The sequence below is a fragment of the Tsukamurella soli genome (assembly GCF_039541155.1).
GTDB lineage: Bacteria > Actinomycetota > Actinomycetes > Mycobacteriales > Mycobacteriaceae > Tsukamurella > Tsukamurella soli.
On sequence record NZ_BAABFR010000003.1, the window covers coordinates 54,698 to 106,475 of the forward strand.

Genomic DNA, 51,778 nt, shown 5'->3' on the forward strand with positions numbered 1-51,778 from the left:
AGAACCACTGCATGCCCTCTCGAGTCAGGTAATAACCCTCGGCGAACTGTAGGTAGGACGGCGTGTCGAAGTCTGCGTTCGCAACGGGGTAGAGCAGCGCCTGCGCCTTCAGGTCGATGCCCCCGCGGTCCTTGTTCATCAGCGCGAATACCGCTGACATGCAGCCTCCGACGGACTCGCCGGTGACTGCGATGCGGCTGGTGTCCATCCCGTGCGCAGCGCCGTTGGCCAGGACCCACTGGCCGACGGCGTAGTTCTGCTCGACCTGAGTCGGGTAGCCGGACTCGGGGGCGCGGTCGTAAACAGGGAAAACGCCGACAGCACCAGCGCCGACGGTGAGCTCGCGGAAAAGCCTATCGTGAGTCTTGTCGTCGCCGAAGACCCAGCCCGCGCCGTGAATGTAGACCAGGACCGGTAACGGGCCGGCAACGCCGCGTGGCCGAATAATGCGCGTCTTCACGGTGCCCCATTCGCCCGCGTCTACGTCGACCCACTCCTCATCGACGTCCGGCCGCGGAACGGACGGGTCGTTCTGAAGGTCAGCGAGGATCTGTCGCCCTTGCTCGGGCGGGACCTCGTAGATTCGTGGGTGCGGATCGGTGGCGTCGGAAAGTGCCTGCGCTTCGGGTTCGAGGTACGGGGTGATCGGCGGGGGAAGCTCGGACATGACTACTCCGTTCGTAGTGTGGGACGATCCGGTGCGTGCCTACGCCCACAATGTCGACAGTGCTTACATGTGGGCGGTGTTGACGCTACCACCGGTGGCACACGAGCGGTAGGCGTTCAGGTGTCGATGCCCGCCGCGGTCAGTGAGCAAGCGCGCTTCGTTTCAGAGTTCGGGTGGCCGTGGCCACCCTGCGCGGACCGGCCAACCGGCTGTCTCACTGAAGAGCCGGACGAACCAAGCTCCTTGAGTACGGATCTGGGCCGGGCATGTCTTCAATGTCGTTGAGGGGGAGTGAGAACGGCTCATGATGCGGCGTCGTCGAGCGTGATGATGACAACAGCCTCAGAGGATTGCCGTCGGGTGACCGCCGACTTGATCGCACTTCCGATGCCGATGATGACGGCCTGGAGGCCGTACTTCGTGCGTAGGGCGCGACGTACCTCGGCGACCTCCGGTCCGGCGGTGACTACCGTGGCCTGCCCGGTCTGGGTCGGCGCGCCGGGTCCGATTCGACCCCTCAGATCGCATTCGGTCACGTCGACTCGGGGATTGTTGCGAAGTCGTCTGACCTTGCCGGCATCGGGTGCGGTCGCGAAAGCGATCCGGCCGTCGGAAAGCGGCACGGGCCAGACGGGTGTTGCAACCCGCTCCCCGGACTTCCGGAATGTCGCGACGGAGACGTACCGGGCGTGGGCGAGGTCGAAGGTGCTCATGATCGGGTTCCGGTCGGACGGTTGGAGCTTCGGCTGAGCCCCGCGTCAGCACATGCGGACCGGAACGCGTCGGCGCCGAGCCCGTCGATCGGGCCGACCACGCCAGCAGCCCGCCCGAGACCACGGGACAATGTGTCCGCGGCCACCGCCATGAGCTCAGCGGTGACGGTGTACGGCGAGGGTCCCTCGACCTCGACCTGAGCGAGCACCTCGCCCGATTTCGCGCGCGCAGTCGCAACTGCGATTCCACGTGTCCGGGCTCGCTCAGCCGCATCAGGGCCGCCGGGGGGGCCCACGAGCCGGGGCAGGGCAATGTCGAGCGCGCGCCGGCCGAGGGCATACCGCGACAGGGTCGTGGCGGCGTACGACAGGGCCTGCATGGGCCTGGCCAGCTCGGGGAACCAGCCGTTGAACACGCGGATCTCCTGTACGTGCGGGTATCGGCGCGGGAGCTGGAGCACCTCGGTGCCGGTCGCGAGGATGGCTGCACGGCTGCGCTCGCGGACGGGGAAGGAGATGACATCAGCCGCAGCCCGCCGGTCGGCGAGGGCACCGTGGTGCAGGACGGCCACCGGCAGACTCATGCCGTCGATGACTGTTTTGCGTGTGCCCTGGCTCAGGCCGTTGCGGAGCGATCCGGTCGCGAAGTAGCCGATGTCGACAGCGTGTGCATTGGCGCCGGCCTCGTCGAGGGCGAGTGCGCCCGCGAGAACGCCCGGGACGTAGTCGTAGCCAAAGGCGGGGAGCATGACCGAGCCTGCGGCGCGGGCGTGGGCATCATGGCGCCGATGTAGTTCGCGAACGAAGCCGACCTCGCCGGTCGAGTCCACGTAGTGCGCGCCGGCGTGAACGGCCGCCTCGGCGGCGACCCACCCGACTCGCTCGAATGGGCCGACACCGGTGACCAGCACGTCACCGGCGCCGACGAGGGCGCGGACGCTCGCGGGGTTGGTCACGTCGGCGACCTGGTAGTCCAGTCCGCCTAAGCGGCTCGCGAGTGCGGCGAGCCTGCTTTCGGATCGTCCGGACAGCACGGGGTGCAACCCGCGTGCGACAAGTGCCTCGGCGGCGAGACCTCCGGCGTATCCGGTGGCGCCGAAGACGACGATCCGCCCTGGAGCAGTATCGTTCTGTGGCTGCGTCATTGTTGGTCCTCCTCAGGGGCCGCTACGCTCAGTTCGCCGAGGTGTCGGGTTTTGCGATGGATGATCGTCGACGGCGGCGCGCATCGATTCGGCCAGGGCGGTCGGATCATGGGTGGGGCTCCGTTGTTTGGCGTGGGGTCGGCGTCTCGAAGCGCCTTTTCAGTGCTTCGAGGGTCGAGGTCATTCCTTCGCGGAGGTTCTGTCGCCGATCACGTGCCCCGGACATGTCCTGGAGTATGACGACGGGCCGGATCTGTGGCGTGTGTTTGCGCATCGTCTCGGTGACGAGGGTGCCGCCCGGGGCATCGGTGAAGGTGTAGCGCCAGTGGGTCTCGGATGGGGAATCGGTGAGGAATCCGAACGCTTCTCCGGGGGAGGCTTCGTCGATGGTGCCTCTCATGGTCCAGCGGTAGAAGGCGCCGATGCGGTTCGTACCGACGAATCGATGTCCCTTCTGGAGCCACCGGGTGCGGACGTTCTCGGGGCTGAGCTCGCCCATGTGCGTGATATCGCTGATGTGGTCGTACAGGATCGCCCGGGGCGCAGCAACGAACTGAGTGACGGTGATGTCGAACAGCGGCGGCGAGAACTCCGCAACGATCCGATGCGCGAGAGCGGCGTCGTCGGATTCCTTCGCGCCGATGTACAGATTGCGTTCGATGAGGACGCGCTGGCGGTAGGGAAACCGGCCACGGGGGTAGTACACACCGGTCAATGCCGTCGCTTGGCTCTGCCCGAGCACCGCGAGCGGCGCTCCGGATCGGTATCTGTCGACGAGCGCGGTGCGGGATTCGCGGGTGGTGTCGGCACCGTTCCAGAACACCAGATCGACGTCTTCGGCCGGTGCCGCCGCTCCCGGGCCCGCCACCGACACTGTCCACCCTGCTTCGGTGAAGATCCGGCGTGGTTCGGGTGCGTCACCCAGCATCCACACTCTCGTAGTCGCGTTCATCGCGCCCTCCACTGCTCACTACTGATTGGACGACGACTCAATCTTGTGCGGTCAGAAGCAGGACCTTGCCTACCGAGTCCTTCGACTCGAGCAGAGTCTGACCCTGTTCGGCGTCGGCGAGTGCCAGCTTCGCGGAGATCACCGGGCGGATGAGTCCCTGCTCGACGAGCGGCCATTCGTTCGCGGCGACTGCGGCCACGATCTCAGCCTTTGAACCCGGGCCGGTGAGCGGCCGGTTCCGGACGTTGAGGCCGATGATGCGGGCCCGCTTGCCGATCAGGGCGCCGACGTTCGCTTCGCCGGTGAATCCGCCCTGCATACCGATGACCACCAGTCGCCCGCCGACGCCGAGCGCGTCGATGTTGCGTGCCAAGTAACTGCCGCCCATGATGTCGAGAATCACATCGACCTGACCGGCCAGTTCGGCAGCGAAGTCCTGCTCGCGGTAATTGATGACGATGTCGGCGCCCAGCTCCCGGCATCGCTCGGCCTTCGCCTCGGACCCGACGGTCACGGCCACCCGCGCTCCGAGCGCCTTCGCGACCTGGATCGCATGGGTCCCGATTCCGCTGCCGCCGCCGTGTACGAGGAACAACTCACCCGACTTGAGCCCGGCATCCATCACGATCGTCGACCACACGGTGCTCGCCACCTCAGGCAGCGCCGCCGAGTCGATGAGCGAGATTCCGGCGGGCACGGGCAGGAGCTGACCAGCCGGAACAACGGCGAACTGGGCATATCCACCGCCTGCGATGAGCGCGCACACTTCCGCGCCGACCGCGACGCCTTCGACACCGGGGCCGAGTGCCACGACGGTGCCGGAGATCTCCATGCCGATGATGTCGGTGATACCCGGGGGCGGCGGGTACAGGCCCTGCCGCTGCATGAGGTCGGCGCGGTTGATCCCTGCCGCTGCTACCTCAACGAGGACCTCGCCGGGCGCGGGCTCCGGGGTCGGGACCTCGTCCAGTACGAGATTCTTCTCAGAATCGACGACGATGGACTTCATTGTGGATGGAAGAGTTTTCATTGCAAAGCCTTTCCTGCGATTGCGGTCGCGAGTGCGCGGGGAGCTAGGCGGGCTGCGACGGCGCTGATGGCGTTCTGTCGACCGGAAACGATCCCCGCGCGAGGATGGGTACGGTCGAGTTCCGCCAGTGCGGTCGAAACCACCTGCGTCGCGGTCTGGAAGCGGCCGACGGCGGCGTCCTCGGTGCCGACGACGTCGAAGAACTCGGTGCGTGTGGGGCCTGGACTCAGTGCGAGTACCTTGAGGCCGGAATTCCGGGTTTCGTAGGCGATCGCCTCGGTGAGGGAGAGTACGTACGCTTTGGTCGCGCCATAAGCGGCCATCCCGGGGGTGGGTTGGTGCGCTGCGGTACTCGCGATGTTGATGAGCACGCCGCGGCCCCTGGCTACGAGTTCTGGGAGGAACTGTCGAGTCAGGTCGGTCAGCGTCGCGACGTTGACGGCCACCATGGCGGCCAGTTTGGCGGGGTCTTCCTCGATGAACGGGGCCTTGAGTCCAAAGCCGGCGTTGTTGATCAGCGAGTCGACAGTGATGCCTCGGGTGGTCACTTCCGCCCGGAGCGCGGCCGCGGAATCACCGCGTGCGAGATCGAGCGCGATGACGTCGGCGTTGATCCGGTGATCACGTTCCATTCGCGCGGCGAGCTCTCGAAGCCTGTCCTCGCGCCGGGCGACGAGGACGAGGTTCGCGCCGCGCGCCGCAAACTGCTCGGCGAATTCGGCCCCCAGTCCGGAACTGGCGCCCGTGATCAGTGCGGTTGTTCCTGTGTAATCGGTCGGTGCGGGGCGAACGAATCGATTCAGCATGGCGCTCCTTTCGTCAGTCGGTGCGGGCCTCGGTCAGCGGGCGCCGACCGACTTCCAGATCCGCAGCGCCGTGGTCAGTGCCGGGGTCCACGTCTCCCACGACAGTCCCGCGGGCGGGTAGAAGTTGAGCCGAGCCTGGTGGGCGACGGTCTGCGCTTCGGTGTACTTGAGGATGCCGTCAACGCCGTGGCGCCGGCCGAGGCCCGAGTCGCCCATGCCACCCATCGGGGAGTCGATGCTGCCCCACGCGGCGGCGAAGGCATCGTTGATGTTGACAGTGCCGGAATGCAGTCGCGCGGCGACCGATCGCGCTCGCGTGGTGTCCCGGCCCCAGACGCTGCTGTTGAGGCCGTACACGGTGTCGTTCGCACGCGCGACGGCCTCGTCGTCGTCGGCGACGGTGTAGATCGACACCACGGGGCCGAAAGTCTCGTGGGCGTACAGCGTCATGTCCTCGGTGACGTCGGTGAGGATCGTCGGCTCGTGGAAAAGTGGCCCGATATCCGGCCGCGCGTGACCGCCGGCGAGCACGACTGCTCCCTTGCTGACCGCATCCGCCACGTGGCCGGTGACCGTCTTGAGCTGCTTGTCGGTGGTGAGGCTACCGACGTCCATGCTGAAGTCGTAGGCGGCCCCGATCTTGAGGGCCTTGGTGCGCTCGACGAACTTCGCGACGAACTCATCGCGTATGGATTCGGCCACGTACAGGCGTTCGACCGACACGCACAGCTGTCCGGCCGAGGGGAATGCGGCGGCGACAGCACCCGTGGCGGCCCGGTCGATGTCTGCGTCGTCGAGGACGACCATCGCGTTCTTGCCGCCGAGTTCGAGTGATGCACCGATCAGGCGCTCGCCGGCGTCGCGGGCGATCTGCCGTCCGGTGGCGGTGGAGCCGGTGAACATCATGTAGTCGGCGCCGTTCATGAGGGCATCGCCGATGGAGCTGCCGCGGCCGATCACCATCTGCCACACGTCGGTGGGTAGGCCCGCCTGGTACATCAGATCCATGGCCCACAGCGCGGTGAGGGCGGTCTGGGTGTCGGGCTTCTGCACGACGGCGTTGCCGGCCATCAGCGCGGCGATCGCATCAGTTGCGGCCATCGACAGCGGATAGTTCCACGGTGAGATGATCGCCACCACCCCCTTCGGGTGATGCAGCTCGGTGGTGTGGGTGAGGAACGGAAGGGCGCCGCGACGGCGTTCCGGGGCGAGGACCTTGGGGCCAGTCCGCGCGTAGTAGCGCGCGGCGATCGCGGCGTCGGCGACCTCGAGGAACGCGTCGCGCCGGGTCTTGCCATTCTCCGCCTGCATCAGGTCGAGACCGACCTGCTGGTTCTTAAGGACCAGGTCGTGGAACCTCAAGAGAACCTTCGCGCGGTCGGCGGCCGGCGTTGCGGCCCAACCCTGCTGGGCACGTCGGGCACGGATGTACGCCTCGTCGACGTCGGCCGGGGTAGAGACCGGGAAGTCGCCCAGCGGTGCGCCCGTGTACGGCGCCGTCGTGACGACCCGCTGAGCGTCCGGTGAATGGGTGACGCGCTGGGTCAGACGGCCGAGCATTCCGGAGGACAGCGATGCCGGCAGGCTCGATGCGGCGGCATTGCCGCTGCCAGTGATGGTTGTAGTTGTCATGATCGATGCTCCTGGAGATCAGCGAACCGAGAAGGGAACCGGCATGTGCAGCGCGGCCTGGGCAGAGGTGTTGGCGTCGAACTGAATGGCGCGGATGGGCTTGAGTGCACGCAGGTCGTCGGCCATCCGGCCTTCCCCGATCTCGAGGTCAACACCGCGGGGGAACAACGCGGTACCGCTCGCGAGGATGTTGGTCTGGTTGAGCGTGGTGTGCCACGCGCCGTCGCGCTTGGTGTACGAAGTGAGGGTCGAGACCTTCTCGCCGCTGGCGAAGCTCTTCTGCTTCGGCGTGGGGGCGGAGAAGGCAACGTCGACACCGCCGTTCGCGTTGGCGATGCGCGCAGTGGTGCGCGAGGCGTCGATGTCAACGTCGAGGTCGGTAACCCACTTCGGGAAGCCGTAGCCATCATGTCCTCGCACTTGCGCGATCTCAGTGTTGACCGGCAGCGAGAGCACGTACGAGTGCAGATGATCGTCACCGAGCGCGGTGACGACGTCAGCGATGGCAGTAGTCAGACCGCCGTTGCGGGCCGGACGCACCGCGACACCGACAGCGGCCTCGGTGTAGAAGTCGATATCGCACACGTCGTAGCGGAAGAGCATCAGCGACACGACACCGAGGCCCGGCGCCACCTCGAGAGGCGCGAGCTCGTCGGGAATGCGCCGGCGGATCGCACTGGACGGCGCGAGCATCGTCAAACGCGCGGACGTCATGGCGTAGTAGAAGTTCGGGGTGCGGGTGGTGCCGATCGGAGATTCGACCTGCGTCTTGGGCAGCGTGCGGAAGAAGTCGACGCTGGGGACGCGCGGGTCGGCGGCTACCTCGTCGAGCGGGACGTCCATCCGATAGCGGTCGAACAGGCCGCCCTTCGGGATCGCGACGGTCTTGTCGCCCAGTTCAACCTCGGTCGTCTCGTGTGCTGCGTTGGCCATTTCGGCTCCTCACCTCTGATGTATGCGTTGCTTACATGACATTAGACCGCGATGTAAGCGCTGTCAACACCTGGGTCAGTGCCCCCTCGGGGCTACCTCAGTACCGGCTGCGTAGGTGATCGCGGGCAACTGGCCTCGAACCGATGGCGGCGCGGACAGCACCGCGCACTCGCGCCTCGAGTTCGCTGAGTGAACTGTGGGCGTATTTGCCATCGAGATGGAGAAACGCCAGCCCATGGACCATTGCCCAGGTCGCCGTGGCTGTTGCGCCCGGATCGGCGTCGGGAGCGAAGCGCTGCACCAGATGATGCAGGTAGTCCTCCAGTGCGTCGGCCGCGCGTTGCCGGTCACAGTCGGACGGGTCACAAGGTTCTGCAAACATCACCCGGAACAGTCCTGGCCGGTCGAGCGCGAACCGGACGTATGCAACGGCGACATCAGCAAGGTCGTCGGGACTGGGCGACGAGCGCTGCGCTCGCTCCAGCGCGACGATCAGCTCGCGGTATCCGACCGTCGCAATCGCCGACAAGAATGACGTGCGGTCCTCGAAGTGGCGGTACGGTGCCGCGGCCGATACTCCGGCACGCCTCGCGGCGGCGCGGAGCGACAAAGAGGTCGCGCCGCCTTCTTCGTCGAGCAAGGCGATGCCGGCCCTGATCATTGACTTCGGCACGTCGCCGCGATGGTACGGAGTCGTTGGCGTCGTTGGTTCGCCCGTCATTGGTTCGCCCCCTGTGAGTTCAGCCGCTTCATCTAGTGTAAGCGCTGCTTACTCTAGATGGATGGGGCCTCGGAGCTGGGGGCCGCTGGGTCCGAGGGTCAAATCCCTTTCCGCGGCTGAGATTCAGTGACTGAGGCCGAGTGTGGCTGTGACGACAGCACGGACGTGGGAGTCGACCTGATCGCGGTCGGTCGCATCGAGCTTGCCGTCGAGGAAAAGGAACGCGAGCCCGTGAACCAGCGCCCACGCCCCGGTAGCGACGACCTCAGGCGTCTCTGTTGCTGTTCCGCGTTTGATGATGTCTCTGAGGTAGTTGTCGATCGCTTCCACAGCGTCGACGCGTTCCGGATTGGAGGTGTCGCACACGCCCGCGAACATGACTCGAAACAGCCCCGGGCGCGTGATTGCGAACTGCACGTAGGCGACCGCGATGTCGGCGAGATCGGCCACGGATTCAGGCCCCGGATGCGCCGACTGCAGGAGCGCGGCGAGTTCGCGGTATCCGACTGCCGCGACCGCCGATAGCAAAGCGTTCCGGTCTTCGAAGTGCCGGTAAGGCGCACCGGTGGAGACCCCTGCCTTACGGGCGACTGCCCGCAAGGAGACGTCGGCCTCGGCTCCGTCGGTGTCGAGGAGCTCGATTGCGGCACGCACCAACGTCGCCGGGAGGTCGCCGTGATGATAAGTCGGACGAGACTGCATCACGCAAGCTTATCGGCGCCTTCAGTGTTTCCCGTGCTGGCGAGGCCCCAGCTGTCCAGGCTCGAGACGGAGCCGGTTGACGGGGACGCCCGCAGACCCTAATGTAAGCAGCGTGCACATCGTGTCCGTAGAACGGCGCCGAGGATCGAGCGGCGAGCACGCCTCGCGTGTGCCGAGCACCCTGCACTCTCGGTCGGCACTGCCGTCTTTCATAGGAGGAACCTTATGGCGAAACGAATTCTCAATGTCGTCACCAACGTCGGTCACTACGACGATCCGGCGCACAAGACCGGACTGTGGCTGTCCGAGCTCACGCACGCGTGGCACGTCTTCGAGGAGGCGGGGCTCGAGCAGGTCATCGTCAGTCCGAGCGGAGGGCCGTCACCGCTGGAACCTCGGTCGCTGAAGTTCCCCAACTACGACAAGACGGCTAAGGCCTGGCACGCAGATCCTTCGCGGATGGCATTGCTGGAGAACACCAAGAGTCCTGACGAGATCGATTCCGCGGATTTCGACGCGATCTACTTCACTGGTGGTCACGCCGTGATGTACGACTTTCCAGACAGCGAGGGGTTGCAGCGGATCAGCCGCGAGATCTTCGAACGTGGCGGCATCGTATCGTCGGTTTGCCATGGATACTGCGGACTGCTCAACACGAAACTCTCCGACGGGTCCTACTTGATCGCAGGCCGCAAGATGACCGGGTTCGCCTGGCAGGAAGAGGTCCTCGCCCGGGTGGACAAGCTCGTCCCGTACAACGCCGAAGAACGTTGCAAGGAGCGGGGCGCCCAATACCAGAAGGCCAAGATTCCGTTCGTCTCCTACGCTGTCGTTGACGGAAACCTCGTCACCGGGCAAAACCCCGGCTCGGCGAAGGAGACCGCACAGAAAGTCGCAGCATTGCTCTGATGGTGACCGAGGATGGATCAACCGCGCTGGTCGAAGCGCCCGTGTTGATCTGACCAACGTCGAGCGCGACACGGTGCGGCGTGACCTGTCCAGTCCCGATCCGCGGCTCGGTGGGGCCCTGGCGGACAACTTGTTCTGCACCGTTGGCCCGATTCGTTTATGCGGAGGCGTGCAGGATGCCGCCGCGGGGACCGATGACACGGTGCGTACGACGTAGGACCTCGACGCGGGCGCGGTGATCGAGGGCGGCCCAGCGGACGGCCCCGTGAGCGAGTTCGCGGATCGCGTTGTCGACCTCGGACTCGGTGGCGAAGTCGATGGCGTTGTCGGTCATGTCGTTTCCTCAGTGTGCGGGTGGGCGGGGTGGGGAGTCAGACGCTGTGCATCGTGCGGCGCGCCACCGCCCAGCGCGGAGGAGAGGTGATGCCCGCGGTGCCGGCGAGGCCGTGCACGACGAGGGTGTACGAGACGAGGATCGGGAACGCGATGCCGACCATCAAGCCCGCCAGCAGCCCCGACGGAGCGCCCCACAGGACGCCGGCCGCGAGGTCCACGGCGAGTACCGAAAGCGGCGCGGTCGCCGCTCCCCAGAGCAGAATCCGCCAGCGGGCCTGCAGCTCGCGGTCCTCCCGCCGCGCGCTGTTCCCGGCGCCGAGGACGCACACCGCGAGATAGACCGCGGCCGCGCCGAGCGGGACCCAGAAGATCCCTCCCGGGAGCACGTCGTCGACCTGCCGGTACCGGATCACCAGGAGCGCGCCGCCGACGAGCGCGACCAGCAGGGGCACGCCGAGGCGGACGTTCGGGACCGCGTCCCAAACGGCCTCTCCGCTACCACCGCGCGACCGCAGCGACAGCTGCATCGCGATGGCCGCGCCGCCCGGCGCAATGACGCCGAGCATGCTCGAGCCCATTCCGAGGTTGTCCAGGAGCACCTGATCGGGGAACAGCGGGGCGGCGAAGATCCACACCACCCGCAGGAACGGGGCGGTCATCATGAGCGCGAAGTTCAGGTACATCCATGCCTGGTGCCCCAGCAGATTGCGCCGGCGGATCGCCAGCAGGCCCAGCGCGCCGCTCAGCAGCGTACCGAAGTCGAGCGCCCATAGTTGCAGGTAGAAGGCATTGCCGATCAGCGCCTCAGCGGGGCCGGCCGAAACCAGGAAGATCAGCGCCGTCAGCATGCTGATCACCATCAGGACGAAGTAGACCCGCCCCACCCAGCGATGCGCGGCGAGGCTCCGTCGCCGCAGGCGGGGCGTCAACTGGTGGACCATCAGGAGCAGCGCGATACCGCCGAGTCCCGTGTGCACGAGCATCACCCAGCGGTTGTCGACGAAGTCGACCTTCCGCACCGAGTCGACCGACCCGGCCCGGTAGGCGTAATCGCCGCCGTTGACCGCGGCGGTCAGCGCGTCCTGCCACCGGCCCGCGCCGGAATCGAACGCGAACCACATGTAGTTCACCGCGAGTGGCGTGTACAGCACGGCTACACCGAGCACGGCGGCCAGCAGTGCTCGGCGCACCACGGTCCGTCTCCGGTCTGCGGCCCCAACTTCGTTCATATCACTGTTATAGCATTGATATCACGGTCGCGGTAGCCTGGAGCGGTGACGACATCGACGACCTCGCGGCGCGAGCTCCTGACCCGGGCGGGCGTGGAGCTGCTCGAGGACAGCGGCCCCGACGCGCTGTCCACGCGGAAGGTGGCCACCCGCGCGGGGACCACCACGATGGCCGTCTACACCGAGTTCGGATCGATCAGCGGCCTCATCGCCAGCATCGTCGACTACGGCTTCGGCCTGCTGAACGACGCGCTCGCCGCGATCCCGAGCACCAACGACCCCGTCGCCGATCTTCACCGAGTCTCAGAGCAGTACCGGGCGTTCGCGCTGGCGCATCCGCACCTGTACCGGGTGATGTACGCCGTGGGGCCGGTCGGCGGCTACGTGCGCAACGGCCCCGAGCTCCTGCAGGGCTCGCCGGCCTTCGGCGTGCACCTCCGGGCGGTCCGCCGGGTGGTCGACACCGCCCCGCCCGACGACCGTCCGGACGCCTTCGACCTCGCGGTACAGATCTGGGCCTCGGTCCACGGGGTCGTTCTGATCGAGCTCTCCGGCTTCCTCGCCAGCATCGAGGCGCAGGATCCGCCCGACGTCCTGCACAGTGTTGTTGACGGCTTGGTCGGCGCCACGCTGTCTCGTCACCCCGTGCGGTGACAGCGCTCACGCGCAGGATGGACACGGTTGCCGATAGCTACTTCGCTGCGCAGTTGGGATTGCTGCACGGATAGGTGACAACCACGGTGTCACCCGCGGAGGCGGAGGCCAACGATCGCCTGAGTACTGGACCCCGGATGAGCTGGCGGCGCCGACGGTCAACGACGGTCATCGCTCCCGGCAGGTGCCCTTTAACCAAGCTCACCCCGACGAGGCGAAGATGTCCCCGATCTGGACACGTTCCCAATGCAATCCGTCGGGCGAAGCACCCCTTCTGAGCTGAGCTAAGGCGAGAGGAGCTGACTGATCCCGTCGCGATAGTTGGTCGTCTCGAACTCGGGAAAGTGAGCGGCAAACTTCGACGTGTCGAAGATATTGTCCACGCCGTAGCGCGGCATGAGCTCCGACGCTTCCTTGGCCGGGGCGTTGAACAGCCCGGCGAGCGTGAAGACCGCGAGCGGGATCGTGCTGAAGCGGATCTTCCGACCGGTGACCTCGGAGGCGATCGCGATCATCTCACGATAGGTAAGTCGGTCCTGGTCGATCGGCAGATGCCAGGTCTGGCCGTAGGCGTCGGGGGTGTTGCCGATCAGGCCCATCGCGCGGCTGGCGTCGGGCGTCCAGATCAGGCTGCGCTGGGTGTCTGCGCTGACGGGGACCAGGGGCCGCTCGCCCTTCTTGATCCGGTTGAAGACGGTGGTGTTGGTCAGGCCCTGGGTCTTGCCCGGTCCGTAGAACTCGGGGGCGCGCACGATCACGGCCTCGACGCGGCCGGCATCCATCTCCTCCTGCAGCCGGGTCGCGATCCGCGCACGGACGGCCGCCTTGCGGCCGCGCGGCTCGAAGGGGGTCTTGCCCTCGACCTGTGGGGCCGCCGTCTGCGGGTACATGTAGGTGTTGTCGAAGAAGACCAGCTTCGCGTCGTGGTTGCGGACGGCGGCGATCGTGTTTTCCATCATCACCGGGAAACGCTCCTCCCACATCGCCGAGTCCATCGGCAGGCCGACCGTCAGGTAGACGATCTCGCTGCCCGCGACGGCGCGGTCGGTCGCCTCGGCGTCGGTGAGATCAGCGCTGAAGAGTTCGTCCGTCTTATTCACTGCACTTGGCCTCCGCCCGACCAGGCGGATGTCGTGAGTGACCGTGTTGTGAAGGTAGCGAGCCAACTCCTCGCCTATCTGCCCGTTTGCACCCAATATTGTCTGCATCAGCTTCCTCCTTGGGGTGATGTATGCGCCGCTTACATTACCCCATCTCAGCTCGAACGCAAATGAGCCGCAGTCGATATCCACTGGTGTCCACAGGGAAGGGCTCGCAGACGCTGGTCGGGAATGAGAGTGGAGAACGGTGTTAGCTGTGATCTCGTCGAAGATGCTGTCGGATACAACCCGCGCGAGGACTCGGTTGTTCGCTCCGCGAGGACCTACTGGCGCAACACACAGAAAGCCCCCGGCCGATGGCCGGGGGCTTCCTCGTGACCCATGTCGCGACTCATGTGTGACACATGTCGCGACTCATCACACTGTGGAGGCTAGGGGATTCGAACCCCTGACCCTCGCCTTGCAAAGGCGATGCTCTACCAACTGAGCTAAGCCCCCGTGTGTGGTCCTGCACCCACTGCTGGGCACCGTCCCACCGCCAAACTACGACCTCGTGGCGGACATGTCCACCAGAGTATCCGTGCTGGTCAACCCCTTACCGGCCCTGTCAGCTGGAGATAACCATCGAACTCCTGACATCCGCCTTGCACAGGCCATCCGACCCCCTGGTCAGAAGCTTGCACCCGCTCTGAGCTGCCAAAACACATCACTGTAACTCAGGTCGATCACGTGGAATCAGCGGCAAGTGTGGGCACGAACGTCGTACCGAGTTGAGGCGATGAGGCACGGAGCGTTCATGCTCGTGGCTTCTGTCGCCCTCGTCGGATGCACTGCCGCCGGAAACGGCGATCGCGCCCGGCGCCTCGCTCGGGCTACCGGGCGGGGCGCGTGTCGTCAGGCTCGGCGGCAGCCCGGATCGAGCGCTCGGCGTCGTGGTCGAAGCTGCCTCGCATCGACTTGATCGCCTGCACGTGGGCCTCAAGCTCGTCGGCACCCAATCCGCGGACAGCTTCGAGCGTGAGTGCGTCCAATCTGAGCCTGATCGCGATGCAGCGCTTTGCGAGGTCACGCTCGCCGATGACCCCGAGTCGGGAGTTGGCCGCTCCGATGTCCTCGCTGAGCTGCTCGACCTTGCGATACTCCACGGCTGCTGAATCGTCGGTCGCAGCCTTGTGCACTCGCTTGAGTGCGTCGCCAGCCCGGACAGCGGATCCCGATACCTCGGCGGCCAGCCTCAGCAGCGTGTCCCTCTTCCAGGTGAGGAAGTCCTGTTCTCGGTTCGCCCTGCGATCCGCCTTGGCTCGACAGTCTGCCGCACGGATCGTGAGGAACACCCCGAAGAGCGCCACCAATGAGACGGCCAGGGAGCTGAGGGACGGCAGCCACGGTGACGCGAAGCTGCCGGCGTGGGTGGTGATGTCGACCTGGACCGGAGTGCACACACGCAGAGTGTGTCAGTTCGCGCGGTGACCAGCCTCGGCGAGCGCCTGGACCGCACGGCTTGGTAGACGCACCGCTTCGGGCAGTTCAACGATCGCGGCCCGAAGCCGGCTGCCGACCGCCTCCGGTATCGGCACCGTCAGTGCGGCCACGCGGTCGTGGTGCCAGTCGGCGTACGTGGCGAGGGTGGCGTCCAGCTCGTCCGGCTCCATACCCATTAGACGCAGGGGCGAGCCGATCGGTTCCCGAGACCATCGATTCGAGCGGTTCTAGGCGACGTGCGCCGGAGCGGCGCGGTTCTGAACACGCTCAAAGGCCTCGGCCAACAGCCGATCTGGAGCGTGCCTAGTGAACGCATTGCCGAACAGGACCGAGATGCCCTTGACGAGTGTGTGTGGAAGCGCTATCGCTTGGACGTCAGCGAGCATGATGGCGTCGCAGAATGCCAGGTACGGGGACCCGTCGCGCATACTTGCGACCGGCCCCGTTAGCTGCACACCCGCAGCAGACAAGGCCAATACGGCGTCGACGCAATCCATGTCACCACCCTAGCCGTGAGGGATTCGCGATCACAGCGTCCAGGACATGCTGGAGAGCGCTGAGCGAATCAAAGCGGCTCTAGGCGACTGCGCTGTGAGCTTGCGCGCGGCGGTCGATCCTGTCCAATGCCTCGTAGATCGGCGCAACCACCGCGGCATCGAACCGTCCGTACAGACGATCGGCGATCATGCGTAGCTCTGCGACCAACTCCCCGGCCAGCACGATCTGCTGATCATCAGCGAGCGCCAAGGCATCGGTGAAGGCCACCTCGGGCGCGCCGCCGCAGTAGTCGGCGACATAGGGGGTGAGCACCACGCCGGCACTGGCGAGTGCGTCAACCGCCTGGTCGCACCTCATGGACCCATGCTAGCGCCGACGTCTGCGCTGGCAGGCAGTCGGCTATTGCTGTTCGGCGGCGATCGCAGCCAGCACGGCCTTCAACGCAGCACTGCGGCGCGCGTAGATCGGATTCAGCTCCGCCATCAGGGCGTCCTTCTCTGCGTCCGTCCACGGAGTGTCGTCGTCTTCCGCGACCGACAGGTGCGGATGCGCCGCCAGGAACTCGGCCTGCGCGGCGTCCAGCTCGCGGGTGTACGCCCGGTACACATCGTCGATTCTTCGGTCGATCACGGCTGCGATCCTAGAAGCTTCCGGCTGTACCAACTGGAACCAAAGCCTCTGACCAGCATCTTCTTGTCACAGTCGAGCCAGTCGGGCTCACGTAAGTTAGGCGGCGGGGGCGCGCCGCGCGATGTCGCGCAGCGCAGTGATGTTCTTGAAGGTTCGCTCCATCATTCGGGTGCCGGGCCGCTGTAGTCGCTGCGCGAGCGAATCCAGCTCATCCAGCAGGCCGCCCGGCAAGGACACTTTCCGCTGCACAGCAAGCCACACGGTTGCCTCAAATGCCAGTAGTCCATCCATGAGCGCCGGATCATCGTCGGGCAGGGCAACGCCATACTTCTCCAGTTCGGCGATCACGTCCCAGCACTTCACGGGCCGCACTCTACTCCGGTGCCCACTGTCTGAGGGCTACTCGGCGCCGTCAATCAGGCGGTCATCGACGGTCAGCCGGTACCGGCGAGCCCAGCCCGGCACCGCGATCCCCACCGACCTGCACGCGGCGCTGTCGTTCGCGCCGCCGTTGAATCTGCCCGTCGTGCGGATCTCAGGGAGGACGGTTCCGGTGATCCAGCGGCGGACCTAACGTGCCTGATCCTTCCGACTCTGGAAGATCAGCGCGTACATCCCCGACTCGTTGACAATGGTGAGCATCTGGACTTTCGGCGCCACAGCTCAGGGAAGTTTAGGGTATCTGACCTGGGGATACGCTTCTGGTCGTCAGTGTCGACCATGTGCAGCGCCATCGTCGGGTTCGTGAGGGGTGAGCATCCGGCAGGCGTCCGAGGCGACGAACCACGGCTCCCCATCGATCATGATGGTGCCGTCCTTCCGTTGTTTGAACACCGGCGGCCCGTGCGTAACGATGACACCCTTGGATGTTCGAACAGCAAGGCCGCAAGAGCGACTTGACATGCCAGCGCAGTGTGCTAAGCCGACCCTCCGCGAAATCCCCAGACCCGTACGGAACCCGCGCGCCTAGATGATCCGCCCTCGGCGTTTTGTCGCAAAGCATTTCGATCTGGATTCTGATGCGCTGCTGGCGATCCTGGCCGACGTCGATCCCGGTGAGGTCATACAGGCCAGCGTCATTCGCGGCGCCGATGTGATGCTCGACCGGATCGAGGAGTCAGATCTGTCGTTGCTGGCCCAGCACGGCCCGCCGGGCCAGGCGTTGACGGAGAAGCTGGCGGCCCTCGCTGCACTCACCGAGGCGGATCGACGCATCGCCCGGTCGATGGACATGCCGCCACCGGTGTTCGCGGCCTGGTCGGAGAAGCTCTGGCGTAGATCGTTCACCGCGGAGCGCGATGCCCGCGCCGGCGACGACGCCAACGCGCAGAAGCGGGGCCGCATCACACGGGAAATTAAGGCTGAACTGGCCGCTGCATATGAGGCACACGAGCCGGGAAAGCCGATCACGCAGGAGGACGTGCTGGCAGCGCAGCATGCTCTACGCCAGCGCGGGCTCATCCCGGGAGGCGCGGACCATGGCGACCATTAGCAAGTACCGTCGAGGTCCAGAAGCTCACCGGCGCGTACGTGGCACCCGCCGCGGGAAAGCTGCCCCTCCGTGACGCTACCGACGCTTGGCTGGCGGATCAGCATCACCTGGCGCCGTCGACGTACAGCCGATACAGGAGCATCGCCGAGGGGACCGTCACGGCCAGGTTCGGGCACCTACCGCTGAGCAAGGTCACTAGGCCGTTGATCCGCAAATGGATCGGTGAGCAGGTCGACGCCGATGTCCCAGCCGAGACGGTGCATAAGAACGTCGGGGTGCTGCGCCGGATTCTCGGGCAGGCGGTCGAGGACGGCAGGCTCGCGAGCAACCCGGCCCTCAAGGTGAAGCTGCCGCCCATCACCACGGCCGAGATGCGGTTCCTGACGTTGGTGGAGCTGCGTGCCCTTGCCGAGGCGGCCGGGACTGACGCACCCGCGATATGGGTGCTCGGGGTGTGCGGGCTGAGGATCGGCGAGCTGATCGGCTTGCAGCACAAGAACCTGGACCGCCGCGGTGGACTGATCCACGTCGTTCGGTCCGTGACCGTGGTGGACAACAAGCACGTGGTGGTCCGCCGAAGAACCGGAAGCGCCGTGTGGTGCCCCTGCCGACGACCATCGCGGCGATGATCCCCCCGCGCCCTGGACCCGGAGCAGCTGGTGTTTCCGGCACCCGAGGGCGGCTTCATCCGGCACGGCAACTGGCGGACGCGGGTGTTCGACCCGGCTGTGACGAAGGCGAAGCTGTTCCCCGTCGAGGTCGAGAAGGTCGAGGACGGGAAGAAGACCGTGGGCATCGAGTACGACCTGCATCCGCACGAGCTGCGGCACACCGCGGCGTCGCTGGATCGCCCAGGGCGCGAACATCAAGGCCGTATCGGCGATGCTGGGGCACGCCCGCGCGTCGATCACCCTGGACCGATACGGGCACCTGTACCCGGCGGACACGGACGCTCTGACGGGGGCGCTGGATGCGATGCTCACAGTGGAGTGTGGGCACGATGTGGGCACGGGATAGATGAAGCCGGTACCCGACTGCCCGGATACCGGCTCTGAGCTGCACTGATTCTTGTGGAGCCTAGGGGATTCGAACCCCTGACATCCGCCTTGCAAAGGCGGCGCTCTACCAACTGAGCTAAGGCCCCGGGAGGGGTGAGGGTGGGCCTAGGAGGACTTGAACCTCCGACCTCTTCGTTATCAGCGAAGCGCTCTAACCGCCTGAGCTATAGGCCCTCGAACCGAGAGGGAACATTACCCCACGGTCCCGCAAAGCAACAAAACGCCTGTTCAGGTCCCTAGTCGCGGTCGGCGAGCGTGACCTCGACGCCGCCCACGAGTTCGGAACAGAGGTTGTAGATGAAGGCGCCCACGGTGCACAACGCGGTGAACAGAACGACGTACGCGATACCCACCAGAGCCGCCCAGCCGAACACATCACCCGAGGACACCAGGCTCGCACCGGTCTGGTCGTTCACCAGCGTCGAGAAGCTGTTGTTCAGGCGTGCCCACACACCCATGCCGTCGAGCACGATGTAGAGCGCACCCACGGCGATCATCCACACGAAGAACAGCACCACGGACACCACCAGCGACAGCTTGAAGGTGGTCCAGGGGTCGATGTGGCGCAGCTGCATCGAGGCGCGCAGCGTGCCGGGGGCGACCCGTTCGGCGGCGGCGCGCGTCGGGGTTCCCGACGGGGACACGCCTGGCGCGTCCACGCCCACCACGGCGGGGCCGACGGCCGTCGGGACCCTACCGGCACCGTCGGGACCGGAAGTCACGCCCACTCGCCCGGCCGCCGACGGTGCCTGCGCCGTCACGTGGTGGATCTTGTCGAGATCCGGCAGGTCGCGCGGCACGTCGTCGCGCTCGACGCTGGACGTCTTCGCGTCGACAGCGCGCCCCACCGGCGTATCGCGGCGCGGTACCCGAGGGGCACCGTCGGGCGACACCGGGACGCCACCCGGCGGAACGGGCCTGCCTCCCGAGGATCCTGACCCTACGGGCGGGATGATCTCGGTCGACCGGTTCGCCGGTCCGCTCTGGGCGCCCTGTCCACCGGTGCCGGGTGTGCTCACGTGTAGCTCCTCTACTCGCCGCCCTGCTGAGCCGCGTCGTCCTGCGCCGGGTCGGTGTCACCCTCGTCGGCGTTACGTGCGATCGCCAAAAGCGTAGTGCCTTCGCCGAGGTTCATGAGTCGGACGCCCTTCGTCTGACGCCCGGCCTTGCGTACCTGCCGGGCCGCCGTCCGGATCACCCCGCCCTCGGACGTGATGGCGTACAGTTCGGTCTCGTCGTCCACGATAAGCGCTCCGACGAGGTTTCCCCGGCGCACGTCGAACTGGATGGTCAGCACGCCCTTGCCACCACGACCCTGCACCGGGTAGTCGTCCATGGCCGTCCGCTTGGCGTAACCACCGGACGTGGCGACCAGCAGATAAGTACCCTCGACCACCACGTTCAGGGCCAACAGCTCGTCCTCGCCGTTGAATCGCATGCCCTGCACGCCGGAGGTGGCGCGGCCCATCGGCCGCAGTGCCTCGTCGGTCGCGGCGAACCTGATCGACTGCGCGTTCTTGCTGACCAGCAATAGGTCGTCCTCGGCCGAACCGAGCACGGCACCGACCAGCTCGTCGTCGTCGCGCAGGTTGATCGCCACGATGCCGCCGCTGCGGTTCGAGTCGAAATCCACGAGCCGCGATTTCTTCACGAGGCCCGCGCGTGTCGCGAGGATGAGGTAGGGCGCGTCCTCGTACGACTTGATCTGGATCACCTGCGCGATCTTCTCCTCGGGCTGGAAGGCCAGGAGGTTCGCGACGTGCTGGCCGCGGGCGGTGCGGCCGGCCTCGGGGAGCTCGTAGGCTTTCGCGCGGTAGACGCGGCCCTTGGTGGTGAAGAACAGGATCCAGTCATGGGTCGAGCACACGAAGAAGTGCTCGACGATGTCGTCCTGCTTGAGTTCGGCGCCCTTGACCCCCTTGCCGCCGCGCTTCTGGCTGCGGTACAGGTCCGTCTTGGTGCGCTTGGCATAGCCGGTCTGCGTGATGGTGACCACCACGTCCTCGCGGGCGATCAGGTCCTCGTCGGTCACGTCACCGTCGGCCGGGATGATGCGCGTGCGCCGATCGTCACCGAACTTCTCGACGATCTCGGTGAGCTCGTCGCGCACGATCGCGCGCTGCCGCTCGGGCTTCTCGAGGATGTCCTTGAGATCGGCGATCTCGAGCTCGATCTCGGCCAGCTGATCGACGATCTTCTGCCGCTCGAGGGCCGCGAGGCGGCGCAGCTGCATGTCGAGGATCGCGGTCGCCTGGATCTCGTCGACGTCGAGCAGCTCCATCAGGCCCGTGCGCGCGATCTCGGTGGTCTGCGACCGCCGGATGAGGGCGATCACCTCGTCGAGGGCGTCGAGCGCCTTGACCAGGCCGCGCAGGATGTGGGCGCGCTCCTCGGCCTTGCGCAGGCGGTACCGGGTACGCCGGACGATGACGTCCAGCTGATGGGCCACATACAGCCGGATCATCTGGTCGAGCCGCAGCGTGCGCGGGACACCGTCGACGATCGACAGCATGTTGGCGCCGAAGCTGGTCTGTAGCTGGCTGTGCTTGTACAGGTTGTTCAGCACGACCTTGGCGACGGCGTCGCGCTTGAGCGTGACGACGATCCGCATGCCGGCCCGGTCGGAGCTCTGGTCCTCGATCTTGCTGATCCCGGCGATCTTGCCGTCGCGCACCTGCTCGGCGATCGATTGGATCAGGTTGTCCGGGTTGACCTGGTAGGGCAGCTCGGTGATGACGATCGTGGTGGCACCCTTGGCCTCCTCCTCGATCGAGACGACGCCCCGCGTCCGGATCGAGCCACGGCCCGTGGTGTACGCGTCGTGGATGCCCTGACTGCCGACGATCAGGGCGTGGGTCGGGAAGTCCGGTCCCTTGACCCGCTCCATACACGCGGCGAGAGTCTCCTCCTGGTCGGCCTCGTAGTTGTCCAGGCACCACATGACCGCGGCGGCGACCTCGCCCAAGTTGTGCGGCGGGATGTTGGTCGCCATACCCACCGCGATGCCGCCCGACCCGTTGATCAGCAGGTTCGGCACGCGCGACGGCAGGACCGTGGGCTCGAGCGTCTTGCCGTCGTAGTTAGGGATGAAGTCGACGGTCTCCTCGTCGATCTCGCGCAGCATCTCCATCGCCAGCGGCGTGAGACGCGCCTCGGTGTAGCGCATGGCAGCGGGCCCGTCGTTGCCGCGTGAGCCGAAGTTGCCCTGTCCGTCGATCAGCGGGTACCGCATCGACCACGGCTGCGCGAGCCGGACGAGGGCGTCGTAGATCGCGGTGTCGCCGTGCGGGTGGTAGTTGCCCATCGTCTCGGCCACGGGCTTCGCGGACTTGACGTAGCTGCGGTCCGGACGGTAGCCCGCGTCGTACGACGCGTAGAGGATCCGTCGCTGCACGGGCTTGAGCCCGTCCCGCACCTCGGGGAGCGCGCGGCCGACGATCACGCTCATCGCGTAGTCGATGTAGCTGCGCTGCATCTCCTGCTGGATGTCGACCGGCTCGATCCGGTCGCCGCCGCCGGTCTCGGGAGGCAGGGTGGTGTCAGTCATGGTTGTTCAGATCCTTCAGGCGTCGAGGAGGTTCGGCGGGGCCGGGCAGGTCACACGTCGAGGAAGCGCACGTCCTTGGCGTTGCGCGCGATGAACGACCGCCTGGCCACGACGTCCTCGCCCATCAGAATCGAGAACAACTCGTCGGCGGCCGCGGCGTCGTCGAGGGTCACCAGCTTGAGCACGCGCACGGCGGGGTCCATCGTGGTCTCCCACAGCTCCTTCGCGTTCATCTCGCCGAGGCCCTTGTACCGCTGGATGCCGTCGTCCTTATTGATCTTCCGGCCGGCCGCGAGACCCGCTTCGAGCAGCACGTCGCGCTCCCGGTCACTGTAGGCGAACTCGGGTGCGCTCTTCTGCCACTTGAGCTTGTACAGCGGCGGCTGCGCGAGGTACACGTGGCCGTGCTCGACCAGCGGACGCATGAACCGGAACAGCAGGGTGAGCAGCAGCGTCGCGATGTGCTGCCCGTCGACGTCGGCGTCGGCCATCAGCACGATCTTGTGGTACCGCAGCTTGGCGATGTCGAACTCGTCGTGGATGCCTGTGCCGAACGCGGTGATGATCGACTGGACCTCGGTGTTCTTGAGGACCTTGTCGATGCGCGCCTTCTCGACGTTGATGATCTTGCCGCGGATGGGCAGGATCGCCTGGTACATCGAGTCGCGGCCCGACTTGGCGGAGCCACCGGCCGAGTCGCCCTCGACGATGTACACCTCGCACTTGGACGGATCGTTGCTGCGGCAATCGGCGAGCTTGCCGGGCAGGCCGCCGATGTCGGTGGCCGACTTGCGGCGCACCAGCTCGCGGGCCTTGCGGGCCGCGATGCGCGCCTGCGCCGACGCGGCGGCCTTCTGCACGATCACCTTGGCGTCCGCGGGATTCGACTCGAACCAGTGGGAGATCTGCTCCCGTGTGATGCGCTGGACGAAGCTCTTGACCTCGGTGTTGCCGAGCTTGGTCTTCGTCTGCCCTTCGAACTGCGGCTCCGCGACCTTGACCGAGATGACGGCGGCCAGACCCTCGCGGATGTCGTCGCCGGTCAGCTCGCCGTCCTTCTCCTTGACCAGCTTCTTGTCCTTGGCGTACGCCTTGACGACGGTGGTCAGGGCCGCGCGGAAGCCCTCCTCGTGGGTGCCGCCCTCGTGGGTGTTGATGGTGTTCGCGAAGGTGTGGACCGACTCGGCGAAGCCGGCGTTCCACTGCATCGCCACCTCGAGCTCGTGGCCGGGCTCCTTGCCCTCGAACGCGATGATCGAGTTGTGGATCGGCAGCTTGGCCGTGCGCGCGTTGATGTGCTTGACGTAGTCGACGAGCCCGTCGGGGTAGTGGAAGACCCGCTCACGCTTGCGCGGCTTCGCCTCGGTGCGCGCCTCCACGGCCTCTTCGTGCGCCGACTTGGCCTCTTCCGCGGCGTCCTCGTCCACGACCTCCACGACCGCGGCACGCTCGTCGGTGAGCGTGATGGTCAGACCCTTGTTGAGGAAGGCCATCTCCTGCAGGCGGCGGGAGACGGTGTCGAAGTCGTACCGCGTGCCCTCCTTGAAGACGCGCTCGTCGGCCCAGAATCGCACGGTCGTACCGGTCCGGTCCGCGGGATCGCCCTTGCGCAGCTCGGAGGCGACCGCGTCGTTCTTGCGGTCGTCCCAGTGGTAGTCCTGCTCCCAGTGGAAGCCGTCGACGTCGATCTCGACCTCGACGCGGCGCGACAGCGCGTTGACCACGGAGATGCCCACTCCGTGCAGGCCGCCGGAGACGGCGTACGAGTCGGAGTCGAACTTGCCGCCGGCGTGCAGCGATGTCAGCACCAGCTGCACCGTGGGGATGCCCTTGGCGTGCATGCCGACCGGGATGCCGCGACCGTCGTCGACCACCTGCACACCGCCGTCGTCGAGCAGTGTCACGTCCACCCGGGTCGCGTACCCGGCCATCGCCTCGTCGACCGAGTTGTCGACGACCTCCCAGATAAGGTGGTGCAGACCTCGCGGGCCGGTGGTACCGATGTACATGCCGGGCCGCTTGCGGACCGCCTCGAGCCCCTCGAGCTGCTTGATGGAGTCGGCGCCGTAGGTGCTCTTGGAATCGGACTTCTTCTGCACAGCCACGATGTGTTCGGCACTCCTTCATCGGTTCCGGTGCGCGGCCGCATGTTGCAGCCCCGCGCACCCGGAGGGTCACGGCCACCGTCGGATCGTCGGCGGCCCGTTACCGCCCCATGTTACCTGTAATGACCGCGAGAGGGCGTCTGGCACGCCCCTGAAGGGGCTCCAGATCGATTTTCTCCGGGCCGGGGTCAGCGGCAGGCCGCCATGGGAGCGTGGTGACTCTCAGATCGAATCAGGCCCATAGACCGGCATTACCCGCGTCACCCGTACGTATCCCTCGGGCTCGCCTTCGCGCCGGACCACGCACGCACCACCGCACGCAGGCGTCACCCGTACGTATCCCTCGGGCCGCGACCCGGCACGTGCCGTTCGCCCTTCCGCCAACTCGGCGCGGCCGGACCGGTGATCTGCAGTCGCGTCACCACGCCCTGCCCCACGGCAGCATTGATCTTCGCCAGCAGCTGGGCCTGCATCAACCGCAGCTGGGTGGCCCAGGCAGTGGACTCCGCCGACACGTAGAGGGTCTTCTCCCGCAGACCGGTGGCATGTGCGTGCTCAGCCACATCGGGTCCCACCACGCTGTCCCAACAGCCGAGGACGGTGCCCTCGCCGACCTTGGTGTCCCAGCCTCGCGCCTTGGCGATGCCGGTGATCAGCGTGCCGAAGCGCTGCGGGTCCCGGTTGTCCGGGCCGGGTCCCGACCACTTGCGGGAACCCGATCGGAGCCGACGCACCCCGCCCGTCATCGGTGAGGCCATCCCGCGCCCGACCTGCTTTCCAGCCGCCTTCGCCGCCGCGCGGGCCTCCTCGAGGGCACGGCGCGCGATATCCGAGCCGTGCGGCGCCTCGTCAGTCATGTGCAGCCTCCTCACGCGCGTCCGGCCCCGAGCCTACGTTCACCGGCCGGCCGGCCGGGCCGCCCTGGTCACCGGGGTCGGTGCCGTCGGGGGAGTCGGCGACGAGGCGCGACGTACGCGCCTCCGGCGCGCCGTCGACGGTGACCTCGTACCGCCGAGCCACCAGCTCGGGTGGCAGATCCTCCGGCACCGCGGCGGTGATGATCACCTGCTCGGTATCGGCGGCGACGGTGGCGAGCGCGGCGCGGCGCTTCGCGTCCAGCTCGGCGAACACGTCGTCGAGCAGCAGGACCGGTTCGCCACCGTCGGCGCGCAACAGCTCGAGCGACGCGAGCCGCAGCGCCAGCGCGAGCGACCACGACTCGCCGTGCGACGCGAATCCCTTCGCCGGCTCGTTGCCCAGCATCAGCTCGAGGTCGTCGCGGTGCGGGCCGACGAGGCACACCCCCCGGTCGATCTCCTTCTGCCGCGCCGCCTGCAGATCGGTGAGCAGCCGCTGCTCGAGGGCGGCCACCGTCAGCTCGGACCCGCCGACCGGCGCGCTGAGGGTGTCGCGGTACCGGATCTCCGCCACGCGGGACCCGGGCGCGAGAACGGCATACGCCGCCGTGAGGTGAGGACGCAGTTCCTCGACGAGTCCTATTCGCGCAGTGAGGATCTCAGCTCCGAAGTGGGCGAGCTGCGCGTCCCACACGTCGAGTGTGGAGAGCACGGTCGCAGCGTCGCCGCCGCCGCGTCGGGTCACCCCGCCCGCGGACTTGAGCAGGGCTGTCCGCTGCCGCAGCACACGCTCGTAGTCCGCCTTCTCTGCGGCGATCCGCGGCGTCCGCAGGATCGCGAGATCGTCGAGGAACCGCCGTCGCCCGCCCGGCTCGCCGCGCACCAAGGCGAGGTCCTCGGGGGCGAACAGCACCGACTGCAGGATGCCGAGCAGCTCCCGTGGGCGCCGGCAGGGTGCGGTGTTGATGCGGGCACGGTTCGCACGGCCGGCCACGATGTCGATCTCGGCCGTCAGCTCGCGGCCCGCGTTGACGACGGTCGCGAGCACGGAGGCACCGTCGCAGCCCACTCGGATGAGCGGCTGATCGGTGGACACGCGGTGCGAGCTCAGCGTGGCGATGTAGCCTAGGGCCTCGAGCAGGTTGGTCTTGCCGAAGCCGTTGCGTCCGACGAATACACGGACTCCCGGCCCCAGGTGGACGTCGACGTCCTCCCAGGACCGGAAGTCGTGCAGTTTCAGGCGTTTAACGAACAACTCGGCCGAACATCCTCCGTGGCTCCGAGGGCCGCTAGTCGACCTTCTTCACGGCGTGGCCGCCGAACTGGTTGCGCAGGGCGGAAACGGCCTTCATCGCGGGCGAGTCGTCCTGGCGGCTCGCGAACCGGGCGAACAACGCGGCGGCGATCACGGGGGTGGGCACAGAGTGGCTGATGGCCTCCTCGACGGTCCACCGGCCCTCGCCCGAGTCCTCGGTGTAGCCGGTGATGTCCTTCAGGCCCGGATCCTCCTCGAGGGCCTTGACCAGTAGGTCCAGGAGCCACGAACGCACCACTGTGCCCTTGGTCCAGGCACGGATGGTCTCGGTGACGTTCTCGATCAGCGGCTCGGCCTCGAGGATCTCGTAGCCCTCGGCGTACGCGTGCATCAGGCCGTACTCGATGCCGTTGTGGATCATCTTGGCGTAGTGCCCGGCGCCCACGGGACCGGAGTGCGCGAAGCCGTCCTCACGAGGCCCCTCAGGACGCAGCGCATCGAAGATCGGCAGGGCCTTCTCGACGTTCTCCGTGGAGCCGCCGACCATCAGGCCGTAACCGTTCTCCTTACCCCAGATGCCGCCGGACACACCGCAATCCAGGTAGCCGATCCCCTTCTTCGCGAGCAGGTCCGCGTTGGGCCGGTCGTCGGTGTACTTGGAGTTGCCACCGTCGATCACCAGATCGCCGGGCGAGAGGACGCCGGCCAGCGTATGCACGGTCTCCCGCGTCGGCTCGCCGGCGGGGACCATGATCCACACCACCCGAGGCGCCTCCAGCCGCTCGGCGAGCGCCTCGAGCGACGGGACATCCGTCACCTCCGGGCGGGGGTCGTAGCCGATCACCTCGTGCCCGGCCGCGCGGATGCGGTCGCGCATGTTGTTGCCCATCTTGCCGAGTCCGATCAGACCCAACTGCATGTGTCCAGCCCTTTCGTCATGCCTGGTGGCCGGAGTGCCGGGGCACCCCGTCGTGCCGGTATGGCCCGGCCCCCGAACGGGGCCGGTCAGCCGGGAAGACGCACGGGCATCAGCAGGTACGTGTACGCGCTGTTAGGTGCGGGAAACGCCCCCGAGTCGTCCGGCTCGAACCCATTCTCCACGGTCGGCCGCAGCACCGCTGGCCGACTGGGTGTGGTGAAGCCGAATGTCACCGACTCCGTGTGGATGGCGGCGAGCCCGTCCTGCAGATACCCGGGATTGAAGGCGATCGTCAACGGTTCGCCGCGGAAGTCCGCCTCGAGCTGTTCCTCCGCTTTTCCGGCGTCGTCCCCACCCGCCGACAGGGTGAGGCTGCCCTCAGAGAACTCCATCCGGACCTGCGCTCCGCGGTCGGCGACCAGCGCGACGCGCTTGATCGCCTCGAGCAGCGGCGCGATCTCCATCGTCGCGAGGGCCGTGTGCGCAGCGGGCAGCAGCTGCCGGAACTTCGGGAAGTCGGCGTCGAGCAGCCGGGTCGTGGTGCGCCGGTCGGTGCCGACGATGCCGAGCAGCCCATCGGCGCCGATCGCCGAGCCGGCGCCCAGCGCGACACCGACCTCCGCATCGGTGGCGAACGTCTTCGCGGCGTCGGACAGGGTCTTGGCGGGCACCAGCACCGCGGCTTTGACGTCCCGATTCTCGGGCGCCCAGGTGAACTCCCGGACCGCGAGGCGGAACCGGTCGGTCGCGGCCAGGACCACGGTGTCGCCCTCGATCTCCACGCGGATACCCGTCAGCATCGGCAGCGTGTCGTCCCGCCCCGCCGCGACGGCGACCTGCGCGATCGCCTCGGCGAACGTCGACCGCTCGATCGCTCCGGTCTGCGTGGGCAGCTCGGGCAGCTGCGGGTAGTCCTCGACCGGCATCGTCGGCAACGAGAACTTCGCGCTGCCGCAGGTGATCGCGACGCGGGTCGAGTCGAGTTCCACGTCCACGGGTTTGTTGGGCAGCGACTTGGTGATGTCCGCGAGCAGCCTGCCCGAGACCAGCACCTGGCCGTCGTCGGCCACCTCCGCACCCACTCGGACCTGCGCCGACACCTCGTAGTCGAAGCCCGACACCGTCAGGCCCGTGTCGTCCGCGGTCAGCAGCACGCCGCCGAGGACCGGCACCGGCGGGCGAGACGGCAGGCTGCGTGCCACCCACGCGACCGATTCCGCAAACTCCTCGTGTGGGACGCGAAACTTCATACCGTCGGTGCCTTTCGCAATCGGTGGTGTCCTGCGGGCGGACAGTCGTGGACTACAGGCTACGTGGAGGCGGTCCGCCGGCTGGTATCGGGCCTCGTGCCACGGCACGTCGGTTCGAGCGTCCGTTCAGGTGATTCAGGTGCGGCCCGGGCGGCTCGAGGATACACACGGCTGTTTTGAAAAGAAGTATCTGAAGAACAAAAGACGGTAGTAATAAGCACTGTGCGATCTGTGGACATCCGGTGAAGTTCCTGCGTCCGACGCGTGTCGGCATGGGGAGCGTTCGGCGAGTGCCTGTGGAACTACATCCATGTGATTGTTGACCGATCCTGGATCCGCACACCTGTGGATAGTCGGTCCCCAGGTTGTCCACTGCTTCGCGCGGCGCGGTGCACAGGGCCCGCGGACGTCATTCCGGTGGCTTCCCGGCCGCTCGCAGCAGCGAGGACGTGGGCGCTGTCAGTTCTCGGCGGTAGATTGCGAGAAACTACAGGCGCGGCAGTACGGGAGCGACCATGGGACATCCGGGCGATCAGTACGGGCAGGGTGGGCAGCCCTACGACGGCCCGGGTGGGCAGCCGCAGTACGGGCGGCCCTACGACCAGCCCCAGTACGGACAGGCGCAGTACGGACAGCCGCAGGACGGTGGAAATCAGGACGGTGGAAATCAGGCCGGCGGATATCCCCCGCCTCCCGGCCGACCGGCGAGTTACCGGCCGACGCAGGCCTTCGACCGGGGTTACGACCCGACCGACGGTTACGGCGGTCCCGGGAACTACGGTCCGGGCGGCTTCGGTCCCGATGGTGCCGGGCCGGGCGGAGGGGGCCCGGGCGGCAGCCGGCGTGCGCTGGTCATCGCCGGCGCCGTGATCTGCGGAGTGTTGGTGATCGCCATCGTCGTCGTACTCGTCGCGGTGTTCTCCACGGGTTCCAGGTCGACCTCGTCCGATGCCGCGGCGCCCACCGTGACCGGGTCCCCCGAGACGACGTCGACAGCACCGACCCCCCAGCCGGGCCCAGCACTGCCGTCCATCACGATTCCCAACATCCCCGGCCTGGGCTCGTCCCCCACCGCCGGCGGCGGCGACACCTACACCGTGCAGGTGACAGGCTCCGGAACAGCGCAGGTGGTCGCGGTGGGTGTGCCGGGCACCGACATGTTCGGCACGAAAACGCTGCCCTGGTCGAAGTCGTTCACCACGACGTCGCCGCTCGTGTCGATCACCGTCCTCGGCTTCCAGGGGCCGGCGACGTGCTCGATCACCAAGAACGGTTCTGAGATCACGCACAACTCGTCGACCGGCGGGATGCTGATGTGCAACGGGTGACCCCGGGAGCGGGTCACTGGCTGCGGCGCTTGACCCTCGTCGTGAGCTCCTGCACCTGGTCGTAGGTGCGCCGACGCTCCGGCATCTCCTTGCGGATCTTGCGCTCCGCGTACATGACGGTCGTGTGGTCGCGATCGAAGATCTGGCCGATCTTCGGCAGCGACAGGTCGGTCAGCTCGCGGCACAGGTACATCGCGATCTGCCGGGCATGGGTCACCGGTCGGGCCTTGCCGGTGCCGCGCAGCTCGGCGATCGTCGTCTCGAAGTACTCGGATACCACCGAAAGGATTGTGGCCGAGCTGATCTCGATACTCGATGTGTCGGGTACCAGGTCACGCAACACCATCTCGGCGAGGTCGTACGTCACGTCGGCGCCGGTCAGCGACGCGAAGGCGGTGACCCGGATCAGCGCGCCCTCCAGCTCGCGGATGTTGCGCTCGATGCGGGTGGCGATCAGCTCGAGCACCTCGTTCGGCACATTGATCCGCTCCATCTGCGCCTTCTTGAGCAGGATCGCCATGCGAATCTCGAGCTCCGGCGGCTGCACGTCCGTGATCAGCCCCCACTCGAACCGGGTGCGGAGCCGATCCTCAAGCGTCGCAAGCTGTTTCGGCGGACGATCGGATGACACCACGATCTGCTTGTTCGCGTTGTGCAGCGTGTTGAAGGTGTGGAAGAACTCCTCCTGGATGCCGAGCTTGCCCTCCAGAAACTGGATGTCGTCCACCAGGAGCACGTCGACGTCTCGGTAGCGCTGCTTGAACTGCACCTGCCGGTCGTCCTTGAGGGAGTTGATGAAGTCGTTCGTGAACTCCTCGGTCGAGACGTATTTCACCCGCATCCCCGGGAACAGGCGCCGCGCGTAGTGGCCGGCCGCATGCAGCAGGTGCGTCTTGCCCAGCCCGGACTCGCCCCAGATGAACAGCGGGTTGTATGCCCGCGCCGGCGCCTCGGCTACCGCGAAGGCGGCCGCGTGCGCGAACCTGTTGGAGGCACCGATCACGAACGTGTCGAACGTGTACTTCTCGTTGAGGCTCGAGCCCGACACCGTCGGGAGCGTCGAGCTGCCGCCCGACATGGTGAAGTGCTCCGGCCAGCCGGGCACCGACGGTGCCGGTGCCGCCGCTGTCGCGCGCTCGGCGAGGATATCGGCGGAGGCAGGGGCCGACGTGACCGTGTCGCCGTCGGAACTCGTCGCCAGGGGTATGTTCCCGGCTCCAGCGGCCGCCGGCGGCGGGACGGGAGCGACCGTCGCCGGACGGGGCTCAGGTGCGGGCGGCATCGCATCGGGCGAGATCCGGACGCCGAGTTCGATCGGCTGCAGCAGCCGCGCCGCGAGAGCGGCGGTGATCGGCTCACGGAGGCGCTCGATAGCGTCCTTCATCATCTTGGAGGGCACGGCCACGAGCGCGAATCCGGCCGTGAACGTGAGCGGCTGCACCAGCCGGAGCCAGGCCTTCTCCTGCATCGTGAGCGACCGCGGGCCGTCGTCGGTCTCGACGCCGTTCCCACAGAGGTCCTCGACCACGACGGCCCACGTCGAAGCGAGCGGATCGTCCGCAGTCATCGAATCAGTCCTCCAAGGCCGGTGACACGTGCCGGTACACACGCGGTCCTACCGCGTGGACCGTCGGCGTCCATCAACAATCGTCATGTCGTGCGCACCCCGCCGACCTGCGGACACGACTGTACTCCACAGGTCTATCCACAGCTGTGGACAAAGGTGTACCGACGAGACCCGACTCGCAGCAGACTGCGATCGCCGTGGTCCGGCGTGGTTATGCGGGGGTCCGGCAGCGGTCCGACGCCGGGCTCGGACCGCGTAATCCGGGAGTTACCGGGGCCGCCGACAGGCGGTCTGCGACGACATCGTCGGCAGGTACCGGTGTGCGTCGCAACGGCCTCGCTGTTCGCTGGCAGTGCTCCCAAATCGCATTCAGCAAAGTTAACAGAGGAGACGATCCCACTCAAGGCAATGCACATCCGCTCCGGATCTCCTGGGATCTGCCTGCGGATCGGCGTGTCGGAAACCGCTGCAAGCGGACCGCGGGCCAGTGTTGCACCGCTGGTCACCGCCTCGGTTTGACCCGCGTCGGGGCTGATACGTAGGCTTAGTCGGTCTGTGCGCACACCGATCGAGGTCGGCTCGCTCGACTGTCAAGTTGAGCTTGATGTGTAGCCAAGCAAGTTTTCGTCCACCACGGGCGGCGAGGGCCGCCCGAATGAAGCAAGGAGTGTCACCGTGGCCAAGGGCAAGCGGACGTTCCAGCCGAACAACCGGCGCCGCGCGCGGGTTCACGGCTTCCGTCTCCGTATGCGCACCCGCGCCGGTCGTTCGATCATCTCTTCGCGGCGCCGTAAGGGCCGCGAGAACCTGTCGGCCTGATCCACCTGCGCCGCCGCAGCAGCGGACACCGGCGTACAGCGATACGAAGGCAGACCAGAGAGCAGTGCTACCCGCCCGCTACCGGATGAGCTCGTCACGCGACTTCACAGCCGCGGTGAAGGGCGGTCGGCGTGCCGGACGCACTGCTCTCGTGGTGCATCTGGCACTTGGTCCCGGATCCCCGGACCCGGCCACCGCAGCGGCGGGGCCGGGCCGTGTCGTCTCCGCCGCACACCGCGGCGAGCCGACGGTGGCGTCGGCCGCACCGGTCGTCGGTGACCCGGCGCGCTGGGGCGGTCCACGCGTGGGCCTCGTGGTCTCGAAGGCGGTCGGCAACGCGGTCACCAGGCACGCGGTCGCGCGGCGCCTGCGGGCCGCTGCCGGCACCGTCGTCGCCGAGATCGAGCCGTCGTCGCTGATCGTGATCCGCGCGCTGCGGCCCGCCGCCGACACCGATTCCTCGGAGTTGGCGGCGCAGCTGCGTTCGGGTCTGCGGAAGCTCGGCGCACTGTGAGCGCCGACGCCATGGCGCACGACCACGTGCACGGCGGTGCCGAGCCGCGCGATACCGAACCCTGTGATGAGCAGGCGGGCGAGGGCACGTCATCGTCGGGCCCCGGGCTGTCCGGTGCACGCGCGGTACCGCGCCGTGCCCTCATCGGGTTGATCCAGTGGTATCGCGTGTGGATCTCCCCGGTCCGGCCGCCCACCTGCCGCTTCACCCCTACCTGCAGCGAGTACGCGGTCGAGGCCCTCACCACGCACGGACTGCTGCGCGGGATGTATCTGGCCACCGTTCGGCTGCTGAAGTGCGGGCCCTGGCATCCTGGTGGATGGGACCCCGTCCCGGAACGCTCGAGGGGGCACACGTCGTCCGCGACGGTTCCCGCCCGCGACGATCCCCGCCCGTGACCTTGCGGTACCACCGCGTGCGAGCGGATCGCAACAGGCAGACCCTTTAAAGACACTCGACAGGAGCACCCCTCCCCGTGTTCAACCCGATCTCCCTGGACTACGTCTACTACCCCGTGTCCGCCATCTTGTGGTTCTGGCACAAGGTGTTCGGCTACATCTTCGGCGCCGACAGCGGGATCTCGTGGGCCCTCGGTGTGGTGCTCCTGGTCTGCACACTACGAGCGATCCTGTACAAGCCGTTCGTCAAGCAGATCCGCACGACGCGGCAGATGCAGGAGTTCCAGCCGCAGATGCAGGCGCTGCGGAAGAAGTACGGAAAGGACCGCCAGAAGCTGGCGGTCGAGATGCAGAAGCTGCAGAAGGAGCACGGCTTCAACCCGCTGCTCGGGTGTCTGCCCGCCCTGCTGCAGGTGCCGGTGTTCATCGGGCTGTACCACGTGCTGCACTCGTTCAACCGGATGGCGACCACCACCGGCGGATTCTTCGGCGGCGTACACATGACCGCCGCGCAGACCCGGAACACGCCCAACTACGTGTTCTCCGTGCATGACGTCCAGAGCTTCCTCGACGCACGCCTGTTCGGTGTGCCGCTGTCTGCATACGTACAGCAGCCGGAGAAGCAGTGGGACGCCTTCATGACCACGCTGCACGGCCCGTACGACTTCTCCAAGTGGCAGATCATCGTCCTGTCGGTCCCGCTGATGCTGATCGCCGGCATCGCGACACACATGAACGCCCGGGCGTCGGTCGCCCGCCAGACCGCTGTGGCGGCCGAGAACCCGCAGACGGCGATCATGAACAAGCTGATGCTGTACGTGTTCCCACTCGGCGTGCTGGTCGGCGGCATCTTCCTGCCGATCGCGATCCTGCTGTACTGGGTCACGCAGAACATCTGGACCTACTGCCAGCAGCACATCGTGTTCGGGCGCCTGGACAAGGAGGACCAGGAGAAGAAGCGCCTCGCCCAGGAGAAGCGGGCCGAGAACGCCCCCAAGCCAGGAGCGAAGCCCGTCCGCGGCCGCGGTAAGGCGGCGGCCGACGCCGACGATGTCACCGTCTCGCTTGCCAAGGCCGGCGAGGACGCGTCGGACGGTGACGGCAGGGCCGACGGTGACGCGCCCACGGATGGCAAGGCCGTGTCCAAGCCCGCGGCCACGCCCAAGCCCGGCGCCAAGCCGGCTGGCAACCGGAACAGGTCCAAGGGCCGTCGCCGCTGATCGGCGTTCACGAACCACACGCAGTATCGAGCAGTAGGAGTCAAGCATGTCTGTGGATCCCATCGAAGCGACAGTCGACGAGGCCGAGAAGCCGGCTCCTGCGGCTGTCGACGACGCCGCTGCCGGCGACGGCGTCGATGAGGCTGTCGTGAGTGAGGTCGTCTCGAGTGAGGTCGGCGGGAGCGATACGACAGCCGTGGCGGACGGCGTCGACGCTGAGGACGAGGACGATGATGAGGACGATGAGCTGGTCGAGGAAGGCGAGATCGCTGCCGACTACCTCGAGCAGCTCCTCGACATCCTCGACTTCGATGGCGACATCGACCTCGATGTCGAGGGCGACCGAGCCATCGTCGCGATCGACGGTGGCGAGGACCTGGCCAAGCTCGTGGGCCGCCGTGGTGAGGTCCTGGATGCGCTGCAGGAGCTGACCAGGCTCTCCGTGCAGCAGAGCACAGGTAACCGCAGCCGGCTGATGCTGGACATCGCGAACTGGCGCGCTGGTCGACGCGATCGTCTGTCGAGTCTCGGCGCTGAGGTGGCGGCACGGGTGCTGCAGACCGGCGAGCGCGAGACGCTGAAGCCGATGACGCCGTTCGAGCGCAAGATCGTGCACGATGCCGTCACGAAGATCGCAGGGGTGCACTCCGAGAGCGAGGGCGTCGAGCCGAACCGGCGTGTCGTCGTCATCAAGGACGCTTAGGGCGTGCCGTAGCGCGTGTTGTCTGCGTGGCCTGGGAAGGCACACGATGCGATGGGTCCCGGGTCGTACGACCGGGACCCATCGTTGTTCGACCCGAAGTGAACTACATGGATGTGATTCGGAGGTTTCACGTGGAACTCGAACACGAAGTGCCAGTCGCCCCACCGGCGGCGGCCGCGGTGTTCGGCGATCGCCTGCCGATCGCGGTGGCGTACTGCGCCGCGTTGGCGACCGACGGTGTCGTCCGCGGTCTGATCGGTCCGCGCGAGGTCCCGAGACTGTGGGAGCGACACATCTTGAACTGCGCCGTGCTCAGCGAACTCATCGCTGACGACGAGTCGCTCGCCGACATCGGCAGCGGTGCCGGCCTTCCAGGGATCCCGGTCGCGATCGCACGGCCGGCGATTGCGATCACGCTGATCGAGCCGCTGCAGCGGCGCGCGCAGTTCCTCGAGGAGTTCTGCGACGAGCACCTCCCCTCCGTCACCGTGCTTCGTGGCCGTGCCGAGGAGAAGTCGGTCATACGGGAGGTCGCCGGTATCGACATCGTGACGTCGCGTGCGGTCTCGGGCCTCCCCAAACTCGTCCCGTGGTCGGCGCCCCTCCTCCGGGACGGCGGCCGGCTTCTTGCGATCAAGGGCTCTCGCGCAGCTGATGAGATCGCTGAACACCGAGCCCTGTTCGGCCGCGCGGGGCTCGTCGATCCCGAGGTGGTCATGTGCGGTGCAGGTGTCGTCGACCCGGAGACCACGGTCGTGCGCGCGGTGAAGCGGGGCGCATCGGCGAAGGCCGCCAGGCGACGACGGTGACGGCTCGGCCTGCGAGCGCGAGGGTCTGCTCGCTACGACCGCATGCTCGGCACGGGCGTCGCCGAATGGTCTCGGGTACCGTTTTCACCGTTCTCGAGGGATGTTTCACGCGCGTTTCGCCATGACCAAGGACATGGCCAGCGATTCGTCACGTGACACGTGATCGGTTGACGTCGGAATCGCGGTGGGCGGCCCGGCATCCGACCTCGCGTCTCGTTCTTCGCTGTCGGCGGCGCCTGCCTCGACCGCCCGGGCGGGACGGGGCACCTCGCCCGCCTATGCGATCGGAACACTCTGCTAGGCAATGTGATTCGACGGGTGATATGCGAATCATACTGTGGTGCAGGGATATCGAATCGGCCGCTCTGTCAGATTAACGATGAGCGCCGACGCGACTGACGATGGCCGCCGGAACGCGGCGCCGGAGCGTCTGACCGCGAGGAGGCGGGGGTGTCGACAAGGACTACGCGCTCGACAGGCCGAGTTCGACCCACGTCTGCTGCGGGGCCGCGATCGGCCTCATCCCCGCGGTGGCGTGGGGTTGCGAGTGTTGTCGAGATGGGCGACCAGCGCAGCGGTCACCTCTGCCAATCGCGCCGCATCGGTGGGGTCGAGGGTGGGCAGCGAGAGTGGGACGGGCTTGCCGCGATCAATGGCGGTCAGGGCTGTTGTGGGCGGAGCGTCGATGAATTCGTGGATCAGCGCGACGGATGCATCGATCGGTCGCGCGGACAGGTGTGCGGCGATGCGGATCGCGGCGCGCGTCGGTGCCGGCAGGACTGACAGATCGCCGCTGCGCGTGAACCCAGGGTGATAGAGGATATAGGGGATCATCTTCTGGGCATGCTCGGCGGCGAAGGCCACGCCGAGTAGGTCGTTGGCGCGGGCGGCCTGCAATTGGGTGCGGACCATGCCGTAACGGCGAGTAGATTGCAGGTCCTCCCACTGGAGCCGCCCCCTGATGGTCCCGACCCCGGCGACGTTGACGATCACCGGCGCGGCGCTCGCGGACAGGGCCGGTGCCAGCTCGTGGCTGAGCAGGTAGCGGCTGAGGTAGTACAAGGCGAACGTCGCTTCGAGGCCGTCGGGAGTCTCTGTGCGTCGCGGTGCCTGGCGGTTGGCGAACAACGCCAGAGCGTCGATGACCGGCGCCGCGGCGGTGACGGTGACGGTGGCGATCGCGGCGCGCACTCCAGCGACGGTGCGTAGATCTGCACAGACGAACTCGACCGACCCCGCCGACGTAGCCGCATTTTGCAACTAGCCGCTGCCCCTTGGCGGCGTTGCTGTCGATTGCGAACACGCGGTCCCCGCGAGCGGCTCGCTCTGATGCGAGCGCGCGACCCATGCCGTCGGTGCCGCCAGCGACCACGACAACCTTGAGCCGGTTGTGGGAGTGGGACCGGGCTGTGGTCATCGCGAGTCCTTCGGTCGGTGTGGACGGACGGGGACGGGTGGTATCACTCGGTAACCACCCCTACTATGAAGAGCACGCCGCGAGAGAACAAGAAGGCAGTTTGATGTCCGCGACGCACACGGAAGTTCCCTCGATGCTCGCCGCCACCCTGCCCACCCCGGTAGCGGTCGGCGAGTACGAGCAGTGCCCCGTCACCGATGTGCTGCGTCGCATCGGTGACAAGTGGACGGTCCTCGTGATCGTCCTGCTCGGCCGGCGGCCCTACAGATTCAACGAGCTGCACCGTGGCATCCAGGGCATCAGCCAGCGGATGCTGACCCGGACGCTGGGCGGTCTCGAATACGACGGTCTGGTGAATCGCGCCGTCTTTCCCACTGTGCCCACGTCGGTCGAGTACAGCCTCACCGACCTCGGCCGGTCGTTGCTCACACCCCTCTCGGCCGTCGCCGATTGGGCGGTGAGCCACCAAGCCGAAATCGCCGCCGCCCGCGAATTGAACCGCCCGGCGATCGACACCCTCGACGTATAGCGGCGTCGAGACGAGCAGCACTCGGCCGCCGCATCCATCCCGGTCCACGATCGCCGGGCATACCATCCGCTGAGCGGGCAAGTCGGCCAAGGCCTCACCCACGCCACCCAAGCGGGCCGCGGAAGCTACACGGGGCCTGACCAGGGAGGGCCTGGTCGGCTCGTCGACACCGGGATAGCGGTGGGCGCAGATCGCGTATGGTCTCGACACCCGTACCGCCGAGCATCGGGCCCTGGCTGATGACAGCGACACGGCACTCCACGATGCCGCGCCATCGCGCGCCGCGGATCGAGGTGACGGACCGTTGACTGTCCAGGTTGAGACGGACGGCCGCGACCGCCTGGACGCGGTGGCCGACGAGGCGGCGAGAGCTCGACGGAGGCCGCGAGCGACCATGCGGGGCACTGCGAGGGCGCCTACGCACCGGGTGGGAAGCCGCCGGTCGATCCCCCACCGCTCACCGAATGGACTCGGCGGGCCGCCCCGCACACGATCCCCACCCGATGCCGACGAGATGGTCCGCACTGTACTGCTCGCACGTGGCAGCCGGTCGTGGCTAGCAACGCTGATGAGTACGGGTTTCACGTGGAACGTGCTCGACGACACTGCACCGCTTTCATTGCACCTCCCGCTAGACCGACTCCGCCCGGATATGCGGCCTGCCCGCCCCTGTCCGAACCATGAGCCGCGCGTCGTCCGAGAGCTCAGGGACAACCGTCTGGGATGTTCATGGCGCTCCTCAACCTGCCGGGCGCTTCATTCTCATCCACACAGCGCCGCGACTTTGCGGTCTATGCGGGCGGCTGTGACTCGTCTGTTTGGAAGGGGGGCAAGCCCGTCGCCATGCGGCGCGCGGATCCGTGTGGATAGCGATCGACGTTTCGCCATGCACAGCGAGCGTTCGGGCCGACGATACAGCCGGGCAGCACGTCCCCAGATCGCCGGGACTGCCGGGGACTGCCGGAGCTGTACTCATCTGATTCGCGCGGTTCTCCCGACCTCGCACGGGTCCGGGCCGTCTCGTCGCCGGAGGAGGCGCTGTCGTTTTTGATCCGTTTCACGTGAAACGGGACCAGTCCGCCGTCCAGGTAGTGAGGAGTGGCGGCAAGCACGTCCGTGCGCCCGGGCGGGCGCGCCGGTTGGTGCTGATCCCCGACACTCGCGATAGCTACCTAGGGAGCGCAGGCACGTCCCGTGGAGGCGGAAAGTGACCTGCTCCTTGCCAGGCGTGACCCGTCGGTCGGGATTCAGCGGCGTAGGAACACCTGTTGGGCCTCGTGTCGGTCTTGCAGATACGCCGGGCCGATCGGACGGGCGGTCTCGTGTTCCATCTCGGTTCTCGTCTCGCCACGGTTCGCCCAGTGCTCTGCGTCTGGTGACGTCCACCGGGCAATGCGCTCGATCGCCACGGTGTCGATCTGAGGGATTCGTCGGGAGGATATGGGTCGTGCGGCGCCGGCCGCGCCGTTGCAGTAGCAGGTTTCGCTCGAGGCTTGGCTGAGCTGATGACCTCGCACGGGCACGGAGACCCTGGCTTCGTGCGCACGTCCTCGTCGCTGTCTAGATGATTGATGCCTGGTGTCAGTGGTCGTAGGCGAGCAGTGAGCGTCGGGGTGTGGCGCCGATTCGGTCGTTGTGCCAGATGGCTGCGATGAGGGCGAGGATGCGTTGGGCGACGCGCGCGCAGACCCCGGAGACGGTACGCCCGCCCTGTTGGTCGTGGCCGAGTTGGCCGTTGAGGGTGTCGTTGACGGATTAGATGATCTGCCGCAGCGGTGTGAGGAACCGCCGACCGGGGCAGGGCTGGGTCGGGCGTATCAGCGTGATGTCGGCGATCTTGGTCTCGAACGCTCTGCTGTAGTAGCCCTGGTCGACGATGATCGCGATCGGCATCGTCGGAAGTCCGTGCACGGTGGCTGGCAGGTGCAGTCGCGGGCCCCAGAAGAACCGGGAGTGCGATGCGCAGTAGCCGTACTCGGCCCACCCGGCCAGGTCGGAGCGCAGCGTGGTCTCGCGGGAGCGGCCGCACTCGACCGGGGTGGAGTCCGCCAGCCACACGGTGTCGTCGCCGACGCCGGTCATCGCGGCGAGGGTGTGGGTCAGCCACGCCATCGTCGGGGCGAGTGCACGCAGTCGTTTGTTGTAGCCGGACTGGCAGGGCAGGGTCGGGAACATCGTCCGCAGATGCGTGCGGGCGTATCGCAGCCAGCGGCGTTCGCTGGTGTGGCCGAGTATCGCCTGCAGTACCGCCACGGTGACCATCTCGGCGTCGGTGATGCGGGGGGTGAACCCACCCGCAGGTGTGGGCGCGACACGCTCGGGATGGGCTTTGAGTAGATCGTCGCAGGTCACGTACAGTGCTGTGGCGAGGGTGTCCAGGTCGGTGTCCACTTCGGCCTCCAGTGCCAGGTTGGGTTAGCAGCACTGATTCTGGGCACCCTCCACCTCGAATCCCACGCGACACACCAGTCACATCACCGGGAATCAATCATCTAGTCCACGCGTCGATCGGGTGGCGCCGTATAGAACGAGACACCATAGAATGAGACGCCCGAGCGCCGGTGTGAGTGCCTGTACTGTGTGCGGTGCGTCCGGCGAAGACGATGCCGCTCGTCGAGGTCAGGATGATGTCGGCACGGCACGCGGGAGCCGTGCCGTTCCACGTGAAACGTCGTCGTGACTCGTATGGACACCGGAGCCGATAGCGGCGACGGTGTCGTGAGCGATGACGCGGGCGTTCCGTGGGACGCCACTAATATCTCGCATGCGGAAGTGCGGTCACGGCTCACCACTCGCGTGCCGATGCCGATGCCGTGCCTCGCGTCGCCCGCTGCGCGGTGCTTCGGCGCCGTCGCCACTGTCGGCGCGGCGATCGCGTGCGGCGGCCGTCGTCTTCGTCTCCCCGCATCGGACCTTCGTACGCCTGCGCCTGCCTAGTGCAACCGTAGGTGGCAACGATGGCTCGTACCACGGTCGCCGGCGCGGGCTCGCTGTGGGCACAGTGCTTCGGCAACGAATTCTTTCCGGGACGTGTCGCTGACACGGGGTAGGTAGTGACACGGTGTGCAGCACGCGACCACGCTGCTTCGAGTGTCTCGCCATGCTGGTGTTCGGTGCGCGGGTCCTTCGGTAGCCACGTTTCACGTGGAACAGTCGACCACACATGGGGCGCGTTACCACGGCTTCGTCCCCGCTCCTCACAAGTACGACGAAAGATCAGCATCGACAGTGGCGGACCGCGGTCGCCGTACCTGGGTCGACCGACCCAACACCGTCCGAGTCCGGCGGCAACGGTCCCCCACTGGGCGGTCGAGTCGACGGGTCGGCGCCACCGGGCTACAGCGCAGACGGAGTGTGGCGACATTCGACAGACGCGGAACGGCAGCGGTGTATGGCACCCGTGTCAGCGGGTGCGCTCAGATATGGCGGGTGCCCGGTGCCCGACCGAGCGATGAGGCACCGTTATCCTTGCGCGGTCGGTGGCCCCACGGAACCTACTGTCGGCCCGGAATCCACATCGCTCCGCAGTCCGCACGACGTAGTTCTGCCGCACCCGGAGATCCGCAGCGGGTCCGGACACGGCGAACAGCGCCTGCATCCACCGATTCGCGCGCATCCAAACCGTGGCCATTCGCGCCATTGCCGGGGTGAGTCGGTATCCTTCCAGTCAGGTACAGGCGCTCGATGCGCCGCAGTTTCAGCGCCGATTCTCGGCGCTGGGTGCTCTGGAATCACCTCCGATAGATCGACTGGCGGAGGGCGTGTCGGAGCCCCGCTGCCCCTAAGATGGACGTGTCTACCGAGGAGAACGCGTGACAAATCCCGACACCGGCTACCAGGTTTCACGTGGAACACGTGACGACGACACTCCTATCGGCGCGGCGGCGCGACGCGCCAGCCAGGTCCTCACACCCGGTGGTGCAGGGACGCTCCCCCGCCCGCTCGAGCGTCGTGTACTGACGATCGCCAATCAGAAGGGTGGCGTGGGCAAGACCACGTCGGCCGTGAACCTGGCCGCCGCGCTCGCGTTGCAGGGGCTCAGGGTGCTGGTGATCGACCTCGACCCGCAGGGCAATGCGAGCACCGCCCTTGGCGTCGACCACCGATCGGGGGTGCCGTCCAGCTACGAGCTGCTCCTGGGCGAGGTGACGCTCGGCGAGGCCATCGCGCAGAGCCCGCACTCCCCCAACCTGTTCTGCGTCCCCGCCACGATCGACCTCGCCGGCGCCGAGATCGAACTCGTCAGCATGGTCGCGCGCGAGACGCGCCTCAAGAACGCGCTCGCGGACTCGGCGGGCGACGATCTCGACTACGTGTTCATCGACTGCCCGCCGTCGCTGGGGCTGCTCACCGTCAACGCGCTGGTCGCCGCGCGGGAGGTGCTGATCCCGATCCAGTGTGAGTACTACGCCCTTGAGGGCGTCGGCCAGCTGCTCCGGAACATCGAGCTGGTACAGGCGCACCTCAACCCGCAACTGCACGTCTCGACGATCCTCCTCACGATGTACGACGCGCGTACCAAGCTCGCCGATCAGGTCGCTGCGGAGGTACGTAACCACTTCGGCGAGCGGGTTCTGCAGTCGGCGATCCCGCGGAGTGTGAAAGTCTCCGAGGCGCCCGGCTACGGCACCACGGTGCTCGACTACGACCCGGGTTCGCGGGGCGCTATGAGCTACCTCGACGCGGGCCGCGAGCTTGCCCACCGCGGTGTTCACCGGGGCGGCAACTGATGGCGACGCAGCGTAAGGGAGGCCTCGGCCGCGGTCTCGCCGCGCTCATTCCCACGGGCCCGGACGAGGGTCCACGGCTGGGCAACGCCGCCGCCGACGTCATCATCGGCGCCCGGCCGCAGACCGGCGCATCGCCGGCGGCCAACGGTATTCGCCCGCCCGCGCCTACCGACGGCGCCTCGGGGCGCCCGAGCACCGGCGCGGGCCCGTCACCGTCGGGTATCGACAGCGACGGTATCGGCGCGGTCTACCGCGAGATACCACCGCACAATATCCAGCCCAACCCGCAGCAGCCTCGGTCGGTCTTCGACGAGGAGGCGCTCGCGGAATTGGTGCACTCGATCCGTGAGTTCGGGTTGATGCAGCCGATCGTGGTGCGCCGGCTCGCTCATCCGCAGGGCGGTGTCGAGTACCAGCTGGTGATGGGCGAGCGTCGGTGGCGTGCCAGCCAGGCGGCCGGGCTGGAGACGATTCCGGCCATCGTGCGGGAGACGCCCGACGGAGATATGCTGCGCGATGCCCTGCTCGAGAACATCCATCGCGTGCAGTTGAATCCTCTCGAAGAGGCGGCCGCCTACCAGCAGCTGCTCGAGGAGTTCGGTGTGACGCATGACGAGCTGGCGTCGCGGCTCGGCCGGTCGCGGCCCGTGGTGACCAACACGATCCGCCTGTTGCGCCTGCCGGTCGCGGTACAGCGTCGCGTCGCGGCGGGCGTGCTGTCCGCCGGGCACGCACGGGCGCTGCTCGCGTTGACCGCCGGCACCGAGGCTCAGGAGGCTCTGGCCGCGCGGATCGTGGCAGAGGGGATGTCGGTCCGGGCAACGGAGGAGGCCGTCACGCTCGCGAACCGGGAGGGCCCGGCCGCCCCCGCGGCACCTGCCAAGCCCAAGCCTGCCCCGGCGCCGCGATTGCAGGCGGTTGCCGACGACCTGGCGGACCGGCTCGACACCCGCGTCACCGTCAGCATGGGTCGCCGGAAGGGAAAGATCGTCGTCGAGTTCGGCTCATCGGACGATCTCGACCGGATCATCGGTCTGCTGGCGAAAGAGTAATCACTGTCCGAAATGTCGTTCTGCACGCACATGTACAGGCACCCGTGCACAAAACGTCACTGTGACAGGCAGTCTGCTGACGTCGGCGCGCGCATCCGTCTAGAATCGACGACGGTGTCGTGCCGCAACGCCCGGGGTGACTGTCGGGCGACGGCCCGATGTGGGAACGATGGCGAGTGGAGGCGAAGACGGTGTCGGTGTCGATCGTCCCTCTGACCCTCGCGGGCTTCGACGCTCTACCCAAGGAGGCCCGCCGGTGCGTCTACTGGGAGGTCGACCCGGAGGCCCTCGGACCCGACGGGCTTACCGACACGGAGTTCGAGAAAGAGGCTTGGCTGTCGATGGTCATGCTCGAGTGGGGTTCCTGCGCCCAGGTGGCCGTCTCCCGCTCCTCCGGCGTCGAGAGGGTCGTGGGGTCGGCCTTCTACGCGCCGCCGCTCAGCGTGCCGCGTAGCCGCCTATTTCCCACCTCGCCGGTCAGCGCCGACGCTGTCCTACTGTCGACCGCCGAGATCGAGCCGGGGGTCGACGGCATCGTGCTCGAGGACCTGATCCTGGCCGTGTGCGACGACCTGATCCGTCGAGGCGTTCGTGCAGTGGAGGCCTTCGGTCTGGTGGATGACGGTGATGAACTGGCTAAATGCGCCGTGTGCCAATGTGATTCCACTCCATTGATCGATGCTCAGCAGCTGGAGACCGTCGGTTTCACAGTCGTCGCGCCGCACCACCGCTACCCGCGGCTGCGATACGAACTGACCGAGGGACTCGGTTGGAAGGCGGGCGTCGAGCGCGCGCTCGAGCAGCTTCTGGCCGCGAGCGTGGCCGAGGCGGCCCTCGTCGGACCGCAGCGCGAGCCCGCGCCTGTCTGCCGAGCCTGAAGATCTCAGGGCCGGGCTACTGCCCGGCCTCCTCCAGAGCCAACAGTTCCGCGAAAGTGTATGTGCCCGTGGGCCGGTCGTTCTCCCCCAGCAGGTAGAGGCGCTTCACCGCCACGAGGATGGCCTCGGCGATCGTGTCCCGGTACGTCGCCGACGTCAGGACCGCCGCGTCGCCGGGGTTGGTCGCATAGCCGACGTCGATCTGGATCGTGGGCATCCGCGTGAGCCGCACGATGTCCCAGGTGCGTCCGTGATAGTGGCAATCAGCCAGGGGGGTACGTGCCACGATCTCGCGCTGCACGAAGCCGGCGAGGTTACGACCGATCGTCGAGATCGATCCGTGCGAGTTGCCGAAGTGGAACGACGCGACGCCGTGCCCACGCTCGTTTCGGTAATGCGCCGTGCGCAGCGAGATCATCAGGTCGGCGTCGAAGGTGTTGGCCGTGTACGCCCGGCTGGAGTCGGACGCCGCCATGCCTCGTGGTCGCGACAGGTAGGTGTCCATCCCGGCGGCGGCCATCCGCCCCTCGAGCCGGGAACCGAGATCCCAGAGGACCTCCTCCTCCGTCATGCGGACACCGTCAGCGCCCTCGAGCAGTAGGCCGGTCTGCTCGCCGCCGAGCCCCGGGTCGATGACGATGCGCTTACCGGACAGGCGCGGGCCCGACCGGCGGACCTCCTCCTCCTCGCGGATGGCATGCGGCGAGCCGCCGGTCACGCGGGAGCCCAGGAAGGTCAGCGATCGCAGCGTCGCGGGCCCGCAGATGCCGTCGGCGACCAGCCCGAACTCCCGTTGGTAGGCGGTGAGGCCGAGGTGGGTCTGCGGGCCGAAATGGCCGTCGATCATCCCGGCGTAGAAGCCGAGGTTCTGTAGCCGCGCCTGCAGGGTGGCGACATCGTCACCCGTCGGCGGGGCGGACGCGTGGAAGCTCAGCGTCCGCGCGCCGAGGGTGTAGGTCGACTCGCGGAGCGCCCGGTAGGTCGCTGGCCCGACGATGCCGTCCACGAGCAGCCCCCGATGTTGCTGGAACGCGCGCGTGGCGCGGTCCAAGCGGCGGTCGAACACCGCCTCGGGCACCGTCCAGCCGTTGGTGACCAGCGTGTCCGGAACGGCGTAGTCGGCGAGGAATCCCTGGTCGGCCAGGATGCCGCGGATCTCCGCGACTGCAGCTCCGTGATCACCGAGGCTGATGCGGGGCATGGCCACTCTCTTGTCAGGTCCGTACGTATCCGGGCTCGAAGCCCGGGTACGCCCTGGACCGAACGCCCAGGATCGGGTACCACGATAGGCGTGCGTCGGCGCTCGCGCCCAAAGAGGCTGGCAGAAGCCTCAGAGAACGGGTGCGAGCTCGCGGAGCAGCGCCGCCTTGCCCTTGGCGCCGACGATCTTCTTGGTGGGCTGGCCGGCCTCGAAGAGGATCAGCGTGGGGATCGACATGACCTGGAAGTCGCGGGCGGTGACGGGGTTGGCGTCCACGTCGAGCTTGGCGATGATCAGCTTGCCCTCATGCTCAGCGGCGATGTCCTCGAGCACGGGCGCGACCATCTTGCACGGGCCACACCAGGTGGCCCAGAAGTCGACCAGCACCGGCGTGCTGGAGCCCAGGACGAGATCCTTGAAGGTCTCGTCGGTGACGGTGATCGTGGCGGTCTCGGTGTCGGCCATCTCTGTCTCTCCTGTGGTGGTGTGGGGGTATCGGTGAGTGGGGTCGGAGGCGTCGGCCGGGTAGCGGTGGGTCAGCCGACGGTGCTGGTCAGCCGACGGTGGCGGGCTCGTCGGCGTGCGCCAGCCAGCGCTCGGCGTCGATCGCCGCGCTGCAGCCGCTGCCCGCCGCCGTGACCGCCTGGCGGTATGTGTGGTCCACCAGGTCACCGGCGGCGAAGACTCCGGGGATGTTGGTCGCGGTCGTGCGGCCTTCGACCTGCACATAACCCTCGGCGTCGAGATCGACCAGGCCCCGCACCAGCTCCGACCGCGGGTCGTGGCCGATGGCGACGAACAGGCCGGTGACGTCCAGCGTGGACACCTCGCCGGTCTTGGTGTTCTCGACACTCAGGCCGGACACCGACTGCTCGCCGTGCACCGCCGTGACGACGCTGTCCAGCAGGAAGCGGATCTTGTCGTTCGCGCGGGCACGCTCGAGCATGATCTTGGAGGCCCGGAACTCCTCGCGGCGGTGCACGATGGTCACCGAGCGGGCGAACTTCGTCAGGAACGTCGCCTCCTCCATGGCCGAGTCGCCGCCGCCGATCACGGCGATGTCCTGGTCCTTGAAGAAGAAGCCGTCGCAGGTGGCGCAGGCGCTCACGCCGCGTCCGAGGAGGGCCTGTTCACCGGGCACGTCGAGGTAGCGCGCGGCGGCGCCCATCGCCAGGATCACAGCGCGAGCCCGGTAGGTGTCCTCCGCGGTGGTGACCTCCTTGACATCGCCCGAGAGCGACACCGATTCGACGTCCTCCATGCGCAGGTCGGCGCCGAATCGGATGGCCTGCTCGCGCATCTCGTCCATCAGCTGCGGCCCCATGATGCCCTCGCGGAAGCCGGGGAAGTTCTCGACCTCCGTGGTGGTCATGAGCGCGCCGCCGAAGGTGGTGCCCTCGAACAGGATCGTCTTCAGCTCGGCGCGGCCCGCGTACACACCCGCGGTGTATCCGGCGGGGCCGGAACCGATGATGATCACGTCCGCGACGTCGTGTGCTGAAGTCATGTGTACTGCTCGCTCCTCGGCTTGCTCTTCCCCGGTGCGGTCGTCCCGGCTCCGGTTGCTGGTCGGGCCCATTGCTGGTGGACGGTGCGGCCCGACGTAAGAATCGAACACCGCCCCGGCATCGGATGTTCCCGCATGTCAGGTTACGTGGTCGAGCCCGACGGTGACGGCTGTGCACCCAGCATCCGCCGCAGCAGCACCGACCCGGGGTCGCCGTCGGCGCATTCGGGCCGCACGACCAGTGCGAGCAGTTGCCCGGGGTGCGGCGTCGCGAGCAGCACCACGGTCCCGTCGACGCCGTGTACCCGCGCGGGCCCGGCTCCCAGCGCCGTCCGCGTGGACGGGGCGATCCCGGCCGCGTCGAGGCATCGCCGCAGCCCGGCGGTCCCGCCCAGCTCGCGGTCGACGGGGCGACCGAGCGACGCCAGCAGCACACCGTCGGACGGGATGGCCGGCGTCGGCGCGGAGCCCGCATGCCACGCCATGAGTCCGACGGTGACCGCGCCCACGCACGCCGCGGCGGCCGCGGGCACGGCGGTCCGGTAGGACAGCCGTCGCTCGCCGATCACCGACGGTGCCGGCCGTCCGCCGCGCGACTCTCCCGGCACCGACGCGGCGGCGACCGCGCTGAGGATGCGCTCGCGCAGCGCGTCCGGCGGCGGTGGCACGGTGACGTCCGGACGTGCCGCTGCGGCGACGTGCCCCTCGGCGTAGGAGCCCAGGGCGGCGTCGAGAGCGGCATGGCCGAGTGCCTGCGCCGACGGCCGTGTGGACCTGCGTACGGACGTCCGCGTGGACGAGCGCGGCGGGACCCGCTGCATGCGGATACGCCCCGACTGCGTGAGCCGACGAAGTGGCGGTGTGCGTGTCATGTCTCCCCCGACCTGTCCCCTGATCGAATCGTGCCGTCTATCAATTGGACGCACGAGGGGCCTCCGCGGTTCCATATTCGACACAACACGTTGTGGTCGCGGTGGTCAGCGGAGTAGGCGGCTGAGCCGGTCCCGAGCCCGCGCCCGCCGGCTCTTCACGGTGCCGGGCTGCACGCCCAGTGCCTCGGCGGCCTCGGTGATGCTCAGCCCGTACACGTCCACCGCGATGATCGCCTCGACCTGCTGTCTCGGTAGCTTCCGGAGCGCCGTATAGACGGCGATCCGGGTGTCCAGCCGGTCCACGCCCACGCCGTCGTCGGACGCGAGCCCCGACGGGTCCTCGGGCATCGGGAACGACAGCCGGATCCGGTTGCGGCGGGCCGTGTCGACGCAGGCGTTGATCACGATCCGGTGCAACCAGCTGGCCACGCGACAGTCGCCGCGGAACTCTCGGCACAGCTGGTACGCCCGCTCGAACGCCTCCTGCAGACAGTCTTCGGCGTCGTCCAACGTCCGGGCCGTCCGTACCGCCGTCGCCCACAGGTGGCGGTGATGTCGGTTGTACAACTCACCGAACGCCTGCTGGTCGCCGCCCCCGGCGGCGGCGATCAGTTCCTCGTCCGACAGTTCCTCGTATTCGGCCGTCCCCCGTGCCCCGCTGACGGCCAACCCCCGTTGATCCATCCAGTGAGACTAGTCTCACATCCACGTCCGGGTAAAGACATTCATTTAATTGACCTTTACCTTATGATCGGGCAGCGGTCACTCGGGCCACACCCCCGAACTCCCGCGCCGGTGACTGCCGATCAGGTGGTCGTCGACGATGCCCACGGCCTCCATCAGCGCGTACATGGTGACGGGGCCGACGAAAGCGAACCCCCTGCGGCGTAGTGCTTTCGACAGGACCGTGGACTCGGCGGAGGACGACGGGACCTCGGCAGCCGAGCGGGGCGCCGGCGTTCGGGCAGGGCGGTGCGACCAGATCAGCTCGGCCAGCCCGCCGTCGGCACGCAGGGCGACCGTCGCCCGGGCGTTCGTGATGGCGGCCTGGACCTTCCGTCGGTTGCGGATGATCGAGGGGTCACCCATCAGCCGTTCGACGTCCACGTCGTCGAACTCGGCGACCCGATCGGGGTCGAAGCCCGCGAACGCCGCCCGGAACGCCGGCCGCTTGCGCAGGATCGTCACCCACGACAGTCCCGCCTGGAACGCCTCCAGGCTGAGCCGCTCGTACAGCCCGGCCTCGTCGCGTACCGGCATCCCCCACTCGGTGTCGTAGTAGTCCCGCAGCAGCGGATCGGTCGCCGCCCACCGCGGCCGGGCCAGTCCGTCGGCTCCGATCACCAGGTCGCTCGCTGTCGTGTCCATCGCTGTCGTGTCCATTGTCGGCCCCCTTCTCGGCCTCCCCCTCGAGACCCTTGCCGTCACGCTAGACCCGGGTGCCGACAACCTCGTGCGTCTAGCGACAAGCGGCAGCCAAGCGCGGGTTCAGCGCGCGGACGCATCCTGCACGGGTGTCGGACGAAGTCGTATGCATGGCCCCGGAGGGCGGGGAGGCGAGTCAGATGCCACGGCTGCCCGCGCTCCGGGTCCTGTGGGCGCGCTGGTGTGTCCTCAGCGCCGCGGGCTGCGCCCTCGGCGGGGCGCCGTTGCCGTTCACCGTCTCCGTCGACGGGCCGGTCGCGCGGTACCGGGCGTCGTCGACGGCAGGCGCGATGCTCGCCCGATTCGGCTCCGACCGGGCCGTGCTGTCCTGTGGCGACTACGGCTGGCGGGTGCCGGGCGCGAGCGCCGCGTCGGGGCTGATCGCCGGTGGCCCCGCGTGGGCCGACCACGGGTCGATGATCGACCACCACGTCCGCGCGGAGCACTTCGGGTGGGCCGCCTACTGGGACGTCGACGGCTGGCGCGCGCCGCCCGTGCCGACGGGGATCCCGCTGCCGCCCGCGGCCACCACCGCGTCGGTGGCGCTCGCCCTCGCTGCGGCGCAGGGAGGCGGGAACGCACAGCGCGACAACATGTTCCACGTCGCCAGAATGGCGGAGTACCAGTGGCTCGACGAGGGCTCGTGGCGGGCGGCCTTCGACGGCGATCCCGCCGGCGTGACATGGCGCGCGGGCATCGACGAGGGCTGGCGGCTGCTGGACGAGCAGGCGCTGACCACCTCCACCGGCACGGGTCCTGTGACGGCGGACGTCGACGGCAGGACGGCGTCAGCCGCCGTTGCGCTGGCCGTGGAGTACGCGGAACAGCGCCGCATAGCCGTGCCGCCGGACGTCCGGGTCGACTCGGCCTTCCGGCGCGAATCAGGTTGGGAGATAAGGTTCTCCGACTACCGGGACGAGAATCCGCCGAGGCGCGCCGCCATCCTGGTCGCCGACAACGGGTGGGTCGGTAGGTCCCCTGCGACGCCGCTGGCGGTCACTGGTACGACACGAACACCGGGGCCGGCGTCAGCGCCATTGTCTGGGCCGGGGTGAACGTGGGGCTGTCCTCGGTGTAGAAGTTCTTCCAGCCCAACCAGATCCGCGGCGACAGCCCGGCCCGGATCTTGTTCCAGGTGCCGATCTTCACCGGCGGTGTGCCGTGGCCGTCGGTGTGCACCACCAACGCGAGCTCGTTGTGCGAGGTGTCGATCGCACTGCGATCGACGAGCATGTCCTGCGTGAACTGATGCAGCACGAGGACCTTCTGGGGGAGATGGTATTCACGAACGACTCCGGCGAGCCAGTCCTGCACGCGGTTCACCTCGTCGGCGCCCACCGATCCGATCTGCACCAGGTGCACCTGGTTCGGCTTCAGCCGCCACTCCGGATCGAGCGCGAGCCCCACATCGGGCAGCCGCAGCAGCTGTTGGTACGCCTTCGCCTGGGTCAGGAAGTCGGTGCGGCCCGGCTGCAGGTCGAGCGTCACATACAGGCCGGCCCGGTTCGCCGCCTCGACCCATGGCAGCAGCTGGGCCACGGGCAGCATCGTCGAGTACTGGTCGTCGGCGCCGGGGGCCGCCGAGGCCACCGACGCGATGATCTCGAAGGCCGGGATCACCGGCACCGGTGAAAGCGGACTATACTGCGCGGCAAGTGCTTTCACGCGTGCGATCGATGCCGGCAGGCTCTGCTGGCCGAGCACCCCGAGCGCGGGATCACCCGGAACCCCGTACAGCGACACGAACCGCCTGCCGGGGAACATCACCGAGCCGCCGCCGATCACCTGCGGCGCGTCGGCAGCGGTCTGAATGCGGCGCGAGACGTCCGCCGCGGTGCCGAATTCGGCGCCCAGCGCGATCACGGCGCGTGGGCCGGAGGCGCGCAGCGCAGCCACTGTCGCCGTCGAGCTCCGCGGGTCCGCTGCGGGCAGCGTCAACACCTGGGCGCCTGCCGCGCGGGCGCTCGCGACGGCGCCGGGGTCGGTGTCGGTGGTGGCGAGGACGAGGGTGGGGGCCGCGATCGCCGATTGCGCCGCGGGCGGTGCCGCGTCCACCGACGCCAGCGGCTCGACCGCGACGCCCGTCACCTGCAGGTGCGGCAGGTCGACCCGACCCGAGGTGTAGACGGCGGCGACGCCCAGCCGGGCCAGCGCCCGCTCGACCGCCGGCAGGCACGCCGGTCGCAG

The 51,778-nt window shown here is 67.6% G+C and carries 50 protein-coding genes, 3 tRNA genes and 1 pseudogene (1 of these 54 only partly in view); 16 read left to right on the forward strand and 38 right to left on the reverse strand.

Features of this window, described 5'->3' with window-relative positions; translation table 11 throughout:
• The 10 genes from ABD908_RS01715 to ABD908_RS01760 all read right to left on the reverse strand — a co-directional run.
• Nucleotides 1-667, reverse strand: partial view of an alpha/beta hydrolase gene (locus ABD908_RS01715; RefSeq protein ID WP_344989989.1) — the 5' portion only. Its footprint begins 302 nt before the window's first position; the window shows 667 of its 969 coding nt (coding positions 1-667); its start codon is at nucleotides 665-667; its stop codon lies beyond the left edge, outside the window.
• A 302-nt stretch (nucleotides 668-969) separates the two neighbouring features.
• Nucleotides 970-1,380, reverse strand: a complete 411-nt coding sequence (locus ABD908_RS01720; RefSeq protein ID WP_344989992.1) for a PPOX class F420-dependent oxidoreductase — start codon at nucleotides 1,378-1,380, stop codon at nucleotides 970-972.
• The gene (locus ABD908_RS01725) at nucleotides 1,377-2,525 is read right to left on the reverse strand and encodes a saccharopine dehydrogenase family protein (protein ID WP_344989995.1); all 1,149 of its coding nucleotides are present in this window, start codon (nucleotides 2,523-2,525) and stop codon (nucleotides 1,377-1,379) included. The genes ABD908_RS01720 and ABD908_RS01725 overlap by 4 nt, the downstream gene beginning before the upstream one ends.
• A 106-nt stretch (nucleotides 2,526-2,631) precedes the next feature.
• Complete coding sequence (locus ABD908_RS01730) at nucleotides 2,632-3,267, reverse strand: SRPBCC family protein (RefSeq protein ID WP_344989998.1); 636 nt, start codon at nucleotides 3,265-3,267, stop codon at nucleotides 2,632-2,634.
• 247 nt (nucleotides 3,268-3,514) lie between these two features.
• The gene (locus ABD908_RS01735) at nucleotides 3,515-4,486 is read right to left on the reverse strand and encodes an NAD(P)H-quinone oxidoreductase (RefSeq protein ID WP_344990121.1); all 972 of its coding nucleotides are present in this window, start codon (nucleotides 4,484-4,486) and stop codon (nucleotides 3,515-3,517) included.
• Nucleotides 4,487-4,503: 17 nt separating this feature from the next.
• A complete protein-coding gene (locus tag ABD908_RS01740; protein ID WP_344990001.1) occupies nucleotides 4,504-5,313 on the reverse strand; it encodes an SDR family NAD(P)-dependent oxidoreductase in 810 nt (269 codons plus the stop codon).
• A 33-nt stretch (nucleotides 5,314-5,346) separates the two neighbouring features.
• On the reverse strand, nucleotides 5,347-6,945 hold the full coding sequence (locus tag ABD908_RS01745) for a succinic semialdehyde dehydrogenase (protein ID WP_344990003.1): 1,599 nt from the start codon (nucleotides 6,943-6,945) through the stop codon (nucleotides 5,347-5,349).
• A gap of 18 nt (nucleotides 6,946-6,963) precedes the next feature.
• Nucleotides 6,964-7,878, reverse strand: a complete 915-nt coding sequence (locus tag ABD908_RS01750; protein WP_344990006.1) for an acetoacetate decarboxylase family protein — start codon at nucleotides 7,876-7,878, stop codon at nucleotides 6,964-6,966.
• 97 nt (nucleotides 7,879-7,975) lie between these two features.
• Complete coding sequence (locus ABD908_RS01755) at nucleotides 7,976-8,599, reverse strand: TetR/AcrR family transcriptional regulator (RefSeq protein WP_344990009.1); 624 nt, start codon at nucleotides 8,597-8,599, stop codon at nucleotides 7,976-7,978.
• Between the two features lie 123 nt (nucleotides 8,600-8,722).
• Nucleotides 8,723-9,301, reverse strand: a complete 579-nt coding sequence (locus ABD908_RS01760; protein ID WP_344990012.1) for a TetR/AcrR family transcriptional regulator — start codon at nucleotides 9,299-9,301, stop codon at nucleotides 8,723-8,725.
• Between the two features lie 225 nt (nucleotides 9,302-9,526).
• Here ABD908_RS01760 and ABD908_RS01765 point away from each other — a divergent pair, with 225 nt between their 5' ends.
• Nucleotides 9,527-10,210: a type 1 glutamine amidotransferase domain-containing protein gene (locus ABD908_RS01765; RefSeq protein ID WP_344990015.1), complete on the forward strand. Its 684-nt coding sequence runs from the start codon at nucleotides 9,527-9,529 to the stop codon at nucleotides 10,208-10,210.
• A 157-nt stretch (nucleotides 10,211-10,367) separates the two neighbouring features.
• Here ABD908_RS01765 and ABD908_RS01770 read toward each other — a convergent pair whose 3' ends face one another.
• On the reverse strand, nucleotides 10,368-10,544 hold the full coding sequence (locus tag ABD908_RS01770) for a hypothetical protein (protein WP_344990018.1): 177 nt from the start codon (nucleotides 10,542-10,544) through the stop codon (nucleotides 10,368-10,370).
• A 37-nt stretch (nucleotides 10,545-10,581) separates the two neighbouring features.
• Nucleotides 10,582-11,775 carry a DUF2306 domain-containing protein gene (locus ABD908_RS01775; RefSeq protein WP_344990020.1) on the reverse strand — a complete coding sequence of 398 codons (1,194 nt, stop codon included), beginning with the start codon at nucleotides 11,773-11,775 and terminating at the stop codon, nucleotides 10,582-10,584.
• A 45-nt stretch (nucleotides 11,776-11,820) separates the two neighbouring features.
• Between ABD908_RS01775 and ABD908_RS01780 the strand changes: the two genes are divergently transcribed.
• Nucleotides 11,821-12,429, forward strand: a complete 609-nt coding sequence (locus ABD908_RS01780) for a TetR/AcrR family transcriptional regulator (protein WP_344990022.1) — start codon at nucleotides 11,821-11,823, stop codon at nucleotides 12,427-12,429.
• A 284-nt stretch (nucleotides 12,430-12,713) separates the two neighbouring features.
• Here ABD908_RS01780 and ABD908_RS01785 read toward each other — a convergent pair whose 3' ends face one another.
• The 7 genes from ABD908_RS01785 to ABD908_RS01815 all read right to left on the reverse strand — a co-directional run bounded on the left by ABD908_RS01785 (nucleotide 12,714) and on the right by ABD908_RS01815 (nucleotide 16,502).
• Nucleotides 12,714-13,721, reverse strand: a complete 1,008-nt coding sequence (locus ABD908_RS01785; RefSeq protein WP_344990025.1) for an NAD-dependent epimerase/dehydratase family protein — start codon at nucleotides 13,719-13,721, stop codon at nucleotides 12,714-12,716.
• Nucleotides 13,722-13,954: 233 nt separating this feature from the next.
• Nucleotides 13,955-14,027: transfer RNA gene (locus ABD908_RS01790), tRNA-Ala, on the reverse strand.
• A gap of 374 nt (nucleotides 14,028-14,401) precedes the next feature.
• Nucleotides 14,402-14,971, reverse strand: coding sequence for a hypothetical protein (locus tag ABD908_RS01795; RefSeq protein ID WP_344990028.1), 570 nt, complete (start codon nucleotides 14,969-14,971; stop codon nucleotides 14,402-14,404).
• A gap of 12 nt (nucleotides 14,972-14,983) precedes the next feature.
• A complete protein-coding gene (locus tag ABD908_RS01800; RefSeq protein WP_344990030.1) occupies nucleotides 14,984-15,187 on the reverse strand; it encodes a hypothetical protein in 204 nt (67 codons plus the stop codon).
• A 400-nt stretch (nucleotides 15,188-15,587) separates the two neighbouring features.
• On the reverse strand, nucleotides 15,588-15,866 hold the full coding sequence (locus tag ABD908_RS01805) for a hypothetical protein (protein ID WP_344990033.1): 279 nt from the start codon (nucleotides 15,864-15,866) through the stop codon (nucleotides 15,588-15,590).
• A 42-nt stretch (nucleotides 15,867-15,908) separates the two neighbouring features.
• The gene (locus tag ABD908_RS01810; RefSeq protein WP_344990035.1) at nucleotides 15,909-16,139 is read right to left on the reverse strand and encodes a hypothetical protein; all 231 of its coding nucleotides are present in this window, start codon (nucleotides 16,137-16,139) and stop codon (nucleotides 15,909-15,911) included.
• A 96-nt stretch (nucleotides 16,140-16,235) separates the two neighbouring features.
• Nucleotides 16,236-16,502, reverse strand: a complete 267-nt coding sequence (locus ABD908_RS01815; RefSeq protein WP_344990038.1) for a hypothetical protein — start codon at nucleotides 16,500-16,502, stop codon at nucleotides 16,236-16,238.
• Between the two features lie 607 nt (nucleotides 16,503-17,109).
• Here ABD908_RS01815 and ABD908_RS01820 point away from each other — a divergent pair.
• The gene (locus ABD908_RS01820; RefSeq protein ID WP_344990040.1) at nucleotides 17,110-17,631 is read left to right on the forward strand and encodes a hypothetical protein; all 522 of its coding nucleotides are present in this window, start codon (nucleotides 17,110-17,112) and stop codon (nucleotides 17,629-17,631) included.
• A 38-nt stretch (nucleotides 17,632-17,669) separates the two neighbouring features.
• Nucleotides 17,670-18,260, forward strand: a complete 591-nt coding sequence (locus ABD908_RS01825) for a tyrosine-type recombinase/integrase (protein ID WP_344990043.1) — start codon at nucleotides 17,670-17,672, stop codon at nucleotides 18,258-18,260.
• Nucleotides 18,261-18,702: 442 nt separating this feature from the next.
• Here the strand turns inward: ABD908_RS01825 and ABD908_RS01830 are convergent.
• The 9 genes from ABD908_RS01830 to dnaN all read right to left on the reverse strand — a co-directional run bounded on the left by ABD908_RS01830 (nucleotide 18,703) and on the right by dnaN (nucleotide 28,622).
• Nucleotides 18,703-18,775 (reverse strand) — tRNA-Ala (locus tag ABD908_RS01830).
• Nucleotides 18,776-18,789: 14 nt separating this feature from the next.
• A tRNA-Ile gene (locus ABD908_RS01835) sits at nucleotides 18,790-18,863 on the reverse strand.
• A gap of 62 nt (nucleotides 18,864-18,925) precedes the next feature.
• Entirely contained in the window at nucleotides 18,926-19,708 is a 783-nt protein-coding gene (locus ABD908_RS01840) for a DUF3566 domain-containing protein (RefSeq protein ID WP_344990045.1), read from the reverse strand.
• Nucleotides 19,709-19,719: 11 nt separating this feature from the next.
• Nucleotides 19,720-22,236, reverse strand: a complete 2,517-nt coding sequence (gene gyrA, locus ABD908_RS01845) for a DNA gyrase subunit A (RefSeq protein WP_344990048.1) — start codon at nucleotides 22,234-22,236, stop codon at nucleotides 19,720-19,722.
• 50 nt (nucleotides 22,237-22,286) lie between these two features.
• Nucleotides 22,287-24,341 (reverse strand): DNA topoisomerase (ATP-hydrolyzing) subunit B, encoded by a 2,055-nt coding sequence (gene gyrB / locus ABD908_RS01850; protein ID WP_344990051.1) that lies wholly within the window; start codon nucleotides 24,339-24,341, stop codon nucleotides 22,287-22,289.
• Nucleotides 24,342-24,667: 326 nt separating this feature from the next.
• The gene (locus ABD908_RS01855; protein ID WP_344990053.1) at nucleotides 24,668-25,198 is read right to left on the reverse strand and encodes a DUF721 family protein; all 531 of its coding nucleotides are present in this window, start codon (nucleotides 25,196-25,198) and stop codon (nucleotides 24,668-24,670) included.
• Complete coding sequence (recF, locus tag ABD908_RS01860; RefSeq protein WP_344990056.1) at nucleotides 25,191-26,453, reverse strand: DNA replication/repair protein RecF; 1,263 nt, start codon at nucleotides 26,451-26,453, stop codon at nucleotides 25,191-25,193. Before recF ends, ABD908_RS01855 begins: the two co-directional genes overlap by 8 nt.
• Before the next feature lie 34 nt (nucleotides 26,454-26,487).
• Complete coding sequence (gene gnd / locus ABD908_RS01865; protein WP_344990058.1) at nucleotides 26,488-27,372, reverse strand: phosphogluconate dehydrogenase (NAD(+)-dependent, decarboxylating); 885 nt, start codon at nucleotides 27,370-27,372, stop codon at nucleotides 26,488-26,490.
• Between the two features lie 86 nt (nucleotides 27,373-27,458).
• Nucleotides 27,459-28,622 (reverse strand): DNA polymerase III subunit beta, encoded by a 1,164-nt coding sequence (gene dnaN / locus ABD908_RS01870; RefSeq protein WP_344990061.1) that lies wholly within the window; start codon nucleotides 28,620-28,622, stop codon nucleotides 27,459-27,461.
• A 515-nt stretch (nucleotides 28,623-29,137) separates the two neighbouring features.
• On the opposite strand from dnaN, the gene ABD908_RS01875 reads away from it, so the two are divergent.
• Nucleotides 29,138-29,950, forward strand: coding sequence for a P-loop NTPase family protein (locus ABD908_RS01875; RefSeq protein ID WP_344990064.1), 813 nt, complete (start codon nucleotides 29,138-29,140; stop codon nucleotides 29,948-29,950).
• Between the two features lie 13 nt (nucleotides 29,951-29,963).
• Here ABD908_RS01875 and dnaA read toward each other — a convergent pair whose 3' ends face one another.
• Nucleotides 29,964-31,517, reverse strand: a complete 1,554-nt coding sequence (gene dnaA, locus ABD908_RS01880; protein ID WP_344990066.1) for a chromosomal replication initiator protein DnaA — start codon at nucleotides 31,515-31,517, stop codon at nucleotides 29,964-29,966.
• A 675-nt stretch (nucleotides 31,518-32,192) separates the two neighbouring features.
• Between dnaA and rpmH the strand changes: the two genes are divergently transcribed.
• From rpmH to rsmG, 6 genes are all read left to right on the forward strand, one after another.
• Nucleotides 32,193-32,336: a 50S ribosomal protein L34 gene (rpmH, locus tag ABD908_RS01885; RefSeq protein ID WP_344990069.1), complete on the forward strand. Its 144-nt coding sequence runs from the start codon at nucleotides 32,193-32,195 to the stop codon at nucleotides 32,334-32,336.
• A gap of 64 nt (nucleotides 32,337-32,400) precedes the next feature.
• Entirely contained in the window at nucleotides 32,401-32,850 is a 450-nt protein-coding gene (rnpA, locus tag ABD908_RS01890; RefSeq protein WP_344990071.1) for a ribonuclease P protein component, read from the forward strand.
• A 107-nt stretch (nucleotides 32,851-32,957) separates the two neighbouring features.
• The gene (yidD, locus tag ABD908_RS01895) at nucleotides 32,958-33,248 is read left to right on the forward strand and encodes a membrane protein insertion efficiency factor YidD (protein WP_344990124.1); all 291 of its coding nucleotides are present in this window, start codon (nucleotides 32,958-32,960) and stop codon (nucleotides 33,246-33,248) included.
• Between the two features lie 77 nt (nucleotides 33,249-33,325).
• Nucleotides 33,326-34,468 (forward strand): membrane protein insertase YidC, encoded by a 1,143-nt coding sequence (gene yidC / locus ABD908_RS01900; RefSeq protein ID WP_344990074.1) that lies wholly within the window; start codon nucleotides 33,326-33,328, stop codon nucleotides 34,466-34,468.
• A gap of 46 nt (nucleotides 34,469-34,514) precedes the next feature.
• Entirely contained in the window at nucleotides 34,515-35,171 is a 657-nt protein-coding gene (locus ABD908_RS01905; protein WP_344990077.1) for a Jag family protein, read from the forward strand.
• 107 nt (nucleotides 35,172-35,278) lie between these two features.
• Nucleotides 35,279-35,980: a 16S rRNA (guanine(527)-N(7))-methyltransferase RsmG gene (rsmG, locus tag ABD908_RS01910; protein WP_344990079.1), complete on the forward strand. Its 702-nt coding sequence runs from the start codon at nucleotides 35,279-35,281 to the stop codon at nucleotides 35,978-35,980.
• Nucleotides 35,981-36,499: 519 nt separating this feature from the next.
• On the opposite strand, the gene ABD908_RS01915 is transcribed toward rsmG, so the two are convergent.
• The gene (locus ABD908_RS01915; RefSeq protein WP_344990082.1) at nucleotides 36,500-37,171 is read right to left on the reverse strand and encodes a Rossmann-fold NAD(P)-binding domain-containing protein; all 672 of its coding nucleotides are present in this window, start codon (nucleotides 37,169-37,171) and stop codon (nucleotides 36,500-36,502) included.
• A 329-nt stretch (nucleotides 37,172-37,500) separates the two neighbouring features.
• Here ABD908_RS01915 and ABD908_RS01920 point away from each other — a divergent pair, with 329 nt between their 5' ends.
• Nucleotides 37,501-37,926, forward strand: coding sequence for a winged helix-turn-helix transcriptional regulator (locus ABD908_RS01920; protein ID WP_344990084.1), 426 nt, complete (start codon nucleotides 37,501-37,503; stop codon nucleotides 37,924-37,926).
• A 1,581-nt stretch (nucleotides 37,927-39,507) separates the two neighbouring features.
• On the opposite strand, the pseudogene ABD908_RS01925 reads toward ABD908_RS01920, so the two are convergent.
• Nucleotides 39,508-40,317 (reverse strand): annotated as a pseudogene (locus ABD908_RS01925) (transposase family protein).
• Between the two features lie 1,421 nt (nucleotides 40,318-41,738).
• On the opposite strand from ABD908_RS01925, the gene ABD908_RS01930 reads away from it, so the two are divergent.
• The 3 genes from ABD908_RS01930 (at nucleotide 41,739) to ABD908_RS01940 (ending at nucleotide 44,586) form a co-directional block, all read left to right on the forward strand.
• Entirely contained in the window at nucleotides 41,739-42,656 is a 918-nt protein-coding gene (locus tag ABD908_RS01930) for a ParA family protein (RefSeq protein ID WP_344990087.1), read from the forward strand.
• Entirely contained in the window at nucleotides 42,656-43,708 is a 1,053-nt protein-coding gene (locus ABD908_RS01935) for a ParB/RepB/Spo0J family partition protein (RefSeq protein WP_344990089.1), read from the forward strand. Before ABD908_RS01930 ends, ABD908_RS01935 begins: the two co-directional genes overlap by 1 nt.
• Before the next feature lie 191 nt (nucleotides 43,709-43,899).
• The gene (locus tag ABD908_RS01940) at nucleotides 43,900-44,586 is read left to right on the forward strand and encodes a GNAT family N-acetyltransferase (protein WP_344990127.1); all 687 of its coding nucleotides are present in this window, start codon (nucleotides 43,900-43,902) and stop codon (nucleotides 44,584-44,586) included.
• Between the two features lie 16 nt (nucleotides 44,587-44,602).
• Here ABD908_RS01940 and ABD908_RS01945 read toward each other — a convergent pair whose 3' ends face one another.
• From ABD908_RS01945 to ABD908_RS01970, 6 genes are all read right to left on the reverse strand, one after another.
• Complete coding sequence (locus ABD908_RS01945; RefSeq protein ID WP_344990091.1) at nucleotides 44,603-45,787, reverse strand: N-acetylmuramoyl-L-alanine amidase; 1,185 nt, start codon at nucleotides 45,785-45,787, stop codon at nucleotides 44,603-44,605.
• 129 nt (nucleotides 45,788-45,916) lie between these two features.
• Complete coding sequence (gene trxA / locus ABD908_RS01950; RefSeq protein ID WP_344990093.1) at nucleotides 45,917-46,252, reverse strand: thioredoxin; 336 nt, start codon at nucleotides 46,250-46,252, stop codon at nucleotides 45,917-45,919.
• An 88-nt stretch (nucleotides 46,253-46,340) separates the two neighbouring features.
• Complete coding sequence (gene trxB / locus ABD908_RS01955; protein ID WP_344990096.1) at nucleotides 46,341-47,294, reverse strand: thioredoxin-disulfide reductase; 954 nt, start codon at nucleotides 47,292-47,294, stop codon at nucleotides 46,341-46,343.
• Nucleotides 47,295-47,437: 143 nt separating this feature from the next.
• A complete protein-coding gene (locus ABD908_RS01960) occupies nucleotides 47,438-48,166 on the reverse strand; it encodes a hypothetical protein (protein ID WP_344990098.1) in 729 nt (242 codons plus the stop codon).
• Nucleotides 48,167-48,271: 105 nt separating this feature from the next.
• On the reverse strand, nucleotides 48,272-48,850 hold the full coding sequence (sigM, locus tag ABD908_RS01965; RefSeq protein WP_344990101.1) for an RNA polymerase sigma factor SigM: 579 nt from the start codon (nucleotides 48,848-48,850) through the stop codon (nucleotides 48,272-48,274).
• Nucleotides 48,851-48,928: 78 nt separating this feature from the next.
• Nucleotides 48,929-49,549 (reverse strand): DNA-3-methyladenine glycosylase I, encoded by a 621-nt coding sequence (locus ABD908_RS01970; RefSeq protein ID WP_344990103.1) that lies wholly within the window; start codon nucleotides 49,547-49,549, stop codon nucleotides 48,929-48,931.
• Between the two features lie 131 nt (nucleotides 49,550-49,680).
• Here ABD908_RS01970 and ABD908_RS01975 point away from each other — a divergent pair, with 131 nt between their 5' ends.
• Nucleotides 49,681-50,646, forward strand: a complete 966-nt coding sequence (locus ABD908_RS01975) for a hypothetical protein (RefSeq protein ID WP_344990106.1) — start codon at nucleotides 49,681-49,683, stop codon at nucleotides 50,644-50,646.
• Here the strand turns inward: ABD908_RS01975 and ABD908_RS01980 are convergent.
• Nucleotides 50,588-51,778: hypothetical protein (locus tag ABD908_RS01980; protein ID WP_344990108.1), on the reverse strand; the 1,191-nt coding region annotated here is incomplete at its 5' end. The genes ABD908_RS01975 and ABD908_RS01980 overlap by 59 nt on opposite strands.

Bases quoted from the DNA above. Each gene is read 5' to 3' on its own strand.
- ABD908_RS01720 (WP_344989992.1), bottom strand. From the start codon at position 1,380: ATGAGCACCTTCGACCTCGCCCACGCCCGGTACGTCTCCGTCGCGACA.
- ABD908_RS01725 (WP_344989995.1), bottom strand. From the start codon at position 2,525: ATGACGCAGCCACAGAACGATACTGCTCCAGGGCGGATCGTCGTCTTC.
- ABD908_RS01735 (WP_344990121.1), bottom strand. From the start codon at position 4,486: ATGAAGTCCATCGTCGTCGATTCTGAGAAGAATCTCGTACTGGACGAG.
- ABD908_RS01740 (WP_344990001.1), bottom strand. From the start codon at position 5,313: ATGCTGAATCGATTCGTTCGCCCCGCACCGACCGATTACACAGGAACA.
- ABD908_RS01745 (WP_344990003.1), bottom strand. From the start codon at position 6,945: ATGACAACTACAACCATCACTGGCAGCGGCAATGCCGCCGCATCGAGC.
- ABD908_RS01750 (WP_344990006.1), bottom strand. From the start codon at position 7,878: ATGGCCAACGCAGCACACGAGACGACCGAGGTTGAACTGGGCGACAAG.
- ABD908_RS01755 (WP_344990009.1), bottom strand. From the start codon at position 8,599: ATGACGGGCGAACCAACGACGCCAACGACTCCGTACCATCGCGGCGAC.
- ABD908_RS01760 (WP_344990012.1), bottom strand. From the start codon at position 9,301: ATGCAGTCTCGTCCGACTTATCATCACGGCGACCTCCCGGCGACGTTG.
- ABD908_RS01765 (WP_344990015.1), top strand. From the start codon at position 9,527: ATGGCGAAACGAATTCTCAATGTCGTCACCAACGTCGGTCACTACGAC.
- ABD908_RS01770 (WP_344990018.1), bottom strand. From the start codon at position 10,544: ATGACCGACAACGCCATCGACTTCGCCACCGAGTCCGAGGTCGACAAC.
- ABD908_RS01775 (WP_344990020.1), bottom strand. From the start codon at position 11,775: ATGAACGAAGTTGGGGCCGCAGACCGGAGACGGACCGTGGTGCGCCGA.
- ABD908_RS01800 (WP_344990030.1), bottom strand. From the start codon at position 15,187: ATGGGTATGGAGCCGGACGAGCTGGACGCCACCCTCGCCACGTACGCC.
- ABD908_RS01805 (WP_344990033.1), bottom strand. From the start codon at position 15,866: ATGAGGTGCGACCAGGCGGTTGACGCACTCGCCAGTGCCGGCGTGGTG.
- ABD908_RS01820 (WP_344990040.1), top strand. From the start codon at position 17,110: ATGATCCGCCCTCGGCGTTTTGTCGCAAAGCATTTCGATCTGGATTCT.
- gyrA (WP_344990048.1), bottom strand. From the start codon at position 22,236: ATGACTGACACCACCCTGCCTCCCGAGACCGGCGGCGGCGACCGGATC.
- ABD908_RS01855 (WP_344990053.1), bottom strand. From the start codon at position 25,198: ATGACTGACGAGGCGCCGCACGGCTCGGATATCGCGCGCCGTGCCCTC.
- gnd (WP_344990058.1), bottom strand. From the start codon at position 27,372: ATGCAGTTGGGTCTGATCGGACTCGGCAAGATGGGCAACAACATGCGC.
- dnaN (WP_344990061.1), bottom strand. From the start codon at position 28,622: ATGAAGTTTCGCGTCCCACACGAGGAGTTTGCGGAATCGGTCGCGTGG.
- ABD908_RS01875 (WP_344990064.1), top strand. From the start codon at position 29,138: ATGGGACATCCGGGCGATCAGTACGGGCAGGGTGGGCAGCCCTACGAC.
- dnaA (WP_344990066.1), bottom strand. From the start codon at position 31,517: ATGACTGCGGACGATCCGCTCGCTTCGACGTGGGCCGTCGTGGTCGAG.
- ABD908_RS01905 (WP_344990077.1), top strand. From the start codon at position 34,515: ATGTCTGTGGATCCCATCGAAGCGACAGTCGACGAGGCCGAGAAGCCG.
- rsmG (WP_344990079.1), top strand. From the start codon at position 35,279: ATGGATGTGATTCGGAGGTTTCACGTGGAACTCGAACACGAAGTGCCA.
- ABD908_RS01920 (WP_344990084.1), top strand. From the start codon at position 37,501: ATGTCCGCGACGCACACGGAAGTTCCCTCGATGCTCGCCGCCACCCTG.
- ABD908_RS01935 (WP_344990089.1), top strand. From the start codon at position 42,656: ATGGCGACGCAGCGTAAGGGAGGCCTCGGCCGCGGTCTCGCCGCGCTC.
- ABD908_RS01945 (WP_344990091.1), bottom strand. From the start codon at position 45,787: ATGCCCCGCATCAGCCTCGGTGATCACGGAGCTGCAGTCGCGGAGATC.
- trxA (WP_344990093.1), bottom strand. From the start codon at position 46,252: ATGGCCGACACCGAGACCGCCACGATCACCGTCACCGACGAGACCTTC.
- trxB (WP_344990096.1), bottom strand. From the start codon at position 47,294: ATGACTTCAGCACACGACGTCGCGGACGTGATCATCATCGGTTCCGGC.
- ABD908_RS01960 (WP_344990098.1), bottom strand. From the start codon at position 48,166: ATGACACGCACACCGCCACTTCGTCGGCTCACGCAGTCGGGGCGTATC.
- sigM (WP_344990101.1), bottom strand. From the start codon at position 48,850: ATGGATCAACGGGGGTTGGCCGTCAGCGGGGCACGGGGGACGGCCGAA.
- ABD908_RS01970 (WP_344990103.1), bottom strand. From the start codon at position 49,549: ATGGACACGACAGCGATGGACACGACAGCGAGCGACCTGGTGATCGGA.